Origin of the sequence: Chitinophaga terrae (ex Kim and Jung 2007) (assembly GCF_900107795.1) — a bacterium.
GTDB lineage: Bacteria > Bacteroidota > Bacteroidia > Chitinophagales > Chitinophagaceae > Chitinophaga > Chitinophaga terrae.
Genome location: NZ_FNRL01000026.1, coordinates 1 through 57,671, shown reverse-complemented (window position 1 = coordinate 57,671; position 57,671 = coordinate 1). Strand labels below are relative to the sequence as shown.

The 57,671-nt window shown below is 45.5% G+C and carries 41 protein-coding genes and 1 tRNA gene (1 of these 42 running past the window's edge); 31 read left to right on the top strand and 11 right to left on the bottom strand.

The features are described 5' to 3' along the window. From BLV62_RS22300 to BLV62_RS22245, 12 genes are all read left to right on the top strand, one after another. Positions 1 to 2,114 carry the 3' portion of a TonB-dependent receptor gene (locus BLV62_RS22300; protein ID WP_089764450.1) on the top strand. Its footprint begins 1,375 nt before the window's first position, so the window shows 2,114 of its 3,489 coding nt (coding positions 1,376-3,489); its start codon lies beyond the left edge, outside the window; the stop codon is at positions 2,112 to 2,114. Positions 2,115 to 2,132: 18 nt separating this feature from the next. Further along, a complete protein-coding gene (locus BLV62_RS22295; protein ID WP_168927756.1) occupies positions 2,133 to 3,740 on the top strand; it encodes a RagB/SusD family nutrient uptake outer membrane protein in 1,608 nt (535 codons plus the stop codon). Between the two features lie 25 nt (positions 3,741 to 3,765). Next, positions 3,766 to 4,893, top strand: coding sequence for a SusE domain-containing protein (locus BLV62_RS22290; RefSeq protein WP_225889531.1), 1,128 nt, complete (start codon positions 3,766 to 3,768; stop codon positions 4,891 to 4,893). Between the two features lie 8 nt (positions 4,894 to 4,901). Beyond that, on the top strand, positions 4,902 to 6,047 hold the full coding sequence (locus BLV62_RS22285) for a glycoside hydrolase family 76 protein (protein ID WP_089764446.1): 1,146 nt from the start codon (positions 4,902 to 4,904) through the stop codon (positions 6,045 to 6,047). 5 nt (positions 6,048 to 6,052) lie between these two features. Next, positions 6,053 to 7,126: a glycoside hydrolase family 76 protein gene (locus BLV62_RS22280; protein ID WP_089764444.1), complete on the top strand. Its 1,074-nt coding sequence runs from the start codon at positions 6,053 to 6,055 to the stop codon at positions 7,124 to 7,126. A gap of 208 nt (positions 7,127 to 7,334) precedes the next feature. Continuing rightward, positions 7,335 to 7,739: a carbohydrate-binding protein gene (locus BLV62_RS22275; protein WP_089764442.1), complete on the top strand. Its 405-nt coding sequence runs from the start codon at positions 7,335 to 7,337 to the stop codon at positions 7,737 to 7,739. Between the two features lie 418 nt (positions 7,740 to 8,157). Continuing rightward, positions 8,158 to 12,216, top strand: coding sequence for a hybrid sensor histidine kinase/response regulator transcription factor (locus tag BLV62_RS22270; protein ID WP_089764441.1), 4,059 nt, complete (start codon positions 8,158 to 8,160; stop codon positions 12,214 to 12,216). A 204-nt stretch (positions 12,217 to 12,420) separates the two neighbouring features. Next, entirely contained in the window at positions 12,421 to 15,492 is a 3,072-nt protein-coding gene (locus BLV62_RS22265; RefSeq protein WP_089764439.1) for a SusC/RagA family TonB-linked outer membrane protein, read from the top strand. 19 nt (positions 15,493 to 15,511) lie between these two features. Next, on the top strand, positions 15,512 to 17,014 hold the full coding sequence (locus tag BLV62_RS22260; protein WP_089764438.1) for a RagB/SusD family nutrient uptake outer membrane protein: 1,503 nt from the start codon (positions 15,512 to 15,514) through the stop codon (positions 17,012 to 17,014). A 38-nt stretch (positions 17,015 to 17,052) separates the two neighbouring features. Next, positions 17,053 to 18,102 (top strand): glycoside hydrolase family 130 protein, encoded by a 1,050-nt coding sequence (locus tag BLV62_RS22255; protein WP_211117687.1) that lies wholly within the window; start codon positions 17,053 to 17,055, stop codon positions 18,100 to 18,102. Between the two features lie 4 nt (positions 18,103 to 18,106). Beyond that, the gene (locus tag BLV62_RS22250; RefSeq protein WP_089764436.1) at positions 18,107 to 19,420 is read left to right on the top strand and encodes an MFS transporter; all 1,314 of its coding nucleotides are present in this window, start codon (positions 18,107 to 18,109) and stop codon (positions 19,418 to 19,420) included. Beyond that, entirely contained in the window at positions 19,365 to 21,074 is a 1,710-nt protein-coding gene (locus BLV62_RS22245) for a hypothetical protein (protein ID WP_089764434.1), read from the top strand. Before BLV62_RS22250 ends, BLV62_RS22245 begins: the two co-directional genes overlap by 56 nt. A 19-nt stretch (positions 21,075 to 21,093) precedes the next feature. Here the strand turns inward: BLV62_RS22245 and BLV62_RS22240 are convergent, their stop codons facing one another. Next, positions 21,094 to 22,365, bottom strand: coding sequence for an NAD(P)/FAD-dependent oxidoreductase (locus BLV62_RS22240; RefSeq protein ID WP_089764432.1), 1,272 nt, complete (start codon positions 22,363 to 22,365; stop codon positions 21,094 to 21,096). A 154-nt stretch (positions 22,366 to 22,519) separates the two neighbouring features. Here BLV62_RS22240 and BLV62_RS22235 point away from each other — a divergent pair, with 154 nt between their 5' ends. From BLV62_RS22235 to BLV62_RS22210, 6 genes are all read left to right on the top strand, one after another. Then, a complete protein-coding gene (locus BLV62_RS22235) occupies positions 22,520 to 23,728 on the top strand; it encodes an acyltransferase family protein (RefSeq protein WP_089764431.1) in 1,209 nt (402 codons plus the stop codon). Continuing rightward, the gene (locus tag BLV62_RS22230; RefSeq protein WP_089764429.1) at positions 23,725 to 24,756 is read left to right on the top strand and encodes a sensor histidine kinase; all 1,032 of its coding nucleotides are present in this window, start codon (positions 23,725 to 23,727) and stop codon (positions 24,754 to 24,756) included. Before BLV62_RS22235 ends, BLV62_RS22230 begins: the two co-directional genes overlap by 4 nt. Beyond that, entirely contained in the window at positions 24,749 to 25,468 is a 720-nt protein-coding gene (locus BLV62_RS22225) for a LytR/AlgR family response regulator transcription factor (RefSeq protein ID WP_089764427.1), read from the top strand. The genes BLV62_RS22230 and BLV62_RS22225 overlap by 8 nt, the downstream gene beginning before the upstream one ends. A gap of 282 nt (positions 25,469 to 25,750) precedes the next feature. Next, on the top strand, positions 25,751 to 27,082 hold the full coding sequence (locus BLV62_RS22220) for an MBL fold metallo-hydrolase (protein ID WP_089764425.1): 1,332 nt from the start codon (positions 25,751 to 25,753) through the stop codon (positions 27,080 to 27,082). 41 nt (positions 27,083 to 27,123) lie between these two features. After that, a complete protein-coding gene (locus BLV62_RS22215) occupies positions 27,124 to 27,345 on the top strand; it encodes a CDGSH iron-sulfur domain-containing protein (protein WP_089764423.1) in 222 nt (73 codons plus the stop codon). A 242-nt stretch (positions 27,346 to 27,587) separates the two neighbouring features. Beyond that, a complete protein-coding gene (locus tag BLV62_RS22210) occupies positions 27,588 to 29,492 on the top strand; it encodes a TonB-dependent receptor plug domain-containing protein (RefSeq protein ID WP_089764422.1) in 1,905 nt (634 codons plus the stop codon). Positions 29,493 to 29,577: 85 nt separating this feature from the next. Here BLV62_RS22210 and BLV62_RS22205 read toward each other — a convergent pair whose 3' ends face one another. The 5 genes from BLV62_RS22205 to BLV62_RS22185 form a co-directional block, all read right to left on the bottom strand. Further along, positions 29,578 to 30,342: a DUF4397 domain-containing protein gene (locus tag BLV62_RS22205; RefSeq protein ID WP_089764420.1), complete on the bottom strand. Its 765-nt coding sequence runs from the start codon at positions 30,340 to 30,342 to the stop codon at positions 29,578 to 29,580. Between the two features lie 19 nt (positions 30,343 to 30,361). Beyond that, positions 30,362 to 32,917, bottom strand: a complete 2,556-nt coding sequence (locus tag BLV62_RS22200; protein WP_089764418.1) for a TonB-dependent receptor plug domain-containing protein — start codon at positions 32,915 to 32,917, stop codon at positions 30,362 to 30,364. Then, complete coding sequence (locus BLV62_RS22195; RefSeq protein ID WP_089764416.1) at positions 32,914 to 33,888, bottom strand: cytochrome-c peroxidase; 975 nt, start codon at positions 33,886 to 33,888, stop codon at positions 32,914 to 32,916. Before BLV62_RS22195 ends, BLV62_RS22200 begins: the two co-directional genes overlap by 4 nt. A gap of 197 nt (positions 33,889 to 34,085) precedes the next feature. Beyond that, complete coding sequence (locus BLV62_RS22190; protein ID WP_089764415.1) at positions 34,086 to 34,730, bottom strand: YceI family protein; 645 nt, start codon at positions 34,728 to 34,730, stop codon at positions 34,086 to 34,088. Positions 34,731 to 34,813: 83 nt separating this feature from the next. Continuing rightward, positions 34,814 to 36,067 carry a peroxiredoxin family protein gene (locus BLV62_RS22185; RefSeq protein WP_089764413.1) on the bottom strand — a complete coding sequence of 418 codons (1,254 nt, stop codon included), beginning with the start codon at positions 36,065 to 36,067 and terminating at the stop codon, positions 34,814 to 34,816. A gap of 239 nt (positions 36,068 to 36,306) precedes the next feature. Here BLV62_RS22185 and BLV62_RS22180 point away from each other — a divergent pair, with 239 nt between their 5' ends. From BLV62_RS22180 to BLV62_RS22150, 7 genes are all read left to right on the top strand, one after another. Then, positions 36,307 to 38,505, top strand: a complete 2,199-nt coding sequence (locus tag BLV62_RS22180) for a B12-binding domain-containing radical SAM protein (RefSeq protein WP_089764412.1) — start codon at positions 36,307 to 36,309, stop codon at positions 38,503 to 38,505. Between the two features lie 86 nt (positions 38,506 to 38,591). After that, the gene (locus BLV62_RS22175; RefSeq protein WP_089764410.1) at positions 38,592 to 39,140 is read left to right on the top strand and encodes a hypothetical protein; all 549 of its coding nucleotides are present in this window, start codon (positions 38,592 to 38,594) and stop codon (positions 39,138 to 39,140) included. Between the two features lie 21 nt (positions 39,141 to 39,161). Then, entirely contained in the window at positions 39,162 to 39,797 is a 636-nt protein-coding gene (locus BLV62_RS22170) for a hypothetical protein (protein WP_089764408.1), read from the top strand. After that, complete coding sequence (locus tag BLV62_RS22165; protein ID WP_089764406.1) at positions 39,767 to 40,552, top strand: sensor histidine kinase; 786 nt, start codon at positions 39,767 to 39,769, stop codon at positions 40,550 to 40,552. The genes BLV62_RS22170 and BLV62_RS22165 overlap by 31 nt, the downstream gene beginning before the upstream one ends. Next, positions 40,549 to 41,184: a response regulator transcription factor gene (locus BLV62_RS22160; RefSeq protein WP_089764404.1), complete on the top strand. Its 636-nt coding sequence runs from the start codon at positions 40,549 to 40,551 to the stop codon at positions 41,182 to 41,184. Before BLV62_RS22165 ends, BLV62_RS22160 begins: the two co-directional genes overlap by 4 nt. A gap of 118 nt (positions 41,185 to 41,302) precedes the next feature. Next, positions 41,303 to 42,091, top strand: a complete 789-nt coding sequence (locus BLV62_RS22155) for an ABC transporter ATP-binding protein (protein WP_089764402.1) — start codon at positions 41,303 to 41,305, stop codon at positions 42,089 to 42,091. 15 nt (positions 42,092 to 42,106) lie between these two features. Next, the gene (locus BLV62_RS22150) at positions 42,107 to 42,856 is read left to right on the top strand and encodes an ABC transporter permease (RefSeq protein WP_089764401.1); all 750 of its coding nucleotides are present in this window, start codon (positions 42,107 to 42,109) and stop codon (positions 42,854 to 42,856) included. Here the strand turns inward: BLV62_RS22150 and BLV62_RS22145 are convergent, their stop codons facing one another. Beyond that, positions 42,857 to 44,122, bottom strand: coding sequence for a hemolysin family protein (locus BLV62_RS22145; protein WP_089764399.1), 1,266 nt, complete (start codon positions 44,120 to 44,122; stop codon positions 42,857 to 42,859). A 114-nt stretch (positions 44,123 to 44,236) separates the two neighbouring features. Between BLV62_RS22145 and BLV62_RS22140 the strand changes: the two genes are divergently transcribed. Both BLV62_RS22140 and BLV62_RS22135 read left to right on the top strand, forming a co-directional pair. Next, positions 44,237 to 44,320: transfer RNA gene (locus BLV62_RS22140), tRNA-Leu, on the top strand. 369 nt (positions 44,321 to 44,689) lie between these two features. Further along, positions 44,690 to 45,808 carry a site-specific integrase gene (locus BLV62_RS22135; RefSeq protein ID WP_089764397.1) on the top strand — a complete coding sequence of 373 codons (1,119 nt, stop codon included), beginning with the start codon at positions 44,690 to 44,692 and terminating at the stop codon, positions 45,806 to 45,808. 63 nt (positions 45,809 to 45,871) lie between these two features. Here the strand turns inward: BLV62_RS22135 and BLV62_RS22130 are convergent, their stop codons facing one another. Then, complete coding sequence (locus tag BLV62_RS22130) at positions 45,872 to 47,611, bottom strand: DUF262 domain-containing protein (protein ID WP_089764395.1); 1,740 nt, start codon at positions 47,609 to 47,611, stop codon at positions 45,872 to 45,874. Between the two features lie 1,007 nt (positions 47,612 to 48,618). On the opposite strand from BLV62_RS22130, the gene BLV62_RS22125 reads away from it, so the two are divergent. From BLV62_RS22125 to BLV62_RS22110, 4 genes are all read left to right on the top strand, one after another. Continuing rightward, entirely contained in the window at positions 48,619 to 49,617 is a 999-nt protein-coding gene (locus BLV62_RS22125) for a helix-turn-helix domain-containing protein (RefSeq protein ID WP_089764394.1), read from the top strand. Between the two features lie 280 nt (positions 49,618 to 49,897). Continuing rightward, the gene (locus BLV62_RS22120; protein ID WP_139170347.1) at positions 49,898 to 50,356 is read left to right on the top strand and encodes a MauE/DoxX family redox-associated membrane protein; all 459 of its coding nucleotides are present in this window, start codon (positions 49,898 to 49,900) and stop codon (positions 50,354 to 50,356) included. Positions 50,357 to 50,499: 143 nt separating this feature from the next. Next, entirely contained in the window at positions 50,500 to 50,805 is a 306-nt protein-coding gene (locus BLV62_RS22115; protein WP_089764391.1) for a hypothetical protein, read from the top strand. Positions 50,806 to 50,913: 108 nt separating this feature from the next. After that, the gene (locus tag BLV62_RS22110; RefSeq protein ID WP_089764389.1) at positions 50,914 to 51,219 is read left to right on the top strand and encodes a hypothetical protein; all 306 of its coding nucleotides are present in this window, start codon (positions 50,914 to 50,916) and stop codon (positions 51,217 to 51,219) included. 10 nt (positions 51,220 to 51,229) lie between these two features. Here BLV62_RS22110 and BLV62_RS22105 read toward each other — a convergent pair whose 3' ends face one another. From BLV62_RS22105 to BLV62_RS22095, 3 genes are read right to left on the bottom strand one after another with little or no spacing between them, the layout of a single operon-like run. Then, a complete protein-coding gene (locus BLV62_RS22105; RefSeq protein ID WP_089764387.1) occupies positions 51,230 to 52,600 on the bottom strand; it encodes a RagB/SusD family nutrient uptake outer membrane protein in 1,371 nt (456 codons plus the stop codon). A 10-nt stretch (positions 52,601 to 52,610) separates the two neighbouring features. Further along, positions 52,611 to 55,814 (bottom strand): SusC/RagA family TonB-linked outer membrane protein, encoded by a 3,204-nt coding sequence (locus BLV62_RS22100; protein WP_089764385.1) that lies wholly within the window; start codon positions 55,812 to 55,814, stop codon positions 52,611 to 52,613. A gap of 26 nt (positions 55,815 to 55,840) precedes the next feature. Beyond that, positions 55,841 to 57,166, bottom strand: coding sequence for a TlpA family protein disulfide reductase (locus BLV62_RS22095; RefSeq protein WP_089764383.1), 1,326 nt, complete (start codon positions 57,164 to 57,166; stop codon positions 55,841 to 55,843). Positions 57,167 to 57,671 lie beyond the last annotated feature (505 nt).

The following is a 57,671-nucleotide window of genomic DNA, read 5'->3' as shown; positions in this document are numbered from 1 at the left end:
ACATGTTGCAGAACAAATATGTGCCGCAGGATTTCTACTACAAACGTTATAACGCCCGCCTCAATGTATCCGTAGACGTTAGCCAATACGTGAAAGTAACAGGAAACGCTGCCTACACCCGTTCCAACTTCCGCAAACAGGCAGCCGATATCGGCATGCTGATGAGGGATGCCATGAGGGTGCCGCGCATCTACCCGGTTAAAGATTCACTGGGCAACTGGGTTGTTCCAAGCCTTACCAGCAACAGCGTTTTTGCCCTGTTATCCGACTACGGCTATGAAACCCAGGGGATCGATAACCTCATGGGCGGACTGGATGTTGTGATCACCCCGGTGAAACATTTCAAGATCAATTTCAACGCTTCTGCGAATTATTCGATCGAGAACAACGACCGCCGCATCAACAAGTTCGATTACGCTCCTTATTATACAACCGCAACGCCGCCCCTGTACAACGAGCGACATACCTCCGTATACAAAAACCTGATCACGAACGTATATACCACTGCCGAGTATGAAAATACCTTTGGCAAACATTACGTGAAAGGCCAGGTAGGCGTACGTAGCGATGCGACCAACGAATCGTGGGGCCTGAGAGCCGACAGGTTCGGAACTACCAATCTCGACAACGACTGGTCTATCGGCGGCGGTTATATCCCGAAACCTGACGGAACTTTCGATTACCGCGACTTAGGCACCTATAACGATATCATCAACCCGAATTTATACGCCCTGAACTCCCTGTTCGGAAGAATGAACTACGTGTATGCTGATAAATACCTGGCTGAATTCACCTGGCGTTATGACGGGTCTTCCAAACTGGCTCCTGGTCACCGCTGGCAGTTTTTCCCGGCATTCTCCCTCGGTTGGAGGCTCACAGAAGAAGCCTTCATGCAGGACATCAAAGAGAGGATAGGCAATTTCAAACTGCGCTATTCCTGGGGACAGGTGGGTAACTCCAACATCGGCGGATTTAACTACCTGGCAAGAGTGGCGCTGAATAATGCCAATTATTCTTTCAATAACTCGCCTGCCAACGGTTCTACTTTCTCAACCTTCAACGACCTGCTGAAATGGGAGATCTCTACCATGAGCAACTATGGTATTGATGCCGACTTCTTCAACGGCAAGCTGACAGCAACGTTCGATTACTTCGACAAACAAACCAGCGGTATTTACCTGTTCCAGACAGTGCCGGGAACCGCGGGTACGTCTGCGCCACTGGAAAACGTAGGAAAGGTAGACAACAAAGGTTGGGAGTTCACGATCAATTACCGTTTAAGGACAGGCGCCTTCAATCATAACTTTGGCTTTAACCTTTCCGATAACCTGAACAAGGTGATCAAGTTCGGCCAGGAATCTGTAAGAGGATCTGATGTTACCTTTATTATTAAAGAAGGTTACCCGATCGCGTCTTACTACGGGTATAAATCAGATGGTTTATATCAGAACCTGGACGACCTGAAGAATGCGCCTAAAGTGCCATTCGCTTACAACCAGCAGGTAATGCCCGGCGATATCAAGTATATCGACAGGAACAAAGATGGAGTGATCGATGAGAACGACCGTTATATCTTCGGTAATCCTTTCCCTCGTTACACCTTCGGATTTACTTATAATGTGAGCTGGAAGAACTTCGACCTGACTATGTTCTGGCAGGGCGTTGGAAAAAGAACGCAATTCCTGCGCGGGGATATCGTGGAAGCGTTCCACAACAACGAAGACCACGCCATGGTGCAGCACCTGGATCGCTGGACGCCAACCAATCCTAACGCTAGCTATCCAAGGCTGACCATCGGGGCCGCGGATGCCAACAACTTTGCGTATTCAGATTACTGGTTGTTCGATACCAAATACCTGCGCCTGAAGAATTTCCAGGTTGGATACAGCCTGCCGGCTTCTTTACTGCAAAGAGCAAAGATCCAGGGAGCAAGAGTTTATTTCACCAGTCAGAACCTGATCACTATCATGCCTAAACGTTTCCGCGAAATCGGCGTAGATCCTGAATTCTCGCAGTTCGACGACAAACTCAGCATGTCTAACTACAACCCGATCGCAGGTCGTAACTACCCTAATGCTGCTACGTTTGCCTTTGGTATAGATCTTAAGTTTTGATGCTAAATGAAATTAGTTATGAAGAAAATATGTTTATCTATATTGGTAGCTGCCAGTTTATTTGCTTGTCGGAAGCTCGACCAGCCCATAACGAAGGAGTTCACCGAAAATGCCTACTGGCGCAATGCACAGGATGGACTGGATGCTTTAACCGCCTGTTATGAGCATTTGTCGAAAGACGATTATTTCTACGGCGATGAAGCGCTGAGCGACAACGCCTACAACAGCGGTACCGGTTTGCTGAACGTGAACGCTATTTCCAATGGCGGTTACGATGGCAACAACGCCAGGGTAAAAGATACCTGGTCTTACTACTATACGACCATCCGCCGGTGTAACGAGATCACCCTGAACATGGATAGGGTGCCGGGTATAGACAGCGCCCTGAAACGCCGCATCGTAGCGGAAGCCAGGTTTATCCGCGCCTATGCTTATTTCCAGCTTACGGCCTGGTACGGAGATGTGCCTTTTTACCTGGACCTGATCTCTATTGACAATTCAAGAACGATCAGCCGTACGGATAAAAATACCATTCAGCAATTTGTACTGTCTGAGCTGAACGACATCCGCAAAGACCTGCCGGCCAATACCGCCCAGGAGCAGAAAGACCGGGGACGCGTAACCCGCGGCGCCGCTATAGCCATGAGCGCCCGCGTACACCTGTTCAGGAGCGAATGGCAGGAAGTGGTCAACGATTGCGAATTGCTTATAGGCAAAACAACAGATGGCGCCTACTCCCTGTTCAACAGCTATTCGGGCATGTTCACCGTGGCTAATGAATACAACAGCGAAGTGATCTTCGACCTGCAATATGGCGGTAGCAGAACAAACGATAAACAACGTTCGTTCATGCCGCAGACCATTACTGCCCTGAGAAGCGTACTGGTGCCAACGCAGGACCTGGTAGACGATTATATCATGACCAACGGTAAAGCGATCAACGAAGCTGGTTCAGGTTATGATGAGAATAACCCGTACATGAACCGCGATCCGCGTTTCGAAGCTACCATCCTTCACCATGGTTCCAAGGTGACAGATCTTAACGGTAACGTACAAACGATCCTCACGCAACCGGGATCAGTTCCTTCTACCAACACGGTAGACGACCAGGGAGCGTCTCCAACCGGTTACTATTTCTATAAATACTACGACCGCGCCGCTACCAACTATGCTTCCGGCCTGAACCTGATCCTTATCCGTTACGCCGATGTATTGCTGATGTATGCAGAAGCAAAGAACGAGTTGGGACAGATGAACGCCGCGGTATGGAACCAAACTATACAGCCTATACGTAAACGTGCAGGCTTCACCGATGCAGGAGCTACAGAGTTCAATGCAGCCTGGGACAAAGCCGCACTGCAAACCATCATCCGTCGCGAAAGAAGGGCGGAATTTGCATTCGAAGGTTTGAGAGCGCTGGATATCCGCCGCTGGAAAATTGCCGCTACTGTGCTGAACAGGCCGGTAAGAGGTATCAGGGTAACATCCGGGGCCTTTAACAAAGATCCCAAAGGATATATAATTGTAGAGAACAGGTTATTTACAGATCCTAAGCATTATCTCTGGCCTGTACCAACCGTAGAACGCGACCAAAATAAAAATCTTTCACAAAACCAGGATTGGTAATTCCACACGCAAAAACTGAATGAACATGCAAAAGTATTTGTTATTAATAGCATGCAGCATTATGATGTTCAGCTGCAAAAAAGATGATTACTCACTGAACACTAATATCCAGCCGGTAGCTAAACTCACCGCGCCGCTGGACAATAAATATATTAAACTGCAACCTACAACCAGCGCCACTGTAAGTTTTGAGTGGGACCAGGCCCGCGCCGAAGATGGTTCACTGGTATTATATGAAGTAGCGTTCGATAAGGAAAACGGCGATTTCTCCAACCCCGTAGCAAAATATGCATCCGATGGGGGAGGGGTACAGAATAAACTGACCTTATCGCATAAAGACCTGAACAGCATTGCCGGTAAAGCGGGTATCGCTTCCCTGGCAACAGGCAAACTGAAATGGACAGTGCTGGCATCCAAGGGCTACAACATCCAGAAAGCCGCTGAATCCAAGCTGATAGAAGTAGAGCGTCCTAACGGCTTCGCTGAAATTCCTACAGATGTTTACCTGACCGGCGAGGCTACCGAAGCAGGCGCCGAGCTGGGCAATGCGCTGAAAATGAAATCTACCGCTCCGGGCGTTTACGAGATCTATACTTCCCTGAAAAACGGTAAGTATCATTTCACTAACCGCAACACCGGTACGCCAACTACTTACTCGATCAGCGGAACTGCCGTGAAAGAAGCCGGCGAATCCGAGCAAACAAAAGGCACTAAAGTATACCGTATCAGGTTAGACTTTAACAACGCCGCAGCCAATGTAACAGAGATCACCAGCATTGGCCTGTGGTTCGCGCCGCTGAACAAGTTCCTGTTCGAAATTAACTACGCAGGCCATAGCACCTGGAGCGCCAAGAGCCAGCCTATAGAATTTAAACAGGAAAGCTGGGGCCGCGACGAACGGTATAAATTCCGCATTGCTACGGTAGATGCAGACGGCAACGCGGGCAGCGAATGGATCGGCAGCTCCAACGCAGATAACAGCCGTCCTACTTCCAGCACCCCGCTGAGCTTCTGGGAACTTCGCCCTATTGCCAACAACGATCAGTGGAATTACTGTTACAAGTTTGCTGCGGAAGCAGATAACAAGAACTGTGACATTAACCTTTACTTCTACACTGATAAAAATTACACCCACGAGGTAATTGTAAAATAAGGACGATCATGAAAGCAAAGTATTTATCTATATTATTGCTCCCCCTGGCCTTCACTGCATGTTTGAAAGAACCTGTAGATGATGGCCCGGGCCCGGGCGCCGGCAAGGAAAGGTATGTTTATAACTGGCCCCAGATCGCCGACTCGGCTACCCAGGGTTTGCTGAATAACTACTGGAACCAGGACAAGTATTTCAATGCCAACAACAGCGGCAACGCTACCTTCAATTACTGGCCTAATGCACACGCGCTGGATGTATTGGTAGATGCCTATATCCGGAAGAACGACCCGGCTATCAAAACCCGGATGGATGATCTGCTGGCAGGGATGAAAGTCAAGAATGGCAACACTTACATCAATCATTTTTATGATGATATGGAGTGGATGACCTTAGCCTGCCTGAGAGCTTTTGAAGCGACCGGCGACACCAAATACAAAGATGTGGCGGTGCTGTTGTGGAACGATATCAAAGGTGGCTGGGATGATGTCTGGGGCGGCGGTATCCACTGGAATAAAGATAAATCCAAGAATTACAAGAACACGCCGGCTAATGCTCCTGCATGCATCATTGCGGCGCGCATGTACGGCGTTACTCAAAATGCCGATGACATTGCATGGGCAAAGAAGATCTATGACTGGCAGAAGTCTACATTGGTAGATCCTGTAACCGGCCTGGTTTGGGATGGCATTAACCAGGATGGCAGCGGAAACGTTACCAAGAACTGGAACTTCACCTATAACCAGGGTGTATTCATTGGTGCGGGTGTAGAGTTGTATAAACTTACAGGCCAGCAGGTATACCTGAACGATGCGCTTAAAACCGCCAACAATGCGTTAGGCGGCACATTCACCAATGCCAACATCTTAAAAGATGAAGGCGCGGGCGACGGAGGTCTTTTTAAAGGCATCCTGGTACGTTACCTGATGTTGCTGATCACCGACGGCGGTATCAGTAGCACCGATGCTGCCAAGTTTGCCAATTTCCTTCAACTGAATGCAGAAACGCTTTGGGTGAAAGGTACTGCCAAACCGCAGGTGATCTTTAATAAGAACTGGACGACCATAGCTGCCAACAGCGATCTTACCGAACAACTCAGTGGTGAAATGGTAATAGACGCCGCGTATCACCTGAAACAAATGGGATTAATCAAGTAATTGTGATGTTGGGCAGAAGCATGACGGTTGTGGTGCTGGTCAGTTCATTGCTGGCAAACGTATTGCAGGCGCAATCAAACAAGGAAAAAGCGTTGCTGATCCAGCGTTCGGTGAATAAATACCTCTACGAACCCGGAACTGGCCTGTACCTGCAGACCAGCGATAAGGCCGCCAATCCTAATCCCCATACCTACCTGTGGGGACTTTGCGGGATGGTACAGGCCAGCAATGAACTGGAAAGGATAAGTCACGGGCAGGACTATATGAAACCTGTGGTGGCCGCCATCAACCAGTACTACGACCCCTTGCCTCCGGGCCCGGGGTATGCTTCCTACGTGGTGAAAGAGCGGCGGGAAGACAGGTATTATGACGACAACCAATGGATAGGAATTGCCTTCCTGGATGCTTACACCCGTACCGGTAAACAATGGTACCTGAACAAAGGAGCTGAGATCTACAGGTTTGTGATGACAGGCTACGATACCGTAACGGGAGGAGGCATCTACTGGAAAGAAGGCGATAAAACTACCAAGAACACCTGTTCCAATGGTCCGGCAGCCTTACTGGCCCTGCAGTTGTACCAGGTTACCCGTCAGAAAAGCTACCTGGATACCGCGTTGTTGCTTTACAACTGGGTTAACCGCTACCTGCGCCGCGACGATGGTATTTACTGGGATGCGCTGAAACCGGAGGAGCATAACAGGATCGATTCTGCCGTTTATACTTATAACAGCGGAACCATGCTGGAAGCAAGCGTTAAGTTGTACCATCTGACAGGGAATACACAGTATCTTAAAACTGCGCAGCAAATAGCGGAAAGCAGTTATAAAGAATTCTATCATCGGGGCTGGTTTAAGTCATCCTACTGGTTCAATGCCGTACTGTTACGGGGCTACGAAGAACTTTACAGAACAGACAGGAACAAAAAGTATATCCGTGCCATGCAGGAATATGCTAATGAAGTTTGGGAGAAGGAAAGGGACCGCAGCACCAATATGGTAGGCAACAGGCCGGAAAAGGAATTGCTTGGGCAGGCAGGCATGATAGAGATATATTCCCGTTTGGCAGCCATGCAGTAAATGTTCCCCGCCAGGGTATAAAGATTTTAAAAGGAAGGAAACAAAAGATGAGATCATTTAACTCGCCTTTTGTTTCCTTCCTTTTTATATTTCTGGCATACAAAGTTTAACGATACTTTAAAGGGTGATTTTGATATTATAAAATTTGTTAATTTTATACGATTATTATATAACTTGAATACCCGGGAGAACCGTATTACCCTATCCTATGAGGCTGCTTTTTATGCTGGTGTTAGTGTTTTTGCCCTTGCCCGTTATTGGGCAAACAACTGCGCCGTCAGCAAAAAAAGGAGACAGGTCTACCGAGTTCCGGATGAAGGAGGGCAGCTATCTGGCATTTGCCCAGGTAAACCTGAGTATGGGGGAGATAGGGTTCCGTGTGGAAGTGGCTTCTGAGCATAAAAATGGCAAATCCAGGATCGAATTCAGGATAGACAAGCCCAAAGGCAAGATCATAGGAACGTTGGCAGTACCTTACACCGGTGATAGCACATATGCGCTGAAACTGACCGGTAATCTCCGGCACGCCGAAGGCGTACATGATCTCTACATTGTGGCAAAGGGCGCCAACCCATTCAGCATTACTTCTTTCGGATTCATTTTTAATTATTAGTAAAATCGTTAACCCGGTTTAAATGGAAGCAATTATTTTTTGCGGTATCCGCAGCCGGTAGAAAGACGGTATATATTCAAAGACGAAGAACTGCCCATACAGGATGCCTATAGCCAGTTGCTGGCAAAATTCCTGGAAAACATCTGATCGAAGCAACAGAAAAGCCGGATGGAATACCAGCCGGCTTTCTTAAACCATCAACTAAACAACTGACTTTTATTTGAAACGTCAAATTATTGCTTATTGCAACGCACGATAAGTTCCGCTCAACCATCTTCACTCTTCCATCCCAGGCGCCGGATCCCTTTACCACTATTAATAACCCGCGAATCCCCGTTTTGTTGACACAACCGCGCAAATATCAGCCTGCGGCCTGAAATGGGAAATTTAGTAACTTTCGAAGCTAATCAGGCCCGTTATGAAAAGATGGTTGTTCCACTGCCTATTATCGTGTTGTATTCTTTTTACCGTGCCAGCGTTATATGCCAGCGATCCTCTTCCTTATAATATATGGCAACTGGACAACAGGAATGGTTTGTCTAACAGCGCCGTTAATTCGTTGTATGTAGACAGCGACCAGCTGCTCTGGGTCGCTACCTGGGATGGGCTGAACATGTACGATGGCAACGCATTCAGGGTTTTCAACTACAACAAGGAAAACCCCGGCCAAAGCATCGGGAACAACGTAGTGATGCAGGTAACAGAAGACGGTAAAGGCAGGATATGGCTAAGTACCATTGAAGGCGTTTCGCAATACGATAAACGGTCAGGTAAATGCTTTAACTACTTCTATAGCCGCCAGGGAAGCGGAAGGGTCAGCGAGCGTGATTTCCTGTTACTCACGGATACTTCCGGGCAGCTCTTCTGCCTGAACCAGCAGTCGGGGCTTACTCAATATAATGCAGAAAAAGACTCTTTTATTGTCAACTCCTGGCCCCGCAGCAATAACCGGGTGGTTAAAGCAGTGTTCGATGGCGGCAACAGGCTATGGGTCCTGCGCGGAGATGCTGGGCTGGAAGTATACGAACAACAGAACGCTACCTGGCGCCTGGTACAGCGGCATCCCGATGTGCAGTCGTTATTTGTGCCCGATGGCAGGGTGTTTTTCGTAACCAATGCCCGCCAACTGATGGTGGTGGACCCACGTACCCTGGTGGTACAGCAACGCGGACAACTGCCCCATGCCGTCAACGCCCTTATTTATTACAAATCCCATTACCTTTTTGCCTGGAGTACCCAGGGCTTCGGGGTATACGATAACGACCTTCAACCGGCAGACCAATTCATGCAGGAAATCCAATACAGGTTGAAGGATATCCGGATCACTTCCTGGGCAACCGGAACCGAGGAAATTCTATGGTGCGGCACCGACGGCAATGGGATCATGAAAATAGCCCCACCAATGGGCTACTTCGGCGGCGTAACCAGGGCAACAGGCGGACCCGCATACAGCAAACCGGTTAGAGCTTTTGTAAGCAATGGCAACAACCTCTGGGTGGGTACCAAAGGAAGCGGCATTATCAGCATTCCACAGGTCAACGGAACATTGCAGGTCGATAAACAACAACTCTTTACAGAAGAACTGGACAACAATGCGGTTTTCGCATTATGCAAAGGAGCGGATAGCCTCATATATATAGGAACAGATGGGAAGGGCCTGACCGTATACGACCAGCTTTCCCGGCGTTTCCTGAAATGGGCCCAGGTAGAGGGCAGCGCCGGTTTGCCTGCGTTTGGCTCTGTATACGTGATCGTGAAAGACCCTGATAACTCGCTATGGCTGGGCACCAGCGGCTACGGCCTCATTCACCTGCAGATGCAGAGAACAGCAAAGGGTTTAAAAGTGACGGACTTCCAACAATACACCTATAAGGGTACCGGCCAGGGACCTTCCAATGATATTATCTACTCGCTCACCTTGGCCAGCAACAATGGTTTATGGGTGGGATGCCGGTATGGAGGGCTCAATTACTTTAACAAGGGTACCCAACAGTTCACCTTCTTTAAAGCTTTCGGGTATGAAGGCAGTTTGTCGCACAATGATGTATTAGCCGTATACAAAGACAGCCAGCGCCGTTTATGGGTAGGCACCAGTTATGGACTTAACTATATCCAGGAATCTTCACTGAAAGGCTTGCAGCCGGTGTTTACCCGTTTCAATACAGGTAATGGGTTGCCCAATAATACTATTCATGCTATCACGGAAGATGACAAAGGCCAGGTTTGGGCCAGCACGAACAAGGGACTGGCAAGAATAGACCCTGCTACCGGCGAGATTGCGCACTTCCAGGAAACAGATGGTTTGCAAAGCAATGAGTTCAGTGATGGCGCCGCCTGGAAGGATGAAGAAGGGCGGTTGTACTTTGGCGGAATTTACGGTTTCAATTATTTCCATTCAGATAATATCCGGCAACGGCGCTGGTATCCGAACCTGCTGGTCACAAGTTTACAACTGGCGGGCAAAGGAACAGAAAATGGTTTGTGGGTATTGAAACCAGGACAAGATCCTGCAGTTGCCTATACGTTGTCGCGCCGCGATAACTTTTTTGAATTGCAGGCAAGGGCATTGAGCTTTTTGCAGGCAGAAAAATGCGAGTATGCCTGGCAGTTGGAAGGTTTTGACCAGTCGTGGCAATACTCCGGCGGTACAGGTAAGGTAGCCTATGGCAACCTGCCCCCGGGCAATTACGTTCTCAAAGTTAAATGGAGCAATGGAGAAGGAGAGTGGACCGTTCCCGGCACATTGGTGCATATCACCGTAGAACAATTCTTCTGGTTAACCTGGCCTGCGTTTGTGCTGTACTTTGTACTGATGGCAGCCATAGGAACGGCTTTCTGGTTTTACAGGAAGAATAAGATGGAGATGAAACACCAGCTGGAAATGGAACACCTGCTTCGCAAGAAGGAAGAAGAGGTACATGCCACGCAACTGCATTTCTTCACCAACATCGCACACGAGCTGCAAACTCCGCTCACGCTGATAGTTGGCGCTGCCGAAAGGAGCAGGGAAAACCCCACTGACGCTCACAATATGGCGCTGGTTCACCAGCAGGCCTCACGTTTAACATACCTGGTACAGCAACTGCTGGAATTCAGGAGAGCGGAAGCAGGCTACATGAAAACCTATTATACCACTTTCAATATTTCTGACCTGGTAGAAAATATTGTAGCCTTGTTTCAGCCGTTAGGCAAAAAACAACAGTTGCATTGGGAAATAAACATTGCTCCCGGTATGGTTGCAGGCATGGATAAAGATAAGTTGGAGAAGATCCTTTTTAATCTCCTTAGCAACGCCTGCAAGTACACCAAAAAAGGAGAGCGCATAGTTTTTAATGCCGGGGTGAAAAACAATGCCCTGGAAATTTACGTGTATAACAGCGGTAGCCAGTTGTCGGACGCTCAGCTGGAGGGCATCTTTACCCGGTTCTTTACAGCGGGCGAACACACGCAGGAATATACGGGAACGGGTATAGGACTGGCATTTACCCAGCAGCTGGTGCTGCTGCTCAAAGGCAACATCTTTGCCCGCAACGAAGATGGCGGTATCGCATTCCATGTAAGCCTGCCTTTACCTGCCCAGGTAGGGCAAACAGTTGAGCGTACCACCCCGTCTTATCTGCTCAAATCTATCGTGGCCGACCTGGGAACAGATTCCCGTCCGGAACTGGACCCTAATAAACTGGCTATTATCCGGAGTGCGCAGCAGTCGGACAAGAAAAGCATATTGCTGGTAGAAGATGAAGCAGCGATCAGGCAGTTGCTGAAAGAGTTGCTGGCGCCTTATTATATTATATATGAAGCAGAGAACGGGGCCCAGGCCCTGGAATTTATCAGGCAAACCATGCCGGATCTCATCATCAGCGATATCATGATGCCTGACATGAACGGGTTGGAGCTTTGCAATAAAATAAAAGAAGCGCCGGCTTCCTGTCATATTCCTTTTATTATTCTCTCTGCCCGCGGCACTATCGACCAGCAGACGGAGGGATATGAGGCGGGAGCAGATGCCTACCTGCCCAAACCATTTTATGCAGCCCATTTGCTGGTACGGGTACGAAAACTGCTCGAATACCGGCAGCGCTTACACGATATCTTTAAAACCCAAACTCCATTGGCCCAGTTAGGAGAGTCGGAGGTTGAAGATAAAGACAAACAATTCCTGCAGGAACTGGTAGCATTTATAGAGCAACATATGGACGAAGAGGAGTTGAATGCCGAAATGCTGGAGAAACATTTTCTGCTGAGCAGGATGCAGCTGTACAGGAAACTGAAAACACTTTCCAACATGACGCCCAACGAATTTATAAGGTATGTAAGGTTGCAGCAGGCGGCTATCCTGCTCGTCAAAACCCAGCTTACAGTAGCAGAAATTTTTTATAGAACAGGGTTCAATAACCAATCCTATTTCTTCAGGGAATTCAAAAAATTATACCACTGCTCGCCCAGCGAATTCAGGGAGCAGCAAACCATTGTGTAGTATTAATTCGTTGATTATCAATTATGTATTTTTTCGATTGTACAGTTTTTTGCAATAATAGTACAGTCATTTTCCTTCCCAAGCCGCTAGATTTGGGACATGATTCCAACGTATGAAATAGCGGAATTCCACTTTCCTGGTAATTAAGGAGTAATTAAATTTTTTTGAAAACCGGCTCCTGAAAAGAGCCATAAATTCTTACGAATGAAAAACTGGACAGTATTCATGACTGCCGCATTCCTGCTGCTGGTCGGAGGCGCCTTCGCACAGGTGAAAGTAAGCGGAAAGGTTAGTGATGCTCAGGGTGCTCCCATCCCGGGAGTAACCATCCTCCAACAAAATACCAGCAATGGTACGGTTTCACAGCCCGACGGAACATGGTCGCTCACCCTGGTAGATAAGGTGCCTGCGTCCCTTCAATTCTCCTTTATGGGATTTATCACCAAAACAGTTCACTACTCCGGCAGCGGAGCTTTAAATGTGGTTTTATTAAAAGATGAAGTTGGTTTGAAAGATGTAGTCGTGATCGGCTATGGCACACAACGGAAAAGCCAGATCACGGGCGCTATTTCCTCTATCGACGGTAAAGCCCTTGCAAAAACGCAGGCAGTAGACCTGAGCACAGCCCTGCAGGGCCAGGCGCCAGGCGTAACCGTCACTTCCCCGACCGGCGCCCCGGGCACGGAAGCGGTTATACGTATCCGCGGTATCGGTACTTTAAATAACAGCAATCCTCTCTTTATCGTGGACGGAGTGCCAATGACCAGCGGTCTCACCACTATCTCGCCCAATGACATCGCCTCCATGGAAGTACTGAAAGACGCGGCCGCTGCTGCGATCTACGGTTCCAGGGCCGCCAATGGCGTGGTACTGGTGACCACTAAATCCGGGCAGCCAGGCAAAAATGAAGTAGGACTGGAAGTAGCCTATGGCATCGCCAAAGCATCCGGGTTGCCTAAAATGATGTCGACCGCCCAGTTCATTGAACTGCAGAACGAAGCATTTGCAAACGACGGCTCAGCTACCCGCAACCAGGACGACCCATCCAAACTGCCTAATACCAACTGGCTGGACGCAGTTTTCCGCCAGGCCCTGACCCAGCGTTATAACCTCAGTTTCTCCGGCGGGTCAGAAAAAACCAGGTATTACCTTTCCGGCAATGTGCTGAACCAGGATGGTACTATCGTTAATTCCAATTTCAAACGTTATGGTCTGAGATCCAATATCAGCAGCGATGTAAAAAACTGGCTGCGGGTAGGGGAAAACCTCAGCCTCACTTACGACCGTACGAAACAGGTAGGAGCCAGCGGCGACGGCGCCCGCCCCGGCAGCTTGCCGGGTGTGGTAAGGTATGCGCTGATCAGGCCTAACGCTATTCCGGTATATGATAGCAAAACCGGTTTATACACCGATCTGCCGCCGGCAGACCTCTATAAAAGCGCACTGTTGTACGGAGATGGAAAGAACCCGTTGGCAATTGCCGACTACCGGTTCAGCAACAACAGTAACTACCGCTTGCTGGGAAATGTTTTCGCAGAAGCAAGGATCGGTAACGACTTCAAGTTCAGAACAGACGCCGGCGCCGACGTTATCTTCGCTGAACATCAGCAGTACAGCGGGCAAATTCCGGGCGACCGTACAACCCTCCAGGATAAAGACAAGGGCCTCGACAAGTTCAGGAACAGGTCTACCGTGCTTAACTGGACAAACGTATTGAACTACAATCATATCTTTAATAAAAAACATGATGTAGGGGTTACCCTGGGTAGCGAGTATATCACGGCGAAAACCGACTATCTCTCTGCCTCCCGCAATGGCTACGACAGTCGCGCAGACCAGTCGCCCAGCCTGCAATACCTCGCCTACGGATCAGGACAACAGTTTAACGACGGTATCCTGGAAGAATGGGCCCTTATGTCTTATTTCGGTCGCATAACCTATGCCTACGACAGCAAATATTTACTGAATGTAAATATGCGTGCAGATGCCTCCTCCCGCTTTTCTAAAAACAACCGCTGGGGTTATTTCCCATCTTTCTCGGCCGGCTATAACATTGCCAGGGAAAGTTTCATGAAAGACGTTACCTGGCTCAATGACCTGAAGATCCGTGGCGGCTGGGGCCAGCTCGGAAACCAGAACATCGGGCTGTATCCTTTCTCCACTATTTACTCCACTGCCAACAACGTATTACAGGTAGTGAGCAGGGGAAACCCGGATGTAAAATGGGAAACAACTACCCAGTCGAACATTGGTATTGACGCGGCTTTCTTTAAAGGCGCACTGTCTTTAAGCCTGGATTATTTCAATAAGCAAACCAGCGATATCCTCATCCAGCTTCCTTCTTCCTATACCAATGGCGATGCCGCGCCAGCCTACGTGAACGGTGCAAAAATGAGCAACAAGGGATTTGAAATGAACGTTGGCTACCGACAGGCCTTTAATAAAGACCTGTCGCTGAATGTATCCGCAAACGTTACCACGCTGAAGAACAAAGTTGTTTCATTGTACAAGGGAAAAGAACAGATCTTCTCTGCCGGTTCAGGCAGGGTGATACTGAGGGAAGGACAACCTATCAGCTCCTTCTTTGGTTATAAAACAGCCGGCATCTTCCAGAATGAAAAGGAAATACAGGATTATAAGAACAGCAACGGAGAACTGCTGCAACCAAACGCAAAACCAGGGGATATCCGCTTCGTGGATGTAACCAACGATGGTAAGATCGACGACGCCGACCGTACCATCATCGGCAATCCTAATCCTAAATTCCTGTACAGCCTTAACGCCAGCCTGAACTACAAGCAGTTTGACCTGACTGTTTTCTTCAACGGCGTACAGGGCAACCAGATCTACAACGAAGTGGATAATATCATCAACAGCTTTGATGGACGCGGATTCAACAACAAGGAAGACTTCTACAACAGCCGCTGGCATGGCGAAGGTACAAGCACTACCACACCCCGCGCTACCTTCCAGGACCCGAACAACAACCGCAGGAATTCAGACCGCTATATCCAGAGCGGCAGCTACCTGAGACTTAAGAATATCATGCTGGGATATACGCTGACGCCGCAGTTGTTGCAAAGAATAGGATTCAGCCAGGCGCGCGTTTATGTAAGCGGACAAAATATCTGGACCATTACTAAATACAAAGGCATGGACCCAGAGCTGTACACCAACGAAAACCTCGCGAATTACGGGGATCTGGCAGTAGGAATAGATATGGGTACTTATCCTCCTTCCAAGACTTTCACGGTAGGATTACAATTAAGTTTCTAACCCATCAAAACAAGCGATCATGAAAAAGATATTTGCTATCATAGTTGCTGCATTCACTTTTACCAGCTGCAGCAAACAACTGGAAAAATACCCGCAGGGTAAACTGACGGAAGACAACGTGTTCACGCAGCCGAACGACTTCCTCATGGCAATAGATGCAGCCTACGTACCGCTGACCAACCGTTTCCGCGGCGAATGGGACTGGGATAACGGAAGCAGCATTCCCCGCGACTGGGTGATCGGAGATGTAATGAGCGATGACGCAGTGAAGGGAGGAGGAAGCCTGGGCGACCAGGAAGATATGAGAAGAATGCAGACGTTCAGCATTTTCCCTGAAAACAACAACGTGGTAGGCGTATGGCGGTTCAACTATAAAGGCATTGATGCCGCTAACACCTTGCTGACGCAGGACGGAAGCAAAGTGCCGGGACTGGATGCCGCTTTATGGAAACGGATGCAGGGAGAAGCTTACTTTTTAAGGGCGTTCTACTACTTCCGCCTGGTAGTGAACTTCGGCGATATTCCTTTGCTCATACCGGAAAAACAGTTAAAGGATAACACCGTGCGCACACCCGTTGCGCAGGTGTACGAACAAATAGAGAGTGACCTGAAACAGGCTATCAGCCTGCTTCCGCCTGCCTACAACGATAACGATAATTATCACAGGGCTACCAGCGGCGCCGCACATGCGTTGCTGGCTAAAACCTACCTGTATCGCAGTCGCTGGCAGGATTGTCTCAACGAGATCGTGGAAGTGGAGAAGAATAATTATATCCTGACAGATAAATTCGAAGACAATTTTAACGGGGTTGGAGAAAGAGCCGGAGAGATCATTTTTGCAGCCCGTCACGACGCTGGCAAAGCGCCTTCACAGGGCAGTATCCTTAATGCGGTATTTGCACCGCAAGGCAAGGGCTGGGGCTTCGAAATCCCAACCCAGGACCTGGTAAACGAGTTTGAAACAGGAGATCCGCGCAGGGCCGCCACATTGTTCATGCAGGGCGATAAATACCTGGATGGCAGCAACTATGATCCAGCCTGGTCGCCGCTCACCGGTTATAACGTACGCAAATTCATGAGCAACGTAAGCCCGATCGACGATGGCGGAGTTGATTTCGTTTACATCCGCCTGGCAGATGTGATCTTATGGAAAGCAGAATGCCATGCCAACCTGAATATGCCCGACCAGGCAAAAGCCGACCTGGAAAGGGTAAGGGCCCGCGCGAGAAAATATGCCGCTAATCCTGCCGCCAACCTGCCTGCCGTTACAACCTCTGATAAAGCTGCCCTGTTAAAAGCTATACAGCATGAAAGAAGAGTGGAACTGGCATTTGAAGGGCACCGGTATTACGACCTGGTACGCTGGGACCTGGCTAAAACCGTATTGGCAAAAGCGGCAGATGCAGATCCGCTCAAAGGGTACCACGACTATGGCAACGGATGGCAATCATTTAATAAACTATTACCGATCCCGCAACGGGAAACGGATCTCCTGGGACTAAAACAAAATCCTGGATACTAATTGGCGAAACAACCGCCATCACCTCATATTTAAATGGAATGATGAAAGTAAGTGTAAACAGGTTTATGGAGAATCCATTGTTGAAACCTGCAGATGTAAAGCCCAGCAGGCCGGGACTGGAAGTAGCCTGCCTGCTGAACCCGGGCGTATTTGAGTTTGATAATAAGATATGGTTGATCGTCAGGGTGGCCGAACGCCCTCACCAGCAGCAGGACCTGATCTCTTTTCCTGTATTGGAGGAAAACGGGATAAGGATCATCGAAATATCCAAAAAAGATCCGGACCTGGTAGCAACAGATCCCCGCGTGATCCGCTACCGGGGCGACGATTATCTTACCACGCTTTCGCACCTCCGGCTGCTGTGCAGTGAAGACGGCATCAGGTTTTATGAACCGGAAGGATACCCGCAGCTGCATGGAATAGGACAACTGGAAACATTCGGGATTGAAGATTGCAGGGTAACGAAGATCGGCGACACCTACTACCTGACCTATACCGCTGTTTCGCCAAACGGCGTAGCGGTGGGAATGCGTACAACGAAAGACTGGAAAACGTTTACCCGTGAGGGTGTCATCATTCCGCCGCATAATAAGGACTGCGCGTTGTTTGAACAAAAGATACATGATCATTACTATGCCCTGCACCGCCCGAGCAGCGTAGACCTGGGAGGGAACTATATCTGGCTGGCCAAGTCGCCCGACGGCAAGCACTGGGGGCACCATAAGTGCCTGGTTAAAACCCGCGAAGGGTATTGGGACAGCGCCAGGGTAGGCGCGGGCGCCGCGCCAATTAAAACTTCAGCCGGCTGGCTGGAGATCTACCACGGCGCTAATGCAAAACAGCAATACGGGTTAGGCGCTTTGCTGCTGGACCTGGACGATCCGTCTAAAGTGCTTGCCAGGAGCGAAGATCCGATCATGGCGCCCGAAGCGCCCTATGAACTTACAGGTTTTTTCAGCCAGGTGGTTTTCACCAATGGTCATGTGGTCAGGGGAGATGAACTGACTATTTATTATGGTGCGGCAGATGAAGTAGTGTGTGCAGCGAAATTTTCTATTGCCGATATCCTTTCATCTTTAAACCGGTGAAGCTATGCTCAAGAATCTGAAGGCGGAGATCCGTCACTTCGCTGAACAGCCGCACGATTTCCGGATACTGGTACTAACCAACATGATCTATGCCCTGGTACTGCCGGTGATCGATATATTTGTGGCCGCCTATGTGATGCGTAACTCTAACGACCCAACGAAGGTGGTGATCTACCAGCTTACCATATATACTGGAATACCGCTCACATTTCTTATCAATGGTTTCCTGCTGAACAGGTTTAGCATTAAAACCCTGTATTCGGCAGGCATGATGCTGAGCGGGGTATCGATGATGGTAATGATGTCGCTGACTACGCTGGATCTTACCGGTATTGCCGTTGCAGGTATGATCATGGGTATGTCGTTCGGTTTTTACTGGGCCAACAGGGATTACCTCGCCCTCTCTATCACCAACGATCATAACAGGAATTATTACTATGGGCTCGAAACCTTTTTTTATACGATCATAGCGGTGGTAATACCTATCTGCATAGGATGGTTTATTGAACTGGTTGGGAACAAACAGAGTGTAAATGTAGCTTACCGCATCATTACCGCCATCGTGTTTGTAGTTACCATCGCGGCATCTGTAGTGTGTTTCAGAGGGAATTTTTCCAATCCCAAACAGCAAAGGTTCATCTTCTTCAAATTTGATCCTTACTGGAGCAAGCTGTTATTGCTGGCTGCATTAAAGGGACTGGCGCAGGGCTACCTGGTAACTGCTCCTGCTATGCTCATCATGTTACTGCTGGGAAAAGAAGGCGCGTTGGGTACCGCTCAGTCGGTAGGCGCCATCATTGCCGCGATACTGATGTACATCATTGGCCGTATGGCAAAGCCAGCGCACCGTTTGTACATTTTTGCAGCAGGGCTGGTCTTCTTTGCCATTGCTGCTATATTCAACGGCGCCCTTTTCAATGCAACGGGAGTGATCATATTCATGATGTTCCTGCTGCTGGCCAAACCCTTGCTGGACCTGGCTTATTTTCCTATCCAGTTTAATGTGATAGATATTTTATCGAAGAAAGAGCGGAGAAATGAATTCGCCTATATACTGAACCATGAAGTAGGCCTGTATGCCGGCCGCTTCCTGGGTGCAGCCACTTTTATTTTCCTGGCTTATTATTTTTCAAGGGAAGCGGCATTGCGCTATGCTATCGTAATTATTGCGCTGCTGCAGTTGTTGTCGCTGATCGTTGCCCGTAGCATAATCCGCCAGGGAAAAGAGATGATCACAGAACTTAATGAAAAAAATTCACAGCATGGTAAAATTGAAACAGACAGCCATCCTGCTATGCCTGGCGTGGACAGCCTGTAAGGAGACGCCGCCGGAACCGGTAAAACAGGAAGCAATAGCCAGGGTGAACCAGATGCCGGCCATACCGCAACCATTGCAGATAATTGACTGGTATACCCTTGCCCGGCAGTTCGACAGTACAGTGTATGATTTTAAAGCTACAGGGCCCCATTGGCCGCTCGTGTGGTGGGATAGCTCCAAACACAACTTCCCGCAACCCGTCGTGGGCTTATATACGGCTATGGATGATCAGCGCCAGGGCCCCGCACATAACAAGGGAATGTTCCATGAAGCGTTGGCCACTATGGGCGCAACATTAGGCGCTTCGCTGGTTGGCATAGATAAAAGCAGTCAACAGGGGCTGGACTATGTGAGTATGTTGAAGAACTATTTCAACAGCGAAACGAAATGGAATATCATGATGAACAATACCTGCCCAGAAGTAGCGTTGCTGGGCGGCGGGTATGGGAGAGACTGGTGGTACGACGTATACCCGAATATGTTATTCTACGGTATCTACGACCGTTATCCTTCCGTAGCCGGGCTGGATTCATTAGCCCGCACTATAGCGGAGCAGTTCTGTGCAGCGGATTCCGTATTGAATGGCGACTACAACCATACGTTCTTCGACTATGCGGCAATGACGCCTAAGTCGAACCAGATCTGTCACCAGCCCGATGCAGCCGCGGGGCATGCCTATGTGTTGTATGCAGCTTATAAGAAGTTTAACGATCCCCGTTATCTCAAAGCTGCTATTCATGCCCTGGGAACTTTGCAGAAGCAACCTAAAAACACCTTCTACGAAATATTCATGCCTTTCGGCGCTTTAATGGCGGCGAGGCTGAATGCAGAACAGGGGCAATCGTTTAATGTGCAACCCTTCCTCGATTGGACATTCAACGGCGATCCTGAATGTCGTATAGGCTGGGGCGTACTCGTAGGCAACTGGAACGGGATAGATATTTCAGGTATTGTGGGCAGCACTACCGACAGGGGAGGATACGGTTTCCTGATGAATACCTTCGACGCCGCATGGCCGCTGGTGCCGTTGGTACGCTATGATCCTTCCTATGCGGCTGCTATCGGTAAATGGATGCTGAATGCAGCCAATGCAGCCCGTTTCTTCTATACCCAGTATATGCCTGATGAACACGAAACGATCCCGGAAAAAGCAGGCATTACCAAGGGGGTTATCGGCTACGAGGGTATTATCCACTCGCCGTCGTACCCTGAATACGCTCACCTGAAAGCGCCGGTAGCGCAGGGCGATGGTCCTTTATGGGCCAAAGGCAACCCGGATGTTTCACAGTTCAGCGTGTATGGCAGCGGGCATGTAGGCATCTTTGGCAGCATTATCCGGAACACCAATGTGAACGGCATATTGCAGCTAAACCTGCTGGCGACCGACTTTTTCAGGGATAAGGCTTATCCTTCTTACCTGTACTATAACCCATACCCTGAAACAAAAAAAGTAATGCTGCCGCTCGGCGAAACGGCTGTTGATATATACGATACCGTTAGCAGGCAGTTTATCGCACGGAATGTAAAAGGTGACTATGAATTATCGTTGAATGCAAACACAGCAGCCGTTACTGTACTGACTCCTGTTAAAGGAAAAGTAAAAAAGAATGGAAACCAGCTGCTGGTAGATGATGTTGTTGTGGCTTGGAAATAAGCATGCGCCCGGAAGGAGATCAGTCAGGTTTCCTTTCGGGCCTTATTAACAACCGTAACGACTGGTCCCTCGTGAAATACGCGATCAGCCAGTTAAAGAAGGTTTTTGTACGGTTCCTGTAGGTGATGAGAAAGCTAAGGTGAATGAACAGCCATATAAACCAGGCGATGAAACCGCTGAAATGCATCTTTGGCTTGGGTATATCGGCCACAGCTTTATTTCTTCCAATGATCGCCATACTTCCCTTATCAAAATATTTGAATGGCTTCAACGGCTGGGATGCCGCCATCGCGCGCAGGTTTTTGGCCAGCTGAACCCCTTGTTGGATAGCTACCTGCGCCAGCTGCGGATGCCCGTTAGGAAAGGCTTCATCTGAAGTCTGCAGGCAAACATCCCCGATCGCATATATGTTCTTCAAACCTTTAACGGCGTTATATTCGTCTACGATCAAACGTTTGCCACGCCCGTAGCACGAATCAGGTATGCCCGGTATAGGGTCTACCGTTACCCCCGCCGCCCATACAACCGTTTTGGTAGCGATCGACTCGCCGTTTGCAAACGTTACCACGTCGTTGACATAATCCTTTACCTGCATGCCCAGTTTTACCTCTACACCCATCCTGGTTAGATCGTTGAAGGCATCCTGCTGTGACTTTTCACTCATAGCCGCTAACACTTTAGGCAACCCGTCTACCAGGTAGATATGCGATTCATATCCTTTACCGGCCAGCTCGGGGTAATCTTTAGGCACTACGTTTTTCTTCAGTTCAGCCAGCAGCCCTGATACTTCCACGCCGGTTGGCCCGCCGCCCACCACCACAATAGTAAGCAGTTTGGCCCTTTCTGCCGGGTCCTGGGTCAGGCAGGCCTGCTCCATCACTTTGAGGAAATGGTTCCTCAATTCCAAAGCGTTGTCAACTGTTTTAACGGGCAAAGCGTTTTTCTTCACGCTTTCCATCCCGAAATAGTTATTCGTGGTACCCTGGGCAAATACGAGGATGTCGTAACTCAGGGTAGTGGTAGATAAGACAACTTTATTCTCTTCAGGGATCACTTCTTTGAACTCACCGATCACAAACCGCACGTTTTTCCGCTTGCGCAACAGCTTCCTGAAAGGATAACTGATGTCTGTCGGGTCCAGAAACGCCATTGAAACCTGGTATACCAGGGGAGGGAAGTAGTTATAGTTGTTCCTGTCGACCAGCGTAACTGTATAGTTCTCATTTGAACCCAGCTTCCTGATCAGATTGATACCAGCAAAACCGCCTCCTATAATAACAATGTGTTTCATAGCAATGCTTTTTGCCCTTTAAACAGATAGCGTACCATTTTGTTTGGCAACAGAAATTTATCGAAAACTGACTTTTGATCACCTGTTCTTGTCCACACGTCAATTATCTTTTAATAAGCGCAGCTATGGGCGTAGGTTTATCAAAAAAAAGACAATGTCAGTTACGCCACTATCTTCCCGTCAAACCTACATCGATTGGTTACGCATATTTGCCATCATCGGCGTTTTGTTATTTCACTCTGCAATGCCTTATGTGGCAGATTGGGAGTGGCATATCAAGAATCCCGAGACCAGCAACACCCTCCTGGAATTAAATGATTTCATGAGCCGCTGGCGCATGCCGCTTTTATTCTTTATTTCCGGCGCCGTCAGTTATTTCATGCTGCAGCGATATAATGGCAGCGCGTTCCTGGGGCAACGCTTTCTGCGTTTATTCGTTCCGCTTATAGTGGGTATTCTGGTGATCGTGCCTCCCCAGATCTACCTGGAAAGAGTGGTGGCAGGGTACCAGGGCAATTTCTGGCAATTTTACCTGCATATGTTTAAAACAGGCGCTTACCCGAAGGGAGATTTAAGCTGGCATCACCTGTGGTTTATCTGCTACCTGCTGGTATACGATATTTTACTTACGCCGCTGTTCGTACACCTGATGTCGAAGGGCCGGAAACTTATGCAGCGGCTGGAGTGGCTGGCAAAAGGCAGCAGGATCTATTTCCTGGCGCTGCCGGGAGTACTGGTGTATACCTTCTGGATGAACAGGTTCCGCGCCACTCATGACCTGATCCACGATTATGGTTATTTTCCTTACTATCTCTTCTTTGTGCTGGTAGGTTTTATATGTATTGCCAACCAGTCGTTTATGGATAGCCTGGCCCGTAACAGGAGAACATCCTTTGCCATCGCTGTATTATCTATACTGATCATCAATTATTGCCGCTGGAATAAGATCGAACCATGGTTTGCAACAGGATATTTCAACCCCGACTATCGTTTTTACCTTTTTGCCTTTGTTGGCGGCGTGAATGCCTACATGTGGGTGTTCACCGCGGTAGGCTACGGAAAACAGTACCTTAACAGGCCATGGAAAGGGATGGCTTATGTGAACCAGGCGGTATATCCCTTCTATATCCTGCACCAGACGGTGATCGTTATAATCACCTTTTACCTGGTTAAGGTACCGGACCCGATAGGTATGAAATATATATTCACAGTTATCGTAACTTTCCTTCTGAGTATGTGTATCTTTCATTTGTTTATACGTCCTTTTGCGGTCATGAGATTTTTGTTTGGAATGAAAGGAACAGGAAAGAAGAAAGAAAAGGAAAATTTGATAGTTCACCCGGTTGCAGTTACAGTATTATGAAATTCTTCTGGAAATATATCTTCCCACTGGTATTCGGGTTGCTGGCATATTTTACTATCCGGTTGCTGACAGACAGCATCTCGGGGATGAAATTCTGGTACCGTCCTTTTGCCATCAATGCCATCGAGATCATTACCAGCATACTGACAGGCTATGTGCTCATTTGGCTGGTGAACAGGGTATTGAACTATTTTGATCAGCAGAACAGGCAGAGCTTTACTTTCCAGGTATTCAAAAAGGAACTGTTCTATGTAGTAGTGGTCAGTCTGCTGGTTCAGAATGCGTTCCTCACTACCATGGCCGCGTCTACAGATGATGGTTTGCAATGGTATGACGTGGCAGATATCAACATCATTCCCTTGTTCTATACCCTGATCTATTACGGTGTGCGCCGTTCGGTCAGTTTCCTCAATGCGTATGTGGAAAGCAAAGTTCAGCTGGAACGTGTTACCAATGATCACCTGCAAACGGAATTGAAATTCCTGAAAGCACAGTACCATCCTCATTTCCTTTTCAATGCGCTGAATACGATCTATTTCCAGATGGACGAGAATGTGCAGGAAGCCAAGAAAACAGTAGAGAGATTCTCAGAGTTACTGCGTTACCAGTTATACCATCAACATAAACAGATCAGCATTGGCCAGGAGACCCGCTACCTGGAAAGTTTCATTAAAGTGCAGCAGCTCCGGGTAGCAGAGCGCCTTCAGTTAAAAGTATTGTTTGATCGAAGTCTCGACAATGAAATGGTTTACCCGCTCCTCTTTCTGCCGTTAGTGGAGAATGCCTTCAAGTATGTGGGTGGAGATCTGATGATTGATATCCGGTTATACAGGGAAGATGATAATATTGTTTTTGAAGTGAAGAACAGTGTCCTGCATCCCGAACCTCCGAAGGGAGATGGGGGTATAGGATTAGAGAATTTAAACAGGCGGCTTGAATTGTTGTATCCTGGCAAATACAACTTCCGTACAAAGCGGGATAATGATTTTTATATTGCAGAACTAAAGCTGGCGTTAACATATGAATAGTCCAAAGATCAGGTGTATCATTACGGATGATGAACCCTTTGCCGCAAAAGGATTGGAAGGATATGTCGCTAAGATCCCCTTCCTGGAATTAGTGGCCAGATGTGAAGATGCGTTGCAGTTGAATGCCGTGTTGAAACAACAGTCGGTAGATCTGTTGTTCCTCGACATAGAAATGCCGCATGTTTCAGGTATCGCCTTTTTAAAAGGCTTGCCTAACCCGCCTAAAGTAATATTTACAACGGCCTATGATCAATACGCTATTGAAGGTTATGAGCTTGATGTATTGGATTACTTGTTAAAACCTATATCTTTCGATCGTTTCCTTAAAAGCGCCAATAAGGCTTACGATTATTTCAACAGTCAGCAAAAGAATGAAGCCATTTCGTATTGTTTTATTAAAGTAGACCAGAAACTGGAAAAGGTGTTTTTTAATGAGATACAGATGGTCGAAGCCCTGGGTAATTATGTAGCAGTGTATACGGGCGGCAGGAAACTGCTTACCCATGTAACGTTAAAAAACATGCAGGAAAACCTGCCTGTTTCTATGTTTATCCAACCCCATAAGTCTTTCCTTGTAAATATGCAGTTTATTACGGCCATTGAAGGCAATACCCTGCACATAGGCGCTTTGCAAGCCCCTGTCAGCAAGTATTCCAAAGATGAGATATTAGAGAAAATAGTGAACAATACCCTGATCAGGCGCCAGCAATAACTGGTGTTTATAACCTTCACAACGGATGAGAAGAATAATAAAACCGGGTGGTCAACCGTTTTATTCGGGTGATCGGGCAGCAGGGGCCGGTTAACTTACAGTCCCCAGTGAAGCCTCGCCCCGCCGTGTTCTGCCTTATTATCTCTTTGCCGCGATCTGTTATAGCCGTAATTTACAGCAGGAATATCGCCGGGCCGATCAAACTATTTGCCGGCCGGATCGTTATAGGCTAGTATAGAGGTAGGGAAAAGATCCTGCTATCCTCATTCAAAAAGCAGTTAAATGGATATAAGACAATTTGAAGATAAGGGGCTGGCGCATTATTCATATGCCATCTACAGTAAAGCGACGAACCAGGTAGTGTTGGTTGATCCTTCAAGAGATCTCACTCCATATTTGGAATTTACCCATTCAAAGAACGCGGCAATAGCCGGGGTGATCATCACTCATCCCCACGCCGATTTTGTGAGCGGGCATTTGGAGTTACATAAAAAACATGGCGTAGCTGTTTACTGTTCACGGCTGGTAGGCGCCAGCTTTCCCTATACCGGGTTTGATGAAGGGGAAGAAATAGTGATAGGAGATATCGTTTTAAAAGCGCTGAATACACCGGGGCATTCGCCCGACAGTATCAGCGTAGTATTGGTTCACCGGGGCCACGATGCCGCCGTATTCACAGGCGATACCCTGTTCATCGGCGACTGCGGGCGCCCCGATCTCCGGGAAGGAGCAGGCAACATCACGGCTGCAAAAGAAGAACTGGCCCGGCAGATGTATTATTCCCTCCGGGAAAAGCTGATGGTGCTGCCCGATGATGTGCTGGTTTTTCCTGCTCATGGCGCAGGCACCCTTTGCGGCAAGTCGCTGAGCGATGCCCATAGCAGCACAATCGGCGCCGAAAGGGTCAGCAATTGGAGCGTGCAGCCCATGACGCCCGAAACTTTTATTGAAAAGCTCCTGGCAGATCAGCCTTTTGTTCCCAAATATTTCCCGTTCGATGTAGCGTTGAACAGGATAGGAGCCCCCAACCTGGCCGAAGCCCTGGCAGGGGTTAAAAGAGGCAATACCGGGGAGTTGGAAGAAGGAGTTACCATCATAGACACCCGCCCCCAGGAGGTATTCAAACAGGGGCATCTCCCGCATGCCATTAATCTCCAGGATGGCAGCAAGTTCGAAACCTGGCTGGGAAGCATAGTATCACCGGAAGAACCGTTTTACCTTATCAGCGGAAACGACATTCACCTGAAACATGTGATAGGCAAAGCATCCAAGATCGGTTACGAAGCCTTCATCGAAGCCGCCATAGTACTGAACGACGGCGATGTGCTGATGCCCCGGATGTCGATCGACGATTTCAGGAAGCACCCGGAAAACTATACAATAGTAGACGTCCGTATGCCGTCGGAAGTCGCCGGCCGTAAAATATTTCCCAACGCTATCAATATCCCTTTAGACCAGCTCCGCGAACGGATCAACGACATCCCGCTCGACAAGCCGGTGGTCGTTCACTGCGCCGGCGGCTACAGGAGCGCTGCCGCCAGCAGTATTGTCGCCGATAAGATCGGCAACAGCGTACCGGTGTATGATCTCAGCGAAGCAGTCAACACCTTTTAAACGCTTTTCCCTATTTTTGCCGCCTAAACGATATTAGCATTATGGCAGCAACAAAGATCACAGTTAATAGTAATGGCTCTTTAAGAGTTGAAGGAGATTTCGAAATTGTAGACAAGAACGGTAATAAATATGACCTCGGCGGTCGCGAGATCGTTAGTATCTGCCGCTGCGGCATGAGCGCCAACAAACCTTTCTGCGATGGCTCCCACAAAGGCCACTTCGAACACGAAGCGGTAGCCTTCGCACTCCCTCCCAAAAAATAGCTGGTTCGACAGGGAGGTTTCACGCAGAGACGCAAAAGGAGCAAAGAGGCAAAGATTTTTTATTAAGGAAATTAAGAAAGCAAAGGAAGTTGAGATTATGTAATAACACACTATCAACTTCCTTTGCTTTCTTAAAACTCGCTTCGATCCAAAAATCTTTGCCTCTTTGCTCCTTTTGCGTCTCTGCGTGAAACTTACGCGTGAAACCTTATCTTTGCGCGCTCGAAGCAACTTTAAGAAGTATGAGTGTAACCAGAAAAGCGTTGATTCCCATACTGTTGGGTATATGCGGTACGGCTGCCGCACAGCAGCGGGATACCGCGATGACCAGGCAACTGGATGAAATAATTGTCCAGGAGAACAGGTTTTCCGGACCCGTTAAGGAGCTTAACAGGAATATTACCATAATTACCCGCAAACAGATCAGTGAAATGCCTGTATCCTCGCTTAGCGAGGCGCTGGCATATGTGCCGGGACTGGATGTGCGTCAACGGGGCCCGGAAGGCGTGCAGACAGATATTGGCATCGACGGCGGAACTTTTGATCAGACGCTCATCCTGTTAAATGGCGTTAAGATCACAGATCCGCAAACGGGTCATAATATTATGAACCTGCCCATCTCGTTGTCGGATATTGACCATATTGAAGTGATCAGGGGAGCGGCAGCCAGGATATATGGTATTAATGCACTGAATGGCGCTATTAACATCGTTACCCGTAAAGCTACAGAGTCGGGCGCCACGATCGGAGGAAGCCTGGGAAGCAGTTTCAAACAAAATGAGAACGATCGCCTGTATTGTTCTTATTCCGTTAATGGAAGCGGTTCCCTTGTCAATGGGGGCAATAGCCAAACGGTTTCTGTAAACCGCAACCAGGGCAACGGGTATAGGTACAATACAGCGTATGACAATTACAGGGCGTTTTACCAGGGCGCTTTCAACAACGACACCCTGCACCAGTTCAATGTTATGGCTGGTTACGTGTATAATACCTATGGCGCCAACGGTTTTTACGCCGCACCGGGCGACAAGGAATCCATGGAAACAGTGAGAACCGCGTTGGCTGCGGTGAGCAACACTTCCAGGATCAACCGGTCATGGGTCCTGGCGCCCCGTATCAGTTACCGCTACACGAAAGATGATTACGTTTATATCAAACCGGATAAATTCCGCAACCTGCACGATACCCACATCTTTGATGCGGAACTGAACAATACTTTCGATACCCGGATCGGTACATTCGGCGCAGGCCTGGAGGCCCGGTATGAGCATATCAAAAGTTCTAACCTCGGCAACCACGACAGAACAAATTTCGGCCTGTCGGGCGAATACAAAAGCAAAGCGGACAGGCGATTCAATTTCACCGTTGGCGGTTACCTGAACTACAACAGCGCTTATGGCTGGCAGTTCTTCCCCGGCGCCGATGTTGGCTTCAACATTACTCCTGATCTGAAGGTCTTTGCAAATGCAAGTACCGCCCAGAGGATACCGACCTACACCGACCTTTATTACGTAAGCAAAGACATTATAGGCAACGATAAACTGCAACCCGAGAAAGCTACCTATATGGAAGCGGGACTTCGCAAATTCAACGGCCATTTCAGCTATTCGGCCACAGCATTCTACAGGCAGATCAGCCATTTTATCGATTATGTAAAAGATACCGCTGGTATTGCGGATCCGAGCACTATCAAATGGCAGCCGCAGAACTTCCAGCGGGCGGATATCAAAGGCGTTTCACTCACAGCAGGGTATAATACGGCGTTCAAACCCGGTTCCGCCTTTGATAATATCTCCCTGAATGCAGGCTACAATTACTTATCTCCAACCTTTAAAGGCGATCCTTTATCTACCAAAATATCCCGGTATGTGATAGAAAGCCTGCGCCATCAGTTTACGGCCAATTTACGCACCACTTTCCTGCATCACTTCACGGTAGCGGCAACAGCAAGGTATAATATGCGGGTAAGCTATACAGACTATACGCTGATCGATGCGCGTATTTCGTATGCCCAACCCCGTTACCAACTCTTTGCAGATGTAAATAACCTTACAGATGTAAGTTACATCGAATCCAACGCGGCAGTGATGCCGGGGCGCTGGGTGAGTATAGGCGCCAAAGTACGCCTGGGTAGAGGAGCGTTGTAAAAAAATAACTTAAAATGCTGAAGGCCGGTCAAACTCTGACCGGCCTTTGATTTTGGTTGATGTGATGTATAATTGGTTGTTTGGACTACAATATATTGGCGCTTATAATGCCCTTGCCGTTAGAGAGCAGGAACACAGTGTATATCTTTCCTTCCGCCAGTTCTATATCCTGCAGGTTGCTGATCAGTATAGGCGTTCCCGTACTTTTATTGGTTACCCGTATGGTGATCTTCCCGGCGTTAACCTGGGTAAAAGGAGCGCTGTCGTATGCTTTCCCGAAAATATTGCTGCCGCTGGCGCTGCCATAAGGTATGCTGTCTGACAGTTTGGTTTCGCTGCCGCTTTGTATCGCCTGTGCCGCAACGGCGCTGATGCCTGAAGCCAGGTGTACAAGACGTATTTTGGCTTTGCCTGCCGGCGGCGCTGTAAGGTCGTCGTAAAAAAGGATCAGCGAGTCTTTGCTGCTGTCGTTCCGGGTAGGAGCGGCGATTACGGTATGATAGTATCCCGGGATAGGGCCGTTAGGTCCCCCGGTTGCACTGTAGGTAGCGCTATTGCCGAACTGCCGGGAAACCAGGTAGCTGCTGCCGTTGCCTTCCGTGATATTGATCTGCACATTGCCGTAAGTGGTAGGCAGGTAGGCGGAAGTAGTGCCGGGAGTTAAAGCGGTAGTTGTAACCTGTTGGGTAAAGGTCCAGAATTGTATACCGGCGGCCGATGTCCTGGCATTTACAAAACGGATATTGGCCGTAAGAGGCGGGCGATCGCCCGCATTAACATCCAGGTAATCGGCTTTCCTGCAGGCAAATAAGCTGATCAGGCTGCCGATAAGTATAAAAGTCTTTTTCATTTTCCTGCATTTTTAAGAGTTAGAAACGTGCAAACAATCTTGCAAATGGTTGAATTCCTGCGCTGCCATTCTGTATGCCTACCACAGTGGGATTCCTTAAACCGGAGATAGCCTGGTCGGAATAATCGCCCAGCACATTGAATACGTTGTTCACGCCGATAGTAGCCTGTACTGCCTTGGTGAACCAGTAGCTGAATGAAACATCTGTTACCCAGATGGGATGCAGCTCCTGGAAATAGTAATCAGGTTTGGGAAAGTTCGCATTTTGCGCGGTTGCAGTGGTAACGCTTCCGAAGTACACGGTGCGGGCCAGTACGGATACTTTCTTTGAACTCAGTATAGCCTGCAACGTTATCTTTTGTTGAGGTATGTTGGTGGTTACCCTGGCTTTTTCAGCTTCGCTGAATATAATGTTCCTGTATAGCTCCAGCCCTTTGGGAGTATTTACCGCCGTTACTTCATTTTTTACAAAGTTGCTTCCCGCCAGTATCTGCAAGGTCTTTTTATGCAACGGTATCCTGTAGCTTCCCGTGAATTCTATTCCCCTTGTGCGGGTGCTGAATGCGTTGTAGAAGAACTTCGCCTGGGTAGTTCCTGTTTGCAGGAGCAAAGCTCTTACATCGGCGGGCAGGTTTTGATCTGTAGCAGAGAAGTTGCCGGTATTGCCAACCCGGTTGCGGATATCGATCTGGTAAGCGTCTACGCTGAGTTCCACTCCCTGCGCTGGTTGGGAAGTAATACCAGCTGTATAACCCGTAGATCTTTCGGGTGTGAGCGATGGAATCCCCAGCGCCCTGGTGGCGGCACTTTTATTGGAGGCAGTCACCTGGTCAATAGCCCGTCCCTGCTGGAAGCTGGTAGATGTTTCGGTATAATAGAACTGCGCAAGATCTGGCGCCCTGAAGCCGGTGTTGGCGGCGCCCCTGATACTGAGCCAGGGTGCAAAACTATAACGGGTGGCAATTTTACCGGTGGTTACATTCCCAAAGTCGGAGAAGTTTTCTGCTCTTAATGCACCTGAAATAAGCCAGTGAGAGGTTACATTCAGTTCCAGGTCGGCATAGGCGGCCACGATGGCCCTGCTTACGTTCACTTCGTTGGAAGGGCGGAATCCTGCATGGATCTGCGAACCGGGCGAAAGGCCGTTCAGGGCGATCAGTCCTCCGTCGCCAAGGTATGGCACGCCGTTTACGGAGGTATCTACATTATACACCTGTCGCAGGTCGGCTTTGATATACGATGCTTCTTCGCCGGCAATGATCTGGTAGGTTTCGGACCTGTATTGTGCGCCAAATGCCACGTTCAGGCCATGCAGCGCTTTGTCGAAGTACCGGCTGATATCCAGGCTGGCCGTGTTCTGGGAGGCATTGTATTTGCCGGCATCGAAAGTTGTAGGACTCTTCAGGCCCAGGCTTGCATTAAGCGAATTGGAGATCACGTTGCCGAAATCATTTCTTCCATATACATTGGATACATCGATCTTCCAGTTGTTCACCGTGGTTTTTAAACCCACAGCCAGCGATTTATCAGTGATGCTGTTGTCCATTGCCGGCAGGAAACCATCGGGATAAAGCGTAGTATTGTTGCGCTCTGTCCAGCCGGGGAGGCGGTATACGGCGGTGAACTGGCTGGCGCGGCGACTGATGCCTCCAAATGCATATACTTCCGCATGCTCGCCAACGGGAATGGCTGTATTAAAAAACAACAGCGCATCTTTTGCTTTGTTGCTACCCCCGCCGCGTTGATCAAAATAATGCCTGTCTATGCCCCGGCTCTTTAAAATAGCTTCATCAATTTCCTTCGTGTAAATATTATCATACCCCCTGGTATTGGCTCCGCCTCCGTAGATAGGACCGTTATATAAACCCGCATCATCACGCCCGGGCTGCAGGCTAACAGCCTGCGTGGCAAATTCGACGCTGGCGTTCAGGTAGCCCCCGCGGTCGCCGATCTTAACCCCGTAATTGATACCGGTACGGGTAGCGGCTCCGTCGCCCCGCCGCCTGACGCTTCCGGTGGTGCTGGCAATAATATTCTCCGTCTGCTTCTTCAGCACGATATTGATAACGCCGGCGATGGCGTCGGAGCCATATTGTGCGGCTGCGCCATCTCTTAGTATTTCTATCCTTTCAATAGCAGAAGTGGGGATGGAATTAAGATCATATCCTGTAGCGCCATTGCCTAATCCTCCCCAGTTTACGTTAGAGCTTTTGTGCCGGCGTTTGCCGTTTACCAGCACAAGCAGCTGATCTACTCCCAGGCCTTTAAGCTGCACCAGGTTCAGCGCCGATGCGGCATCACCTGCATTACTGCCATTCACAGAGTGAAAAGAAGGCGAGATGTATTGCAGGATCTGCGTAATGCTCGTCTGGGGCGCTGATTCCTGGATGGCTTTCAGGTCAATGATATCCACTGGCACCGGCGAATTCAATTTAGTCCTGTTGACGCTTCGCGAGCCAACGATCTGGATTTCGCCCAACTGTGTGGTGGTATCGGTTATCCGCTTACTGTCCTGCGCCCATAGGGGACTCGATACCAGCAATAAAGAAATGGTTTTGAGTAACTTTTTTTTCATGGTTGATGATGGATTTTTTGGTTGAATCGGTCGTCGGTTAATGCTACCAGGAAGGCTTCCAGGTCGTTCATTTCTTCCGCGCTGAGATGAAGTGGGGTATTCAGGGAAAGATCCCGTTTTATCCCGTTGTGTACTACTTTATCCGGTTCGTTATAGTAAGCGATCACTTCTTTCAGTGTTTTAAACATCCCGTTGTGCATGTATGGGGCTGTAACAGCTACATTCCTGAGCCCGGGCACTTTAAAAAATCCCTGGTGTGCGGAGTCTTTTGTGATCTCAAACCTGCCGGCATCTTTTAATGTGGTGCCATTGTACAGGCCAATATTCTTAAGCCTGTCGGCGGTAAAATCCTCTCCTGAATGGCAGTTGCTGCAATTGGCTTTCCCGATGAACAACATCCGGCCGCGTATAGCAGCGGGCGACAGGGCATTGTCGTCGCCGGCAATGTACCTGTCGTAAGGACTGTTGGCCGTTTCCAGGGTACGTTCGTATGCTGCAATGGCCTGCAGGAGGTTTTTGTTATCGGGCGGCGCATTGAATACTTCACGGAAGTAGCGTTGATAAAGGGAATCTGATTTGAGTCGTGCTATCGCGGTTTCAATGGGCAAGCCCATTTCATCGGGATTGATGATCGGCTGCAATGCCTGTTCTTCGAGGCTGCTGGCCCGTCCATCCCAGAAGAAACTGGGGCGGCCCGACATATTCGTGATGCCAGGGGTATTCCTTTTGGTAGGAGTGTTGTGTATGCCCAGGCTAAAGGCAGTTGTATCTGCGAATGCAAATTCGGGTTTATGGCAGGACGCGCAACTGATGCTGCGATCCTGCGATAAGATAGGATCAAAAAATAATTTTTCTCCCAGCTTTACTTTGGTAATGGGCGGCTCGGTGGATTGTTTGATCTGGAAACCACATAGGAAAGCGTAGACACAAAAAATACCTAATGCAAAGAATATGATTTTTTGCAGTTGCATGGCGGCAATGAATTATAAAGAAAAAAATACCTCTGGCGGCCAGGTGGGAAGCTGCCGGTAAATGGTTGATTAAATAAAGTTACCTGTAGTCGGGCTGTAAAAAGATATTGGTCTTTGATTGGCATTCCCGGGAATACAGGCCATAGTGCCTGTATTCCCAAGGAATTGTATAATGGGGTAGCAGAAAAATGAATGAGCTATTTCAGATTCGCAACCAGTACCACGTCCAGGTCGAAATCATCGTAGATGGCTTTATCGCCAATGCCTTCAAAGAAGCTCTTGGAGCCATATTTAATATTATACTTGGTACGGTCGATGGTCACCTTCGCCTTTGCCGTCAGTTTATTGCCTGCAACTGTAACAGTAGCGGGAAAGCTGACAGGATTGGTAATTCCTTTGATGGTAAGGTTCCCGGTGATCTCGTAGTTACCATTTCCTTTGTTGGAAATACTGGTTGTGGCCAGGGTAGCAGTTGGGAATTTCTCTACAGAAAAGAAATCATCGCTTTTCAGGTGGCCCAGCAACTTGGCATTGCCGCTTGCATCTTTAATATCAGTTACTACAATACTGCGGGTGTCCAGGGTGAAATTGCCGTTTTTCAGGACGTTGTTATCCAATTCCAGTTTGCCGTCAGTGATATTGATAGTGCCTTCGTGCTGACCGGTAACCTTTTTGCCGGTCCAGTTAACTTTACTGTCGGTTGTGCTAACCTGGAATACGGCAGCTTTGCGGGCAGTAACAGATCTGGCAGGTTTATTTCCTTCGTTGTTATTGGCAGGAGTGGTAAAGGATAGTAAAAAGACAGAACTGCCGATAAATAACAATGATACTAATCGTTGCATAAAGTATGTGTGTTTAAATTTTCGTTTACTAAGGTAAGGCCGGCCTCAGGATCAGTGTTTACGGGATCGGGAAAAAAATGGGACTATTTTTCCGCGATCAGTTCATCCAGGTCCTTGTTCCATTTAGCTACATAGTCTTTGTAATATTGACCCGTCACTTCGCCGGTATAGCCGGTATGTATCTGCCTTACTTCCCCTTTGCGGTCTATAATGATGGTAGTAGGGAAGGCCATCATACGGTTGAGCGCTGGTAATTTCTCTGACGCCACTTTCTTATCAGCAATGCCACCAAAAAGAATATCATATTGTATATTATATTTTTCCTTGAGTTTTCCTAATGTATACTTCGCATATTCCAGGTCATCTTTCTGCTCAAACCCAATGGCAATAGCTTCTACGCCACGATCTTTGTTCTTGTTGAACCAGGGTGAGAGAAAGGAAGTCTGGTCGGTACAGTTAGGACACCAGGTACCTATAATTTCTACAATCACTACTTTGCCCTTGTATTTTTCATCACTGAGCGATACAGGTTTGCCATTCAGGTCAGGCAATGTGAAATCAAGTTTCTTGTAGCCTTCTTTCAGGAATGTCAGCTTGTAAGGATCAGGAAGTTCTGCCGCCGCATTCTTGGCTCCATCAAATTTGATATTGTTGTAAATACCTAAACTCAATTCGCCCGTTAATGATTTATCATCATTGATCTTTCCTTTGATGTAAATGGGGCTTGGACCGGTAAACCCTGACAATTCAAACTCATCTCCGTGTACTACGCCTTCCAGTTCGCGGCTGTCGCCAACTACCGACATGATCACGCCTGTAAGTTTGTTGCCTTCCTGTTTTAACAGACCTATACGGTTGGGAGTAGGTTCTTTGCTGTAGATGGTAAGATCCCATTTGCCGCTGATGTTATAGGCTGCGGGCGCCGTGGTCTTTGACTCTTCAAAGCGGTATGCCTGGCCATATTCAGCAACGAAGGGCAGGGCGTTTCCTCGGAAGTTAGGCACCAGGCTCCTGTATTCTCCCGTAATCCTGCCATCGGATTCGATCTTTGCTACCAGTGCGGCATCATAGGTGTTCATTTTGATGAAAATAGAATCGGGGGCGGTTTGTACTACATGGAAGTCGTCGCGGCGACTGCCATTCAACAGGGTAAATACGGCATGTTCGGCATCTTTTCCTTTCAGTTCGAAGTTGAATGGAACGTTGGATTCGTTCAGGCTGAATACGCCTCTCCATGTTCCTTCTTTGATAAATGGTTTCTTGGGAGCAGCCTGGCTGTTGGAAAAGAGTCCTGCCACCATCAGACCGGTCAATAGAAAATGCTTATGTGTTTTCATGATTGTATATGATTGGTTTAACAATGCAGATCATTGCCTTTCCGGGGTGGGGCGGGAGCAGGCGATAAAGATTTTGGTGGGTATACTGATAGGTTGGTGGGGATTATCAGTGGTGGTGAAACAAAGATAAAATGCATGTTTATTATTTCCAAATAAAAGTCTATAAATTTTGTAGACTATTTGAAAATCATTTACCAGCCGGTAAAAAAGACCTATTTTTGCGGGCTAAATAAGATGATTTGAATTCTGTATTCCTGATAACGCCGCCATTTACACAACTCAATACACCGTACCCGGCTACTGCATACCTGAAAGGGTTCCTGAACACCAAACAGGTTCCTTCCCGGCAGGCAGACCTGGGTATAGAAGTAACCCTGCGCTTGTTTTGCAGGAAAGGATTACAGGAGTTATTCGGTTATATCGCAGCCAACCCGGTTGAAGAGATATCAGAGAACAGTAAAAGGATACTGGTACTTCAAAAAGAATATATTCAAACCATCGACGGGGTGATCAGCTTCCTGCAGGGAAAGAATCCGACCCTGGCGCACCTGATCAGCAAACGTGATTATTTGCCTGAAGCATCCCGCTTCGCACAGCTGGATGATCTGAACTGGGCTTTCGGATCAATGGGGATACAGGACAGGGCCAAACACCTGGCCACTATGTACCTGGAAGATCTTTCCGACCTGATCATGGAGTGCGTGGATGCTCATTTCGGGTTTAGCAGGTATGCGGAGAAATTAAGCCGCTCTGCCAATAGTTTTGATGAATTGTATGAAGCGCTGAAAGCGCCCTACACATATATAGATACCCTGCTCATAGAGTTGCTGGCAAAATACCTAGAAGAAATAAAGCCTTCGATGGTGGCGCTGTCAGTGCCTTTCCCCGGCAACCTGTACGCAGCCCTGCGTTGCGGCCAGTATATACGCCAGCACTGGCCGGCTGTAAAAGTGGTCATGGGAGGAGGATTTCCCAATACCGAACTACGGTCGCTGAGCGATGCCAGGGTATTTGAGTTTATAGATTTTATCACCCTCGATGATGGCGAGGCGCCTATTGAAAACCTGCTGCAGCATATTAAGGGAGAAAGACCGGTAGAAGCCTTGAAACGCACTTTCCTGCTGCAGGATGGCAAGGTAACTTATATCAACGATTCAAAAACCTGCGATTATAAGCAGTCGCAGGTAGGAACGCCTGACTACAGCGATCTGTTGTTGGACCAATACATATCTGCCATCGAAGTAGTTAACCCTATGCACAGCCTGTGGAGCGATGGGCGGTGGAACAAGCTGACCATGGCGCATGGCTGCTACTGGGGTAAATGCACGTTCTGCGATATCTCCCTGGATTATATCAGGGTGTATGAGCCGTTGACAGCTTCCCTGCTTTGCGACAGGATGGAGGAGATCATCGCTCAAACGGGGCAAACGGGCTTCCACTTTGTGGATGAAGCGGCGCCCCCGGCCTTAATGCGGGCTTTAGCGCTGGAGATCATCCGACGAAAGCTCACCGTCAGCTGGTGGACGAATATCCGTTTTGAAAAGAGTTTTACCAGGGACCTGTGCCTGCTGCTGAAGGCTTCGGGATGCATTGCGGTTTCAGGCGGGCTTGAAGTAGCGTCGGACCGGTTGCTGGGATTGATCCAGAAAGGGATTACGGTAGCCCAGGTAGCCAGGGTGAACAGGCATTTCAGTGAAGCGGGCATTATGGTGCATGCTTACCTGATGTATGGTTTCCCTACGCAAACGGCCCAGGAAACCATAGACGCGCTGGAAATGGTGAGGCAGATGTTTGCAGCCGGTATTTTACAAAGCGCCTTCTGGCACCAGTTCACCATGACGGCCCATAGCCCCGTGGGACTCGAACCTGCCAAATTCAAAGTAGAAAAAGAAACTGCTGTTGTCGGAGCCTTCGCAAATAATGATATCATGCATATCGATCCTACAGGGGCTGATCACGAAGCATTCAGCTTTGGCTTGAAAAAATCCCTGTTTAACTTTATGCATGGGGCCTGCCTGGATCATCCTTTGTCTAAATGGTTCGATTTTAAAGTGCCAAAGACCTCTGTGCCGCCCGACTTCATTACCAATGCGCTGCTGGAGCCGGAACCCGGAACCATCAAACCTACAACAAAGGTGATCTACCTGGGGCATCAGCCAACAATGGAGATCATTACCAAATCGAAAAAAGGAAATACCTGGGAAGTGGCCTCATTTACTTTCCAGGGGAAAAAGGAAAAAATGAGCATTAGTGTGGCCCCCGAACAGGGAAGATGGCTGGCCGGCCTGCTGCCTTCCCTGGCGATAGATAACCCTAAAGTATATACGTTACAGGAAATTAAAGCCAGTTATGAAGCGGCAGGGCTGGAGGATTTTGAACTTTTCTGGGATAACAAACCGGTTAACACCTTATACAGGCAGGGACTTTTGCATCTGTAAACTATTGAAGAAGAATACCGGGGAAAATCCCGGTATTGTTATAGTAAAAAAGTAAAATATTTGTTTACACTAAACTGATAACAAATATGAGCGATCAAATGTCTTATGCCGGTTATGCATGTAACGGGCAGGGTTACCTGGAGCCAAGTTCAGAGCAACTCAACTACAACATGCCATTTACCAGCACCACAGAAACCTATGGAATGCCTGTAACAGTGGGCGCTTTTTTCGGAATGCTGAATAATTTTTATAATTACATCCAGAGCCATCCCGAAGTGGGACAAGCGTTCCAGGATACGTATGCTATCGATTTCAGTAAAGCATCGCTGATGCGTATCCTAAGCCAGCCGAACTGTGAATACGTTCGTTTTCATTTTGCGATCCCGGAGCCCAACCAGAAGATCAGCCTGGCCGCCCAGGGATTGGATGCTGGGTTTGTGCAGTTAGGGCAGGCGCATTTGCTGCAGAAAGCTATTGATAACCGGATGTTGGAGGGAGACCCCGACGATCCGAATACCGAGGAAAGAGGTAATGGAAGAGGAGGTAAAGGACTGGAGTCTTTGGGTCAGATATTCGAGGCATTGAAAGCGCATAATTCTCCGCTGGCAACAGCCGACATGAGCCACTTAAAATAAATTAACCAATATTTTGTGCCGATGAACGGATGGGTTTACGCCTACTATGTATTACTGGTTGCCTGCTTTGTAATGAGCTTATTTCACCTTCAATACAGGGAAGTGAGAATGCTTAGCTTATTGCTGGCAGTATCTATAGTTACAGAGGTGATCGTAGAGTTTATCGGGACAAAAGGGCAAGCGTTTTTTATAGTATATCACTTTTTCGTGGTGCTGGAATATAGTCTGATTACGATTATCCTGAGATCTGGAATAAGAGACTACCGCTTCAGGTTATTAATGGGTGTTTCCATTTTTATTTTCGGGATAGTTTCTTTGTTCTACAGCTTTGTTTTGGGCGGATGGAGGGCCTTTCCGGGTATCAACATCACCATTGAAAGCTTTTTGGTTATTAGCTGGTGCCTTTTATCCTTTTTTTCAATAACCCCCGATGAATCGTCTATATTCCGGCATCCATATTTTTGGTTAACCCTTGCTTTTTTTGTGTATTTCGCAGCCTCAGTGAGCGTAAATGCATTTTACAACCTGCTATTGGAAAATGATACGGCCAGGGCCAGGCACTTTTTCTCTGTCCTCAACTCATTATCCAATTACCTGTTGTATATTATACTCATAAAAGGGGTAATATGCTTCCGGTCAACCAGGATCTCTTTGTAGCTGTAACATTTATTACATTGTTGGTCATCGTCATGGGACTGGTGGTGATTGCAGCTGTAATAAGTTATAAAAAGAAGCAGGATGCACATTTACATCAGCTTAAATTAATGAAAGAAGAGTACGACAAACAGCTAATGTGGTCCCAGATCGAAATGCAGGAAGAGGCCTTTGCTCATTTGGGCCAGGAACTGCACGACGACATCGGGCAGCTACTCAGTAGCACCAAGTTGCTGATCAATGTAACCCAGCGTAATATGGCCATTGTGCCGGATACGTTACTTACTGCGGAAGCCACGCTCAGCACCGCTATCCAGCACCTGCGGGCGCTGTCGAAATCGTTCAGCCGTCAGTGGCTCGATCAATTCAGCCTGGTAGATAATCTCAAAGCAGAAATCGACAGGATAAATGCCAGCAAGGCAATCACCGTTAAATTCTCTTACGATGTAATGGTTTTACCGTTGCAGGCCGAGCCCCAGATCATCCTGTTCCGTATCATCCAGGAAGCCATTCAGAACAGCATCAAACATGCCCAACCCCAGATCATCGACATCAGCATGCGGCAAAGCAACCAGCAATTGATCGTTATCATAGCAGATGATGGCGCCGGCTTCGATAAATCAGTTATGGCAAAAGGACTTGGCATCCGGAATATGCAACACCGGACAAAGCTGCTGAAAGGCAACATCAACTGGGAAGTAACTACCGCAGGCGGAACAGCCGTTGTGATCAATTTACCTTTAGTACAATCTTTATGAACATTACCATTGGCATTGCAGACGACCATCAACTATTCCTTAAATCCCTAAGTTTGCTGATCAACAGTTTTGAAGGTTTTCAAATCATCGTTGAGGCAGTGAACGGGGAAGAACTTCTGGCTAAGCTCACCGAACTGCCTATTCCCCCGGATATTATCCTGATAGATGTAAATATGCCGGTATTAGACGGCGCCGCCACCACCCAACGTATCCTGTCCCTTTATCCCAATACCAAGGTCATAGCGCTTTCAATGAAAGACAATGACGCTTCTATCATAGAAATGCTGAAAGCGGGATGCTGCGCTTACCTGTTAAAAGACATCCATCCGGCTGAACTGGAAAAGGCGCTGAGAGAAGTTAACGATACCGGTGCATACTATAACGATGCCGCTAACGTCAACTATCGCAGGCTCCTGATACAGACCGAACAAAACCAGATCCTCACCGAACGGGAAAGGGAATTCCTTAGCCTCGCCTGCAGCGATCTGACCTACAAGGCCATCGCTGCAAAAATGAACGTAACGGAAAGAACGGTGGACGGGTACCGTGAAACACTTTTTCATAAGCTGAACGTGCAAAGCAGAACAGGAATGGTATTGGAGGCATTGCGCCGCCAACTGATCTCCCTTTAAGCAGTTAACCGGTAAACTACCCCTCTTCGCCGTCATTTTTCAGGCTTTTACCTTTTTGTTTTACATTGCTGCCCCGGCCTGATGTATTTTTCGGGTCCAAGCCTAAAACAACAGCTTAATGAGTAATCAAGTAACCCGCCAGGCGCCGATCCTGGAAGTGGATCACCTGAATGTAAAGTATGGAACCTTCACGGCAGTCAGGGGAATTTCGTTTGAAGTGGCAGGAGGGGAGATATTCGGTTTGCTGGGACCTAACGGCGCCGGTAAAACCAGCACCCTGAGCGCCATTGAAGGCCTCCTGAAACCTACAGCAGGAGCCATTTCCGTATGCGGTTTCGATATAGCCGCCAAACCCCTGCATGCCCGCGCCAATATGGGCGTGCAGTTGCAGGCAACCAGTTTTCAGCAGGAGCTCACCATCACCGAGATCGTTCGCCTGTATGCCCGGATCTATGGAGTGGCCATCACGGAAGATGAGATCCGTGAAAAACTCGCATCCATCAACCTGGCAGATGCAGCCAGGAAGAAGATCGCCCAGTTGTCTGGCGGCCAGCAGCAAAGGGTTTCTTTATTGATCTCCACTATCCATAATCCCAGGCTGATCCTCCTGGACGAACCAACTACGGGCCTCGACCCGCAATCGAGGCGGTATCTCTGGCAACGGATCGAGCAGTTCAGGGACCTGGGGCATGCTGTTGTTATCACTACTCATAGCATGGAAGAAGCGGAAGCGGTTTGCGATCGTATCGCTATCATCGACCACGGAAGTATTATTGCTATTGATTCTCCTGCCGCCCTGATAGAACGTAACCTTAACAATCCCGCGGTGCTGGAAGTGGTTCGTAAGGGAAAGGTTACCCTCGAAGATGTGTTCATCGGTCTTACCGGTTCTGCTATCCGTTCATAAAATCAACTGCCTGAAATGGAAACAAATATTCCTAAAAACTCCGCTATATTATCTGCCCTGCTGCAAGCCGATTTTACTACTTTATGGCGTAATCGCCGTTCTTTCAGGATGGTGTTGCTGGTTCCTTTGCTGATCCTTGTTTCCTGGAAAGGACTGGTTCCTAAACTGGGCGGGGTGTTCGTACTTTCTTCCTGCATCACTATCGGGTTAACAAGTATCGGGTTGATGGGGTACTCCAACTCCGTAGCCCGGGACCGCGACAGGGGCATATTCCAGCGCCTGAGGGTTGGCCCGGTTGCCGGCTGGACGATCATGACCAGCCGCCTGGTTGTACAGATAGCGATGATCGTATTGATGACGGTACTGATATTTGTTGTAGGCTATTTCTTTGATCATATCGAGATCTCCGCCTCCGGCTATCTCGTTGGGCTATTGATGGCGGTGATCGGGAGCGGCGTATACCTGGGACTTGGCCAGGCTATTGTCGGGTTGATCCGTAACCCAGAGTCTGTGAACTCCACTACCCGCCTGGTATACTTTGCGTTTATCATGATAGGCATGTTCGGCGAATTTGGCGTTTTAGGCAAAGAGGTTGAATTGCTTGCTACCTGGTCGCCTTACGGAACTGTTAGGAAAGTATTGGCAGCAGGGTTGGCGCCGGCTACCTGGAATATGGAAACTACCTATGCCTTTTTCGCTTCTGTAGCGTATTCCCTGGTTTTTATCATAGTAGGCGTGAAATACTTTAAATGGGATAATAAGTGATCAGCCGGTAACCCGGATGATCACTTCGTCGATCCGGTGGTGATCCATCTTTTTTACTTCAAAAGAAAGCTGGTTTAGTGTCACTTTCTCCCCGGCCTGTGGAATGTGTTTTAGTCTGTCGATCAATAGTCCCGCCACTGTCACATCTTCCAGCTCATATTCGCGCAGCCATTCGAAGGCAAAGTTTTCTCTCAGGTAACTTAAACGGGTATACCCGTACGTGAGCCAGGTACCGTCGCCCTGTTTTACCAGGAACCTTTCATTGGCATTAAAGCCCGGCAAAGTTCCCAGCAGGCCGGATACGATATCATGATAAGTGATAATGCCTTCACACTGGCCGTATTCATTGATCACCGCCGCCATGTTGCTGCCTTCTTTCCTTAATGTCTGGAATATATTATACACCCCCTGGTTGGTTGACAGGTAAGAGATAGGGGACAGCATTTCCCTGATGGTCTTGTCGGGATAGAGGAAGAATTCTTTAACTCCCAGGCAGCCGATCACCTCCCTGTTTTCATTCACTACGGGGAAGGTCCGGTGTATGCTATGTTTTATCACTTCAATAATTTCTTCCCGGCTCATTTGTTCTGTAACAAACGTAATAATGCTGCCTGGCGTCATAATGTTTTCTGCTGTCAGGTCGTAGCTGGCAAAGAGGTTTTTATGCAGGGTGAATTCTCCTTTATCGATCAATCCCTGTTTATACGCGGTAGTGAGCATGCTGCGTAGGTCGTTTTCCGTTAGTTTCTCTTCCTGTATGGCATTAATAGAGAACAATCCCAGTATGAACTTTGTGCTGGCGGTTAACAGCTTGATGAAAGGGTAGGTGATCTTGGAGAAGATGATCATAGTAGGAGTGATCAGGTAAGACACCTTGTTCGGATTTACCAGCGCCATTGTTTTAGGGATCAGTTCCCCAAATACGATGGTCAGGTAGGTGATGGTGCCAACGCCTATAACCAGCGCGATCAGGTGAGCTATGTATTCGTGTAGCCCCCAGCGTACGAATACGGGTTCCAGCCAGGCAGCCATCAGGTCGCCCCCGTATAGTCCTTCCAGTATGCCCACCAGGGTAATGCCTACCTGCACGGCGCTGAGGAATTCGTCGGGATCTTTGACGAGGTTAAGTACTTCAGCCGCTTTGCTGTCGCCGCCATCAGCCTTTAGCTGCAAAGCGTTTTTATCTACGGAGATCAGGCCTATTTCTGCGATGGAGAAGTAGAAATTCAGGGCGATCAGAACGAGTATAATAATAACAGAGATCATAATTCAATTAAAACAACGGGTGATTGGTATTGTTTTATGAGGGGTTACAGCAAAAATATTTCCAGTATTAAATTTGGAAAAAAGGAAAGGCTGCTTATCTTTGCGGTCCTGAATGCCCAGATGGCGAAATTGGTAGACGCACTGTGTTCAGGTCGCAGCGCCTGCAAGGGTGTGCTGGTTCGAATCCAGTTCTGGGCACGTCAAAAGGTTGTAAGTCATTGATTTACAACCTTTTTTATTTTCAGTCAATTCCGTTTTCCCCGCATTTCCTCCGCTTTCTCCCACTATCGTTGACACAAAATTGACACACAAAATGACACACCAAATTCGTGTGCGGGTGGGAGAACAAGACCGGCACGTTTGTGCTTTTTATGACACCCAAATAAGACACTTTTTCCGCGTTTGTGACACACCAAAAATTTCTGACAGACCGGCAGTTGTGTACGAAAATAAATCTTACGCAGCCTTTCTCCCTATCACTTCCGATTGCGCTACCAGCGCTGATTTGAAAGCCGGCACGGCATCATCATTGTGCCGGAATTGCATCACCTTTAAAATGTGTGCAATATGAATTTCTTAGAGAGGAAGACAAAGAAAGGCGATAAGATCGTTTTCTATTATGATTTTGGCAGAGGCAAGGGTCAACGACCTTCAACGGGCATTTTCGTTTATACCAAACCAAAAGATCAGACCGAAAAAAACCATAACAAACAAGCCCTTTCGCTCATTGAATTAAAGAAAAGCCAGTTAATCATCGAAAGCCAGGCCGTAGGTACCGGCTTTATCCCGCCGCATAAATTCAAGGCAAATTTTCTCGATTACTACGAGGAATATGTAAAGGCACATAAGCGCAAAGGCAACCGGCATTTGCAGTGTAGCCTGACACAGTTTAAAAAATTTATGGGCAAAGATTATGTAGCACCTATAGAAGTAAACGAGAATCTTTGTAAGTCGTTTCGCCGCTACCTGTTGGATAAATATACTGGTGAAACGCCATCGGATTATTATACGCGGTTTAAGTGGGTACTGGCTGCGGCTACTGCTGACGGTTATTATCGGCAAAATCCTACAGAAAAAGTGAGCGCAAAATCTAATCCCAGCAGTAAATTAAAGGACTTCCTGGAAGTTGAAGAATATCTGGAATTGCTTAATACACCATTTCATAACAGGGAGATACAGGAAGCCTTTATTTTCTGCTGTTACACCGGTTTGCGCTGGGTGGATGTAAGCCAGCTTTGCTGGCAGCAAATTAAAGGTGCTGTTCTTACTACCCGGATCATACAAGCAAAAACAGGGTTGCCGGTAACTTTAACACTCCATCCTATTGCCAGGATGATTTTGGAGAAACGCAAGCGAATTTTGGAAGCCACTTTTGCGGAAGGCACGGATATAAATGCGCAGTTGGTATTTAGTTTACCGAGTGCTGATGGCGCTAACAAATTACTCCTTCAATGGGTAAGCGCTACCGCTATCAACAAACATATCACCTGGTCATGTGCAAGATTAAGTTTCTCCATACTCTTGCAGGACAGGTTAGTAGATGATGTGACCATTGCCTACCTACTTGGGCATGCCACAACCGTGCAGGTACAGAAAACCTACAAACGGCATCGGCCAAAAGATCAGCAGGGCACTATTGCACAACTACCTACGCCGGAGTTACTCCCATATTTTTTAAATATATAACAGGACGCCCGGTTAACAACCGGGCGTTACTCTTATCAAAGTCATTTGTCTTAACGGCGATTGTCAAGCCACTTCTTCCACCGTATCCATTTCCATAACGATTTGTTTCAACATCCCTTTTATAAGCCCGCTTCGATGATTGATAAATTCCAAAAAACTATCAAAATTGTAAGAACTTAGGTCTGGAATCGTGTGTCGAATCTTAAAGTTCTCGTCGCGGCTGGCGATCCATTTATCAAAGTCCGCGGCTTTTTTCTCGATATTTTCCTTATCTGTTAGCAGTTGTAGATTGGCGAGTGTGTTATAGTGCCGTTGATACTCTTTGATAGTGGCTTCATCATACCCACGTTGTTTAAGTTTAGCAGTAGTAAACTCAGACTTCGGGTATATGTGATCTTCATGATACTTGTTATCCTTCCAATCGCGGTTTGGATATAGTAACGATAATAGTAGATAGCTGTACTTTGTACTGTAACTAACACTAAGTAATTGCTCAATCTCTATTTCGTTAAATGAAGCATCGATATTCAATCGTTTATTTATTTCATCAAAAGGAAACTTTGTTAATCCCTGCTGACCTTTTATAACGTCTTGCACTAATTTTAAAGTCCTATCTGATGATCCACCAAAAGCATTTTTCAACAAAGCCACAGTAAGCCACCGCTGAATTGATAGTTGATTTAGTACATCTGCACTAGCCGTGGATTCAACAAAGTTTCGCTTGTTAAGAAGCTGAATATATAGCGCAATGGGTAGTAAAGCACCTTTAGAAACAAGATTCTTATCGTTGAAGCCAAATTTTGAAACAAGTTTTATGGCTTTTTCAATAGAACTTTTTGTTACCTCCCAATTGTTTTCAATTTTTTCCAGATTTGTACGAGTAAAATTCTCTACCTTATATTGAATCGGAAGATTGTCCGTCAAATAAAGACAACCTTTCAGTACAAAGTCCTTTTCAAAAGAATAGCCGTTCCCGATCTTATTAATATCATCAGTAAATTCATGTATTTCTTCCCTTGCGTTTAGTGTGTTCCATTTCGCCGTAGCGGTCGATAACAGAATGTCGCTATATCCTAATTTCACTCCGCCTGTGTTGGCGCGAATGAATGCTTCTACAACTTTATTATAACTCTGCGACTTTTCTTCATAGTAGTTCAATAGACGTAGGGTATGAATGCGGGAATGTAAGCGACCAATATGCGTGTTTGCAGTATCCCTTTGCTCCTCGGTGAAATTAGCCAGGTCGCCCTTAATACTTTTCTTGGCATCTTCAGCATCGACATGATTAAGAATATCACCTACTAAATACCAGTATTGAGGTTTTGGATTTCTTGGATCGGGTAATTTGTCTGTGCGAAATTTAAAATCATACGTAAGTTCTTCGGGATTTTCAGGTTCAACTTCGGGCGTAAGAAGATTGAAATACAACCTGGTCTTATGCCATTTGTAATAAAAGAACCTGTATGATCCTTTCAAACCAATAAAAAGTGAAGTTAAGCGCTGTTGACCATCCAACACCAAAATGATGTCTTGGTTAACACCAGCGAGGTTCGCCTCTTTATTATGAGGTTTTTCTCCATCGAAATCTCTAATAAACTCATAGGCTGTCCATTGGTTTTTATTTTCTTCTCTTATTTTCCAAAACAGGAAGGTGCTGATTGGATAGTCGCCCATTATGGAATCAAACAATTTTTCAATAGCTGGTGTGTTCCAAACGTATTCTCTTTGTATAGCCGGCAGGAATGTGTTGTTGTTAAGGTATTCAGTTACAACTTCGCTGATGGTTTTGGGAATGTAGCTCATGAGTTTATGGGATAAGTAATTGGTTTAGAATAATGCTAATTTAACTAAATCTATCATTTCTACTCCATAAATGGCAAAACTGTTCCCGAATTTCTTGATATATTATTCCGCTCACCTTGCGCCCGGCTTTCTTTGCCGGACGTTTTTAGGGAAAATCGGTGTTGACGGTATAATATTATAAGAGATCACCGAACCGTCCGTAATCGTCTTTGATAAAGCCATTGCGCACTTGTTCCAGATAGGTCGTCCGGCTGCGGTAAAGGTGATAGAGCTCCGTAAGTTTGAAGTGCAGATCGAGTAAGTCGTGGAAGATCCTGCACCCCCATGCGGTTACACGCAATCGGTAGTCGTGATGGGGGTATTAGGACCCGCAACTTGATAATATTGAATGATTTTAACTGATCAAGATAACAATATACAAATTGCAAGAATGACTCTTATATTAATTGCACCTTTATTCTGCTATACCTTTGAAAATGTAACAAAGAAGCGCAATACAATAGATTACATTTAAAGTGTATCGGGCACATCATGTTTCTGTATAAATACGACAAAACAAGATAGGTAAACCTTTTTATAAAATGCGCAAAAGGTCCAATAGTCGCGATCTACCTGCCCAAAGTTATTACTTCAAAAAGCAAATATTATTTAACCAAAATAAATGAAACTTATACTGCGAGCACAATGCAGTGTTTATTTTAACAGAATTATATTGTAAATTACTTTTGTAGTTCATAAAATATACCTGACCCAGCACAAAAACTTGTTATTGTTTTGTAACCTATTTTGTAATTGGTCAATCTTAAAACATCCATTATGAAAAATAACCAATTATCTCCAAGCTCCAGGAGGGTAATTAACATCGTTAGCCAGATACAATTTCAATAGAATTAGGCTTAAAGACCTTGTTTCTGATTGATAAAAAAAAATAAAAACCATGATTGCTCCTTTAACAGGATAAGAGTATCCTGTAAGAGGATGCTAAAAGCACCAAAATTAAAGCAATTATGAAATTTGAATTATCCCCAAAGATGAGTACTATGGCGTCAGTTCAAAACTATTTGCCTCAAAAATACAAAAAATATGAGCTTCCAGGCGCCATACCTGAATATACTGAAGGACCGTTTGGTTCAATTCTATGGCAGCAGTTGAAAACTGAATACTATACGATTTGCCAACAACAGTTTTTTATTGATCGGGAAATAAGATTATACCCATATGCGCCCAAACCTACAGTTTCTTTAAATTGTATGCTAAGAGGCAATCTCACCTGTATTCTTCAGGGGGTAGGGCGAGTTCCATTAATTGAGAACAAATATGCTCTTTACTATCTTCCAGCGATAAAGCATGTCGCATTTTTCAAAAAAGGATATTATGAAACCATCAATTTTGAGTTGGAAGAAGCATATGTTCACTACTTTGTAAAGGACTATCCGAATTTAGAGCCGCTTTATGAAGCGCTAAGACAGGAATCTGATACCGGAATACAACTTGATTTTAGCAATATTAATATCCATATTGTTGAGTCTATCACAAAAATCAGGGATGCCAATCCACAACTTCCTGGACATAGAATTTACGTACAGAATCGAATCAGTGATATAGTGCTACAATACCTACAGGGGGTCCAGTTCAAAAATAGTAATCAAAAAAGTACACAAGAAAGGCGTTATGCACTAATACAAGAAATTTCAAATTATATCAAAGGCAATATTCTTTCTCTTCCCCCTATATCAACAATTGCAGACCTAAATAAAATTCATATTACCACGCTTCAGAGGGAGTTTAAAAAACATACTGGAACTACAATACATGACTTCATCAACGAACAAAAAATGGAGTTGGCAGTAAAGCTTCTCGTTGAAACAAAAAAATCGATTGGCAACATAGCAGACACACTTGGTTATTCCGATTCTCCTGCATTCTCAAAATCATTTAAGGCAAGGTATAAACTCGCCCCAGGCGAGTATAGGAATAAATGGGAATCCAATGCTACAAAGAGTTAGAAGGTAATAATGTGAAAATTTATGCAAAATAACAAGACATATATCTGCAAATGGACAACATTAAATTAGAAATAAGTTTGGAAATTAGAAGTACAAAGAAAATAACCAAAACCGGGATCAGTTAGCCACATCGATTATCTGAAGTAGTTATTTAAGATTGGAAGGACACGACGACAACGCCAACAGCACTAGCAGAATTTTGCTTTTTTATAATTGACAACAAGCCTACCTGATTGCATTACTAATGCAGCAGGAAAGGCTTTGTAAAATCCTAAGATCTATGCGTAAGAAATGGGTAACAACCTTTGTTTCATTATGTATTATTGCATTGTTAATATCAACAGGACGTGATAAGCTCATGAATTTCCCCATAACTAGATTACAAATGAGTGAATCACCATGGTCATTGGTTTCAAACAACGCATATTTTTTTGCCTGGGCAGTTCCCCTAACAGAGATGATAATATGTTTGATGCTTCTCTGGCTGCCGATCAGAAAATGGGGTTTTATTACGTCATTTATCCTTTTTTCAGCTTTCACAATTTATATAGGCGTACTCATGGTATTTGTGCCACATCTTCCATGCAGTTGTGGAGCTATAATGGCAGAATTAAGTTGGTGGCAGCATTTGGGGATAAATATTGTTTTTCTGATTCTATCTTTTTGGGGAGTAAGTAATGAGTTCTATTACAGTAAAAGAGAACAGATTAGTAAGGACAAATTTATAGCTCATTCATAAATAGACAAACCTATTAATCAATTATTCCACGGTTTAAAGGTGGACAGAACTATCGACTCATATATTACAATACAATGTAATTAAACGAATTACAGATTAATGTACACGGTTTTTCTTTTCTTTAACATTTAAAATATATAAACATGAAACAATTACGTTTAGCCGCAATCGCAGCTGTAGTTGCAGTATCCGGTTTCGCCGTTAGTAATGCAAACGCATCCAAAGCCCGCGTGGCTCAAACCTGGTATCGTATTGCAGATGCGCCTACTAACGACCAATTTAGCTATCAGCTTGCTGGTTCTGAATCATGCCTCGGTGGTAGCAGAATCTGCAAAATATTGGCAGAAAAGGACCCTTCAGTAACCACTCAGGATGTTCCTTTACTGTCTGCAGGCGACCCAGCTAGTAACCCAACTGCTTATAGCGCTTCTTTCAGGCCAACTAACTAAAATTGTGAAATGGCCGCATTCATAATTGAAGCGGCCATTCTTCTTAAAGAAAGGAGAGTAGCAGATAAAATGAAATAATCAAAAGTTTCACATTTAAAATATCAATACATGAAACTCTTAAGATTAATAATCGCTGTTGCTTTACTCATAGCCTTTGGCATTGCATCCAAAACAGCAATCGCAAATAAATACCGTGTACCAATGTGGTGGTATCGTCTACCAGGTCTTCCAACCGATAATCCAGAGAGCTACGTTATTTCCGTAATGCCAGATTGCATAGGTGGGGGAAAAGTATGTAAAATCCTAGCTGAGAAAGACCCTTCAATAACATATATAGATGTCCCACTACTTGATGCCGGTGATCCCGCAGATCGTCCAGAAGCCTACAATGTAGCATACCGGCCAAATAATTAATATATTCTGCTCATCTTGGATTCTGGCTTATTCCAGTCAAACTAATCACTACTGTAGGGATTGGAAGTGCATATCTCGGATCATTGGGCTTTAGTTCATATGTATTGGTTCCAATGATACGTTTAATAGTTATAGGCTGTAATGAATTATCAATGTTAAGGCGCTTAATATCTTGCCAGCGAATATCGCGCATTAAAAGTTCCTTTCGTCTTTCATTAATTATAGTTTGTAAGGCTACGACTTTATCCAAACCTGATTTATTAATATATGTGCCGGATTTATAGCGTTTAACCAACAGCTGGTTTAATGTTTGTAATCCAGACTCTATGTTACCAAGTCTTACCTGGCATTCAGCTTTGATTAAATAGATTTCATCCGTTGCCAGACCCAGAAAGAAATCGAAAGAACCATCGTAACTTCCTCTGAAAGCTTTTGTTCCATTTTCATTAGTAGCATAAAAAAGTGATTTTCTTAAATCATTATCTTCATACATTCTAAAAAGAACTGTATCAATCTTGGCAGTAAAGTTATACAGTGTGCGCCAACCACCTGAACAGGAAAACAGTATCTCTGAATTAAACCGCGGAATGGGATATGTGGACGAAGAATCAATTGTATTAAAATCCATCAAATTATCGTTTAATTTCAAGCTCTCTTCAGCTGCTTTTAGTGAATTTACATAATCAGCTTTGTTAAGATACACTCTGGCAATTAATGCCCAGGCAGCAGCCTTTGAGGGTCTCATTACGTGTTCTTTCACGACGGGAAATATGGAAATAGATGTGGTCAAATCCGTTAATATCTGATCATAACATTGCTCTATTGATGACCTCTTTGAAGGAATATTAAAATCAGACAGTAGCCTTAGAGGTATTCCTGGATCGTTCGAAGCACTATTTGAACTGTAAGCTTTAGCCCAAGTCATTAACACAGTGAAATGGGCTCTTGCCCTCAAAAAAAGTGCAGCGGCTTTTATTTTATTTCTAGTAACCATATCTTCCCCAGGCTGAACTTTATCTACAAATTCTAAGACAACATTTGCTGTATATACCTGTTTGTAAAGAATTTGCCATTGATTATTGGGTGAATTATAAAATAGTTCATCGCCCCAGATATAACTATTTCGATCACCATCGTTCTCTAAACTATTCCAATCTTCCATTGTAAGATAATAATCATCAGTGCCTGCATCACTGACATTTGCTTGACCAATGTTCATAGTATTATTTTCATCAAGAAGAGCTTGTAAATCTTTAAGTGTAGAAGGAACTGTTAGATTTTTTCTCGGCTTTTCATCAAGATATTTTTTACATCCTGTAGTTAAGCATAAAAGAAGGAGAAAAGTTAAATAGTTATATTTCAAATAAAGTGATATGCGCATACAATAAAATTTAAAAATTAGTTTGAATACCCACAGAAAAGGCCTTTCCTGGAGGAATTTGACCAGCTATAAAATCTGGATCAATTCCATCCTTATTCTTTCTCCATAATATCCCCAGGTTTGAAACAGAAGTATATATTCGGAACTGGTTTATCCCTAAAGATTTTAGGAAGGTCTGATTGAAATCATAGCTGAGATTCACATATGACAATCTAATGTGGTCACCTTTACGAACTAGGGAAGCTGAACTGTTGTAGAAAGTTTCCCTGGCCGAAACTGCAGGGTAGATCATAGCTGGTATATCAGTATGCTTTTCATCTCCAGGCTGTTGCCATCTGTTAGCATAATCAGAGGATTGAATTATTCCTGCAAACAATGAAGAATAGTTTATTGAAGGCTTTATAAAGCTATACCCAAACTTATATCCAATATTGGCAGATATTGTCCATCCTCTCCATCGCACCGTATTTATGAATGATCCAAAATATTGAGGAACAGCTGAACCTCCATATTCCAAATCCTTTACTTTTGTACCGGTACCCAATATACTTGTATAGTTAGTGGATGTCTTGTCCTCAATATAACCTTGAGGATTCCCTATATCATCCAAACCAGCATATTTGTAAGTAAATATAGAATATACTGGATAACCGACCAGGGGCTTAATGGAGGTTCCACTATTTATATAACTGGAACCTATGTCTGCACTTAAATAATAGTTAGTTACCTTTGATTTATTATAGCTAAAAATCACAGTATTACTCCATTTTACAGCTCGGTTAATAATATTGCTTGTGATATTAAGCTCAACACCGTGCCCTTTCATATTTGCAACGTTTTTCACGATAGTCTCTCCAACTCCCGCTGTCTGATCGATTGGGGTAGCGCCATATAAATCTGAGCCCTTTTTAAAATAAGCCTCAATACTGCCGGTAGCAATATTATTTTTCAAATTGAAGTCAATACCAAAGTTGATTATTCGATTTTTTTCCCATCGTAAGTCTGGATTGGCAAACTGGCTAACATAGGCCATAAGGTAGCCTGTATAACTGCTCGGTAAAGGCAAATACTGAATTGCAGTTACTGCTGAACGAGATAAGTCAACATTTCCTGAATATCCATAGGTGGCTCTTAATTTTAGTGATAATAATGCGCTCCAACTGAAAAAATTCTCGTTTGTAACAATCCATGCACCACCAACCGACCAAAGTGGCTGCCACTTATCATTTGTATTTACTCCAAATAAATTTGAGGCGTCCCTTCGTCCACTAGCAGTCAAAATGTATTTTTCAAGATATGTAACCCCCGCATTTAAATATGTCGAAACATACCTATTTGATGTTTCTCCCAGGGAACTTAAAAACGGGATATATTCATTTGTTCCATTTACAAATGTTGGATATGGATTTACATAATCAACTTTAGAAATAGTAAGCACATCTGGATCGTATCCATAATTTCGGAACGAATTATTTTTCGATAAAATGCTTCTTACTTCAAAACCTCCAATGGCGTTAACAACAAAGTCTTTTGCATTCAGATTATAGTTTAACTGTATTCTGGCATTATGTGTTTGCATGGAACCATTGGACTCATCACCAATTGCTCCAAATGGTAGGTTATACTTTACATTACCACTTTGAGCGTCTACTATTGTAAATTTGTTAATAAGATTCCTGGTCGTTATACTGTAGATATCGTTAAGCACGGAGATTTGATCATCTTGCCTTTCATATTGGTAATTGCCTTGGATACTAAAGCCTTTAAATAAATCGTACTGTAATCCTATTCTGGCAATTAAGTTTTGACCATTCTGCTTAGTGACTGAATGCCTATAGTCCGAATTTGGATAATAATTCCAATCCAGTAGTTTTCCTGCTCCAGCTGTATCTAAGTATGGCTTCCGATACAGAGGGATACCGGCATCTCTACCGTCACTATTATTTAACCTAAAATATGGATATATTGAATTTTTTGATTGAAAGGTGGGCGCTCCCGATCGTAAGTTCCTTTGAATATAGGAGATTCCAGAATTCATTTTGAATTTGGTATTAAAACGGTAGTTTGCATCTGAATTTATTGTAATCCGATTATTAATAGCTCCGAATTCATCATCCATTCCTATATAACCAGCGGATAAAAAGTAATTACCTTTGGTATCACCTCCTTTAAGATTAACTGTATGTTGTTGAATAAACCCAGTTTTATAAATTAAATCCTGATAACTTTTTCTGGCTGATTGATTACGGTATGAGTCAATTAATTCATCTGCATTATTAATTAACCCATCCCGCTGCTTTATAAGAAGCTCCACAACAGGAGTTAAAAAGGGACGAGCGTACTTATTATTCTCTTGAGAGTTGTAATACCCCTTTGAGAAAAGAAATTTTTCTACATCAATGTATTCAGAAGGAGTCATCTGATCCAGATAGAATAAATCAGGTTTTTGTATGAATGTCACATTGCTATTCAAACTAACATTCAAGGGTTGATTAAAAGAGGCTTTTTTAGTTGTTACTACTATAACTCCATTTCCAGCCCTAGTTCCCCATATACTGGAAGCGGCAGCATCCTTAAGAATGGTAATATCCTGGATATCATCTGGATTTATTCTATCAAAATCGCCTTCAAAAGGAAACCCGTTGAGTATTATTAACGGAGCATTTGAGCCATTAATAGAACTAATACCACGTATTACCATTTGCGGCCTTGCATTACCTTTATCAAATGCAATAGTAGTCAATCCTTCAAGTCTGCTTTTTACAGTAGAAGTAACTCTTTGATTTATCGTTTTGTTATTCACATTTTCAAATGATCCAGATACTCTTTCCTTTGGAAGATTTTGATAACCAGTAGAGACTGTAACGGCTTCAAGTGTTCTTTCAAAAGAATGAAGCCATACAGTAATATTACCATCATGATCTGCATTTTTTAAATCGATTACTGACGGCTCAAAGCCAATATATGTTACCTGCAGAGATTGGCTTTTATTATTTAATTTTATTGAAAATTTACCATCGGCATCTGTTTGAGTACCAACATTTGTTCCGATTATTTTTACACTGGCACCAGAAAGAGCAACTTTCTTATCCTTACTAAGGACAGTACCAGTAATCACAATTCCACTTTCCGACACACTTTGACCATTGACATTATTAGAATGGACAAATAGTATTAGAAGATGTATATAAATTAATAACCTATAATTTTTCATGATCCCTTTTTTTTAATTTCCAATTTTTATTGAGCATCTCTGAATACAAAAACTTTCAACGGAACCTTAGCAGCTACTAATGTTAGCCCTTTCTGTTCTAGAATTTTTTTCAACGGCTCAATATTTGTTTCTGAATTGTTCTCTGGAAAGAGAGAAACAGGTATTTCTATAAATATTTTTCCATTGTATCCTGTCTGATCTATAAATATGGGAGCATTAATATTTACAAAATCCGAAGAATTTAATCTTTTTATTAATTTATCCATAGGGGCATTTTCGATCAATATTGCTTTCGGTTTTCCAAGAGTAATTTCTTTTTTCAAAATAGTTCTATTGAATAATCGTTGATCCGAAATTTTAACAACCCAACATTTTTTGATTTTTTCAACTATAGTTGTCGTGAGATCAAAGTTTCGATCCAGATCTCCTTTCATTAAGCGTTGAATTTTTTTACGATCCAGGCTGGCAGGTGTTGTTAGTTCGTAGCAAAAAGTATTTGACTCGTCCCAATCTTTGTTGATTTTTACTAATTCAGCTGGAGCGACAAAACGAGTAGTATCCTTCACTTCAATTTCAACACGACCCGCCCAGAGGTCTTTTTCTATGAAGGAGCTATATAATGATAGAATCGTATTGTTTACGAAATATATTGTCTTTGAAATACTATCGGCCTTGCTTCCTGTAAGTGACACTACACCTGGATAATGAGAAGTAAAGGTTGAACGATATAAAAATTGAGGTCTATTTTTAGGGTTTGCGAGATTATAAGAAAGTGTTTGAGTGTGATCGAAGTCAAAGAAATCATTTTTGACAGGAATTGCAAGCTGGTTATTAACTATCAAATTTTCAATGTTATCAGCAGTCACAAATTTAGCATCCGATATGCCTCGAACTACTCCTTTTGTATCAATCCAGACCTCATGAGGAATAGATAGATGTGGAAATAGTTTAGATAATACTGAATCATTACAGAGGATTGGTATAGAATTGTTCTTAATATTGCCATATTTTTCAGAGTATTTAATTATTGTTTCTTCGGATTCCTTTGTAACTACCAAAATCTGCAATTTATCACCAAACTTTTGCTTCAAATCATTCATGTGTGGCAAGTATGCAACACACGATGGGCACCAGGTAGCAAAAAAGTCAATTATTACTACTTTCCCTTTCAGATCACTAAATAAAACTTCTTTTCCTGGTTCATTCATGAAATTTTTCAGTGTAATGTTGGGGATTTTTTCTCCAATTTTTACCGGTATTTGGTAATTTTCGGCGAGTATTCGTTGTGATTGAAGTAGCATAAGACAAATAATCAGGCACGGCAATGCCATGTTACGAGCGGAATTTTTCATAAACGTAAATTGAATTCGGAAGGTTGGATTTACGATTTCTGTTTTTAACCGTGACTTTGGTTGTGGCAAATGACAGGCATCATGGGTAAACCCATGCAAGTCTAATTTACCTATCGTATTTGTGAATTACCTGTGGACGAGTGACGTTTTTTTGAGAGCTACACAGCTCAAAATTCCACAGTACAATGTTATTATGAAAAATTTCATTTGGTGTAGTACATTCAAAAACAGCATTAGGAATGTCTTAATCCAAAGTACTTTCGTTCGAATTTAAAGATTTGAAATCGAACAAACAGCGTAATAACAATTGCATAACAAAGTCAAAACAGAGGAAAAGGTCCCTGGATACTAGGGAGGCAAGGAGCTGAAGGTTTTAGAAATTGGTTCCATGATGCTTTTTTTACGATTGACAAATAGTACATGGACATTCCTAATGCTATAAAAACATACGGATGTCATAAATAAATAGTTTTCAAAAAATGAGTTACTTATCATTTTTCATGAC

Bases quoted from the DNA above. Each gene is read 5' to 3' on its own strand.
- BLV62_RS22270 (WP_089764441.1), top strand. From the start codon at position 8,158: ATGAAAAGATGGTTGTTCCACTGCCTATTATCGTGTTGTATTCTTTTT.
- BLV62_RS22265 (WP_089764439.1), top strand. From the start codon at position 12,421: ATGAAAAACTGGACAGTATTCATGACTGCCGCATTCCTGCTGCTGGTC.
- BLV62_RS22105 (WP_089764387.1), bottom strand. From the start codon at position 52,600: ATGCGCATATCACTTTATTTGAAATATAACTATTTAACTTTTCTCCTT.
- BLV62_RS22135 (WP_089764397.1), top strand. From the start codon at position 44,690: ATGAATTTCTTAGAGAGGAAGACAAAGAAAGGCGATAAGATCGTTTTC.
- BLV62_RS22275 (WP_089764442.1), top strand. From the start codon at position 7,335: ATGAGGCTGCTTTTTATGCTGGTGTTAGTGTTTTTGCCCTTGCCCGTT.
- BLV62_RS22175 (WP_089764410.1), top strand. From the start codon at position 38,592: ATGAGCGATCAAATGTCTTATGCCGGTTATGCATGTAACGGGCAGGGT.
- BLV62_RS22110 (WP_089764389.1), top strand. From the start codon at position 50,914: ATGAAACTCTTAAGATTAATAATCGCTGTTGCTTTACTCATAGCCTTT.
- BLV62_RS22120 (WP_139170347.1), top strand. From the start codon at position 49,898: ATGCGTAAGAAATGGGTAACAACCTTTGTTTCATTATGTATTATTGCA.
- BLV62_RS22220 (WP_089764425.1), top strand. From the start codon at position 25,751: ATGGATATAAGACAATTTGAAGATAAGGGGCTGGCGCATTATTCATAT.
- BLV62_RS22290 (WP_225889531.1), top strand. From the start codon at position 3,766: ATGCAAAAGTATTTGTTATTAATAGCATGCAGCATTATGATGTTCAGC.
- BLV62_RS22280 (WP_089764444.1), top strand. From the start codon at position 6,053: ATGTTGGGCAGAAGCATGACGGTTGTGGTGCTGGTCAGTTCATTGCTG.
- BLV62_RS22215 (WP_089764423.1), top strand. From the start codon at position 27,124: ATGGCAGCAACAAAGATCACAGTTAATAGTAATGGCTCTTTAAGAGTT.
- BLV62_RS22100 (WP_089764385.1), bottom strand. From the start codon at position 55,814: ATGAAAAATTATAGGTTATTAATTTATATACATCTTCTAATACTATTT.
- BLV62_RS22160 (WP_089764404.1), top strand. From the start codon at position 40,549: ATGAACATTACCATTGGCATTGCAGACGACCATCAACTATTCCTTAAA.
- BLV62_RS22150 (WP_089764401.1), top strand. From the start codon at position 42,107: ATGGAAACAAATATTCCTAAAAACTCCGCTATATTATCTGCCCTGCTG.
- BLV62_RS22235 (WP_089764431.1), top strand. From the start codon at position 22,520: ATGTCAGTTACGCCACTATCTTCCCGTCAAACCTACATCGATTGGTTA.
- BLV62_RS22200 (WP_089764418.1), bottom strand. From the start codon at position 32,917: ATGAAAAAAAAGTTACTCAAAACCATTTCTTTATTGCTGGTATCGAGT.
- BLV62_RS22245 (WP_089764434.1), top strand. From the start codon at position 19,365: ATGGTAAAATTGAAACAGACAGCCATCCTGCTATGCCTGGCGTGGACA.
- BLV62_RS22130 (WP_089764395.1), bottom strand. From the start codon at position 47,611: ATGAGCTACATTCCCAAAACCATCAGCGAAGTTGTAACTGAATACCTT.
- BLV62_RS22285 (WP_089764446.1), top strand. From the start codon at position 4,902: ATGAAAGCAAAGTATTTATCTATATTATTGCTCCCCCTGGCCTTCACT.
- BLV62_RS22190 (WP_089764415.1), bottom strand. From the start codon at position 34,730: ATGCAACGATTAGTATCATTGTTATTTATCGGCAGTTCTGTCTTTTTA.
- BLV62_RS22165 (WP_089764406.1), top strand. From the start codon at position 39,767: ATGCTTCCGGTCAACCAGGATCTCTTTGTAGCTGTAACATTTATTACA.
- BLV62_RS22145 (WP_089764399.1), bottom strand. From the start codon at position 44,122: ATGATCTCTGTTATTATTATACTCGTTCTGATCGCCCTGAATTTCTAC.
- BLV62_RS22250 (WP_089764436.1), top strand. From the start codon at position 18,107: ATGCTCAAGAATCTGAAGGCGGAGATCCGTCACTTCGCTGAACAGCCG.
- BLV62_RS22295 (WP_168927756.1), top strand. From the start codon at position 2,133: ATGAAGAAAATATGTTTATCTATATTGGTAGCTGCCAGTTTATTTGCT.
- BLV62_RS22115 (WP_089764391.1), top strand. From the start codon at position 50,500: ATGAAACAATTACGTTTAGCCGCAATCGCAGCTGTAGTTGCAGTATCC.
- BLV62_RS22210 (WP_089764422.1), top strand. From the start codon at position 27,588: ATGAGTGTAACCAGAAAAGCGTTGATTCCCATACTGTTGGGTATATGC.
- BLV62_RS22225 (WP_089764427.1), top strand. From the start codon at position 24,749: ATGAATAGTCCAAAGATCAGGTGTATCATTACGGATGATGAACCCTTT.
- BLV62_RS22205 (WP_089764420.1), bottom strand. From the start codon at position 30,342: ATGAAAAAGACTTTTATACTTATCGGCAGCCTGATCAGCTTATTTGCC.
- BLV62_RS22125 (WP_089764394.1), top strand. From the start codon at position 48,619: ATGAAATTTGAATTATCCCCAAAGATGAGTACTATGGCGTCAGTTCAA.
- BLV62_RS22240 (WP_089764432.1), bottom strand. From the start codon at position 22,365: ATGAAACACATTGTTATTATAGGAGGCGGTTTTGCTGGTATCAATCTG.
- BLV62_RS22170 (WP_089764408.1), top strand. From the start codon at position 39,162: ATGAACGGATGGGTTTACGCCTACTATGTATTACTGGTTGCCTGCTTT.
- BLV62_RS22155 (WP_089764402.1), top strand. From the start codon at position 41,303: ATGAGTAATCAAGTAACCCGCCAGGCGCCGATCCTGGAAGTGGATCAC.
- BLV62_RS22095 (WP_089764383.1), bottom strand. From the start codon at position 57,166: ATGAAAAATTCCGCTCGTAACATGGCATTGCCGTGCCTGATTATTTGT.
- BLV62_RS22230 (WP_089764429.1), top strand. From the start codon at position 23,725: ATGAAATTCTTCTGGAAATATATCTTCCCACTGGTATTCGGGTTGCTG.
- BLV62_RS22260 (WP_089764438.1), top strand. From the start codon at position 15,512: ATGAAAAAGATATTTGCTATCATAGTTGCTGCATTCACTTTTACCAGC.
- BLV62_RS22255 (WP_211117687.1), top strand. From the start codon at position 17,053: ATGATGAAAGTAAGTGTAAACAGGTTTATGGAGAATCCATTGTTGAAA.
- BLV62_RS22195 (WP_089764416.1), bottom strand. From the start codon at position 33,888: ATGCAACTGCAAAAAATCATATTCTTTGCATTAGGTATTTTTTGTGTC.
- BLV62_RS22185 (WP_089764413.1), bottom strand. From the start codon at position 36,067: ATGAAAACACATAAGCATTTTCTATTGACCGGTCTGATGGTGGCAGGA.